Origin of the sequence: Paraburkholderia sp. BR10882, assembly GCF_040948855.1 — a bacterium.
GTDB lineage: Bacteria > Pseudomonadota > Gammaproteobacteria > Burkholderiales > Burkholderiaceae > Paraburkholderia > Paraburkholderia nodosa_A.
This window is the reverse complement of sequence record NZ_JBFPKP010000025.1, coordinates 1-57,671: the sequence shown is the minus strand read 5'-3', so window position 1 is coordinate 57,671 and position 57,671 is coordinate 1. Positions and strand designations below refer to the sequence as shown.

Annotated in this window: 47 protein-coding genes and 4 pseudogenes (1 of these 51 running past the window's edge); 16 read left to right on the top strand and 35 right to left on the bottom strand. The window is 63.2% G+C overall.

Translation table 11 applies throughout. From position 1 onward, the window contains the following. Positions 1–599, top strand: partial view of an ABC transporter permease subunit gene (locus AB3X99_RS36280; RefSeq protein WP_368619674.1) — the 3' portion only. 199 nt of this gene lie to the left of the window's left edge; only the last 599 of its 798 coding nucleotides appear in the window; its start codon lies beyond the left edge, outside the window; the stop codon is at positions 597–599. Between the two features lie 71 nt (positions 600–670). Then, complete coding sequence (locus AB3X99_RS36275; RefSeq protein WP_368619673.1) at positions 671–2,311, top strand: Na/Pi cotransporter family protein; 1,641 nt, start codon at positions 671–673, stop codon at positions 2,309–2,311. Between the two features lie 25 nt (positions 2,312–2,336). Here the strand turns inward: AB3X99_RS36275 and AB3X99_RS36270 are convergent, their stop codons facing one another. The 11 genes from AB3X99_RS36270 to AB3X99_RS36220 form a co-directional block, all read right to left on the bottom strand. Next, complete coding sequence (locus AB3X99_RS36270; protein ID WP_368619672.1) at positions 2,337–3,233, bottom strand: LysR substrate-binding domain-containing protein; 897 nt, start codon at positions 3,231–3,233, stop codon at positions 2,337–2,339. A 32-nt stretch (positions 3,234–3,265) separates the two neighbouring features. Continuing rightward, on the bottom strand, positions 3,266–3,991 hold the full coding sequence (locus tag AB3X99_RS36265; protein ID WP_321922437.1) for an amino acid ABC transporter ATP-binding protein: 726 nt from the start codon (positions 3,989–3,991) through the stop codon (positions 3,266–3,268). Positions 3,992–4,030: 39 nt separating this feature from the next. Next, complete coding sequence (locus AB3X99_RS36260; protein WP_028207074.1) at positions 4,031–4,687, bottom strand: amino acid ABC transporter permease; 657 nt, start codon at positions 4,685–4,687, stop codon at positions 4,031–4,033. After that, positions 4,687–5,445: an amino acid ABC transporter permease gene (locus tag AB3X99_RS36255; RefSeq protein ID WP_069267221.1), complete on the bottom strand. Its 759-nt coding sequence runs from the start codon at positions 5,443–5,445 to the stop codon at positions 4,687–4,689. Before AB3X99_RS36255 ends, AB3X99_RS36260 begins: the two co-directional genes overlap by 1 nt. Positions 5,446–5,488: 43 nt before the next feature. After that, the gene (locus tag AB3X99_RS36250; RefSeq protein ID WP_342948355.1) at positions 5,489–6,283 is read right to left on the bottom strand and encodes a transporter substrate-binding domain-containing protein; all 795 of its coding nucleotides are present in this window, start codon (positions 6,281–6,283) and stop codon (positions 5,489–5,491) included. Between the two features lie 85 nt (positions 6,284–6,368). Then, positions 6,369–7,442, bottom strand: coding sequence for an ABC transporter ATP-binding protein (locus AB3X99_RS36245; RefSeq protein ID WP_368619671.1), 1,074 nt, complete (start codon positions 7,440–7,442; stop codon positions 6,369–6,371). Between the two features lie 41 nt (positions 7,443–7,483). Further along, positions 7,484–8,326: an ABC transporter permease gene (locus tag AB3X99_RS36240; RefSeq protein ID WP_368619670.1), complete on the bottom strand. Its 843-nt coding sequence runs from the start codon at positions 8,324–8,326 to the stop codon at positions 7,484–7,486. Next, on the bottom strand, positions 8,323–9,249 hold the full coding sequence (locus AB3X99_RS36235; RefSeq protein ID WP_368619669.1) for an ABC transporter permease: 927 nt from the start codon (positions 9,247–9,249) through the stop codon (positions 8,323–8,325). Before AB3X99_RS36235 ends, AB3X99_RS36240 begins: the two co-directional genes overlap by 4 nt. A 5-nt stretch (positions 9,250–9,254) precedes the next feature. Then, complete coding sequence (locus AB3X99_RS36230; RefSeq protein WP_368619668.1) at positions 9,255–10,352, bottom strand: PotD/PotF family extracellular solute-binding protein; 1,098 nt, start codon at positions 10,350–10,352, stop codon at positions 9,255–9,257. Between the two features lie 146 nt (positions 10,353–10,498). Then, on the bottom strand, positions 10,499–12,004 hold the full coding sequence (locus AB3X99_RS36225) for an aldehyde dehydrogenase family protein (protein WP_368619667.1): 1,506 nt from the start codon (positions 12,002–12,004) through the stop codon (positions 10,499–10,501). Next, positions 12,001–13,695, bottom strand: coding sequence for a 5-guanidino-2-oxopentanoate decarboxylase (locus tag AB3X99_RS36220; protein WP_368619666.1), 1,695 nt, complete (start codon positions 13,693–13,695; stop codon positions 12,001–12,003). Before AB3X99_RS36220 ends, AB3X99_RS36225 begins: the two co-directional genes overlap by 4 nt. A gap of 326 nt (positions 13,696–14,021) precedes the next feature. Here AB3X99_RS36220 and speB point away from each other — a divergent pair, with 326 nt between their 5' ends. Continuing rightward, positions 14,022–14,975, top strand: coding sequence for an agmatinase (speB, locus tag AB3X99_RS36215; protein ID WP_368619665.1), 954 nt, complete (start codon positions 14,022–14,024; stop codon positions 14,973–14,975). A gap of 63 nt (positions 14,976–15,038) precedes the next feature. Here the strand turns inward: speB and AB3X99_RS36210 are convergent, their stop codons facing one another. Both AB3X99_RS36210 and AB3X99_RS36205 read right to left on the bottom strand, forming a co-directional pair. Beyond that, a complete protein-coding gene (locus tag AB3X99_RS36210; RefSeq protein WP_368619664.1) occupies positions 15,039–15,821 on the bottom strand; it encodes an amino acid ABC transporter permease in 783 nt (260 codons plus the stop codon). A 62-nt stretch (positions 15,822–15,883) separates the two neighbouring features. Continuing rightward, complete coding sequence (locus AB3X99_RS36205) at positions 15,884–16,612, bottom strand: basic amino acid ABC transporter substrate-binding protein (protein ID WP_368619690.1); 729 nt, start codon at positions 16,610–16,612, stop codon at positions 15,884–15,886. Positions 16,613–16,905: 293 nt separating this feature from the next. Here AB3X99_RS36205 and AB3X99_RS36200 point away from each other — a divergent pair, with 293 nt between their 5' ends. Both AB3X99_RS36200 and AB3X99_RS36195 read left to right on the top strand, forming a co-directional pair. Beyond that, on the top strand, positions 16,906–17,721 hold the full coding sequence (locus AB3X99_RS36200) for a MetQ/NlpA family ABC transporter substrate-binding protein (RefSeq protein ID WP_368619663.1): 816 nt from the start codon (positions 16,906–16,908) through the stop codon (positions 17,719–17,721). 42 nt (positions 17,722–17,763) lie between these two features. Then, on the top strand, positions 17,764–18,420 hold the full coding sequence (locus AB3X99_RS36195) for a methionine ABC transporter permease (RefSeq protein WP_069267213.1): 657 nt from the start codon (positions 17,764–17,766) through the stop codon (positions 18,418–18,420). A 32-nt stretch (positions 18,421–18,452) separates the two neighbouring features. Here AB3X99_RS36195 and AB3X99_RS36190 read toward each other — a convergent pair whose 3' ends face one another. The 12 genes from AB3X99_RS36190 to AB3X99_RS36135 all read right to left on the bottom strand — a co-directional run bounded on the left by AB3X99_RS36190 (position 18,453) and on the right by AB3X99_RS36135 (position 31,017). Further along, positions 18,453–18,908: an RpiB/LacA/LacB family sugar-phosphate isomerase gene (locus AB3X99_RS36190; protein ID WP_069267212.1), complete on the bottom strand. Its 456-nt coding sequence runs from the start codon at positions 18,906–18,908 to the stop codon at positions 18,453–18,455. A 43-nt stretch (positions 18,909–18,951) separates the two neighbouring features. Then, entirely contained in the window at positions 18,952–19,713 is a 762-nt protein-coding gene (locus AB3X99_RS36185; RefSeq protein ID WP_368619662.1) for a triose-phosphate isomerase, read from the bottom strand. A 110-nt stretch (positions 19,714–19,823) separates the two neighbouring features. Continuing rightward, the gene (locus tag AB3X99_RS36180; RefSeq protein WP_069267210.1) at positions 19,824–20,774 is read right to left on the bottom strand and encodes a D-ribose ABC transporter substrate-binding protein; all 951 of its coding nucleotides are present in this window, start codon (positions 20,772–20,774) and stop codon (positions 19,824–19,826) included. Positions 20,775–20,843: 69 nt separating this feature from the next. Next, positions 20,844–21,935, bottom strand: a complete 1,092-nt coding sequence (locus tag AB3X99_RS36175; RefSeq protein WP_368619661.1) for an ABC transporter permease — start codon at positions 21,933–21,935, stop codon at positions 20,844–20,846. 27 nt (positions 21,936–21,962) lie between these two features. Then, complete coding sequence (locus tag AB3X99_RS36170) at positions 21,963–23,519, bottom strand: sugar ABC transporter ATP-binding protein (RefSeq protein ID WP_368619660.1); 1,557 nt, start codon at positions 23,517–23,519, stop codon at positions 21,963–21,965. Further along, positions 23,516–24,172: a DUF2291 family protein gene (locus AB3X99_RS36165; protein ID WP_368619659.1), complete on the bottom strand. Its 657-nt coding sequence runs from the start codon at positions 24,170–24,172 to the stop codon at positions 23,516–23,518. The genes AB3X99_RS36170 and AB3X99_RS36165 overlap by 4 nt, the downstream gene beginning before the upstream one ends. A 51-nt stretch (positions 24,173–24,223) precedes the next feature. Further along, entirely contained in the window at positions 24,224–24,877 is a 654-nt protein-coding gene (gene dhaL, locus AB3X99_RS36160) for a dihydroxyacetone kinase subunit DhaL (protein WP_368619658.1), read from the bottom strand. Further along, positions 24,874–25,896, bottom strand: a complete 1,023-nt coding sequence (locus AB3X99_RS36155) for a dihydroxyacetone kinase subunit DhaK (RefSeq protein WP_368619657.1) — start codon at positions 25,894–25,896, stop codon at positions 24,874–24,876. Before AB3X99_RS36155 ends, dhaL begins: the two co-directional genes overlap by 4 nt. 12 nt (positions 25,897–25,908) lie before the next feature. Next, complete coding sequence (locus tag AB3X99_RS36150) at positions 25,909–26,841, bottom strand: sugar phosphate isomerase/epimerase family protein (protein ID WP_368619656.1); 933 nt, start codon at positions 26,839–26,841, stop codon at positions 25,909–25,911. 47 nt (positions 26,842–26,888) lie between these two features. Continuing rightward, positions 26,889–28,397, bottom strand: a complete 1,509-nt coding sequence (locus AB3X99_RS36145) for a glycerol-3-phosphate dehydrogenase (protein ID WP_368619655.1) — start codon at positions 28,395–28,397, stop codon at positions 26,889–26,891. A gap of 20 nt (positions 28,398–28,417) precedes the next feature. After that, positions 28,418–30,040, bottom strand: a complete 1,623-nt coding sequence (locus AB3X99_RS36140) for an FGGY-family carbohydrate kinase (RefSeq protein ID WP_368619654.1) — start codon at positions 30,038–30,040, stop codon at positions 28,418–28,420. Continuing rightward, on the bottom strand, positions 30,040–31,017 hold the full coding sequence (locus tag AB3X99_RS36135; protein WP_069267203.1) for a sugar-binding transcriptional regulator: 978 nt from the start codon (positions 31,015–31,017) through the stop codon (positions 30,040–30,042). Before AB3X99_RS36135 ends, AB3X99_RS36140 begins: the two co-directional genes overlap by 1 nt. Before the next feature lie 180 nt (positions 31,018–31,197). On the opposite strand from AB3X99_RS36135, the gene AB3X99_RS36130 reads away from it, so the two are divergent. Next, on the top strand, positions 31,198–32,715 hold the full coding sequence (locus AB3X99_RS36130) for an FGGY-family carbohydrate kinase (protein ID WP_368619653.1): 1,518 nt from the start codon (positions 31,198–31,200) through the stop codon (positions 32,713–32,715). A 15-nt stretch (positions 32,716–32,730) separates the two neighbouring features. Further along, positions 32,731–34,473, top strand: coding sequence for a glycerol-3-phosphate dehydrogenase/oxidase (locus AB3X99_RS36125; RefSeq protein WP_368619652.1), 1,743 nt, complete (start codon positions 32,731–32,733; stop codon positions 34,471–34,473). Positions 34,474–34,527: 54 nt separating this feature from the next. On the opposite strand, the gene AB3X99_RS36120 is transcribed toward AB3X99_RS36125, so the two are convergent. Continuing rightward, the gene (locus AB3X99_RS36120) at positions 34,528–35,772 is read right to left on the bottom strand and encodes an amidohydrolase family protein (RefSeq protein WP_368619651.1); all 1,245 of its coding nucleotides are present in this window, start codon (positions 35,770–35,772) and stop codon (positions 34,528–34,530) included. Next, the gene (locus AB3X99_RS36115; RefSeq protein WP_069267199.1) at positions 35,769–37,187 is read right to left on the bottom strand and encodes an MFS transporter; all 1,419 of its coding nucleotides are present in this window, start codon (positions 37,185–37,187) and stop codon (positions 35,769–35,771) included. Before AB3X99_RS36115 ends, AB3X99_RS36120 begins: the two co-directional genes overlap by 4 nt. On the opposite strand from AB3X99_RS36115, the pseudogene AB3X99_RS36110 reads away from it, so the two are divergent. After that, positions 37,156–37,539: pseudogene (locus tag AB3X99_RS36110) on the top strand (alpha/beta hydrolase fold domain-containing protein); the annotation flags it as partial. The gene AB3X99_RS36115 and the pseudogene AB3X99_RS36110 sit on opposite strands and share 32 nt — an antisense overlap. A gap of 163 nt (positions 37,540–37,702) precedes the next feature. On the opposite strand, the gene AB3X99_RS36105 reads toward AB3X99_RS36110, so the two are convergent. From AB3X99_RS36105 to AB3X99_RS36080, 6 genes and pseudogenes are all read right to left on the bottom strand, one after another. Then, a complete protein-coding gene (locus tag AB3X99_RS36105) occupies positions 37,703–38,971 on the bottom strand; it encodes an NAD(P)/FAD-dependent oxidoreductase (RefSeq protein WP_368619650.1) in 1,269 nt (422 codons plus the stop codon). Positions 38,972–39,033: 62 nt separating this feature from the next. Beyond that, positions 39,034–40,623: an amino acid permease gene (locus AB3X99_RS36100; RefSeq protein WP_368619649.1), complete on the bottom strand. Its 1,590-nt coding sequence runs from the start codon at positions 40,621–40,623 to the stop codon at positions 39,034–39,036. Positions 40,624–40,879: 256 nt separating this feature from the next. Next, positions 40,880–42,115, bottom strand: coding sequence for an SRPBCC family protein (locus AB3X99_RS36095; protein ID WP_368619648.1), 1,236 nt, complete (start codon positions 42,113–42,115; stop codon positions 40,880–40,882). A gap of 54 nt (positions 42,116–42,169) precedes the next feature. Next, positions 42,170–42,307: pseudogene (locus AB3X99_RS36090) on the bottom strand (LysR family transcriptional regulator); the annotation flags it as partial. Beyond that, positions 42,307–43,458, bottom strand: a complete 1,152-nt coding sequence (locus AB3X99_RS36085; protein WP_368619647.1) for a porin — start codon at positions 43,456–43,458, stop codon at positions 42,307–42,309. The gene AB3X99_RS36085 and the pseudogene AB3X99_RS36090, both read right to left, overlap by 1 nt. Positions 43,459–43,482: 24 nt before the next feature. Further along, a complete protein-coding gene (locus tag AB3X99_RS36080; protein ID WP_342948079.1) occupies positions 43,483–44,928 on the bottom strand; it encodes a cytosine permease in 1,446 nt (481 codons plus the stop codon). Positions 44,929–45,325: 397 nt separating this feature from the next. Between AB3X99_RS36080 and AB3X99_RS36075 the strand changes: the two genes are divergently transcribed. From AB3X99_RS36075 to AB3X99_RS36060, 4 genes are all read left to right on the top strand, one after another. Continuing rightward, entirely contained in the window at positions 45,326–46,474 is a 1,149-nt protein-coding gene (locus AB3X99_RS36075) for a ring-hydroxylating oxygenase subunit alpha (RefSeq protein ID WP_342948080.1), read from the top strand. 9 nt (positions 46,475–46,483) lie between these two features. Further along, entirely contained in the window at positions 46,484–47,944 is a 1,461-nt protein-coding gene (locus tag AB3X99_RS36070) for an NAD-dependent succinate-semialdehyde dehydrogenase (RefSeq protein ID WP_368619646.1), read from the top strand. An 80-nt stretch (positions 47,945–48,024) separates the two neighbouring features. Next, on the top strand, positions 48,025–48,993 hold the full coding sequence (locus tag AB3X99_RS36065) for a 2Fe-2S iron-sulfur cluster-binding protein (RefSeq protein ID WP_368619645.1): 969 nt from the start codon (positions 48,025–48,027) through the stop codon (positions 48,991–48,993). Positions 48,994–49,215: 222 nt separating this feature from the next. After that, on the top strand, positions 49,216–50,313 hold the full coding sequence (locus AB3X99_RS36060; protein WP_069267192.1) for a PAS domain-containing protein: 1,098 nt from the start codon (positions 49,216–49,218) through the stop codon (positions 50,311–50,313). Between the two features lie 146 nt (positions 50,314–50,459). Here AB3X99_RS36060 and AB3X99_RS36055 read toward each other — a convergent pair. Beyond that, a pseudogene (locus AB3X99_RS36055) lies at positions 50,460–50,862 on the bottom strand (isocitrate/isopropylmalate family dehydrogenase); the annotation flags it as partial. Positions 50,863–51,442: 580 nt separating this feature from the next. Between AB3X99_RS36055 and AB3X99_RS36050 the strand changes: the two are divergent. From AB3X99_RS36050 to AB3X99_RS36040, 3 genes are all read left to right on the top strand, one after another. Continuing rightward, on the top strand, positions 51,443–53,287 hold the full coding sequence (locus AB3X99_RS36050) for a TRAFs-binding domain-containing protein (RefSeq protein ID WP_368619644.1): 1,845 nt from the start codon (positions 51,443–51,445) through the stop codon (positions 53,285–53,287). A 117-nt stretch (positions 53,288–53,404) separates the two neighbouring features. Beyond that, complete coding sequence (locus AB3X99_RS36045) at positions 53,405–53,845, top strand: TIR domain-containing protein (protein WP_368619643.1); 441 nt, start codon at positions 53,405–53,407, stop codon at positions 53,843–53,845. Between the two features lie 271 nt (positions 53,846–54,116). Continuing rightward, a complete protein-coding gene (locus AB3X99_RS36040; protein WP_368619642.1) occupies positions 54,117–56,315 on the top strand; it encodes a DUF4062 domain-containing protein in 2,199 nt (732 codons plus the stop codon). Positions 56,316–56,518: 203 nt separating this feature from the next. Here AB3X99_RS36040 and AB3X99_RS36035 read toward each other — a convergent pair whose 3' ends face one another. After that, positions 56,519–56,860 carry a hypothetical protein gene (locus AB3X99_RS36035; RefSeq protein WP_368619641.1) on the bottom strand — a complete coding sequence of 114 codons (342 nt, stop codon included), beginning with the start codon at positions 56,858–56,860 and terminating at the stop codon, positions 56,519–56,521. A 637-nt stretch (positions 56,861–57,497) separates the two neighbouring features. Here AB3X99_RS36035 and AB3X99_RS36030 point away from each other — a divergent pair. Further along, a pseudogene (locus AB3X99_RS36030) lies at positions 57,498–57,671 on the top strand (transposase); the annotation flags it as partial.

Sequence of the window (57,671 nt, the reverse complement as noted above, 5' to 3'; positions counted from 1 at the left end):
TGAGCGTGCTCACCGGGGCGCTCGCCAGTGCGGCGGCACTCGTGAGCGGCACATGGGCGGCACTCGCGTTGCGCGGCATGAAGGGCATGCCGAGACGCGTGCTCGACGTCGTCTTCTTCGTGCCGAGCGCGGTGCCGTCGGTTTCCATCGGGCTTGGATTGCTCGTCGCGTTCAGCCAGCCGCCCGTCCTGCTCAACGGCACGGCGTCGATCGTGTTTCTCGCCCACTTCCTGCTGATTTCGGCGTTCACGTACGGCAATGTGTCGGCGGGGCTCGCGCGACTGGCGCCGGAGTACGGCGAGGTCGCCGAAAGCCTCGGCGCGCGGCCGTTCTACCAGCTGACCCGCGTGACACTGCCGCTCATCGCACCGTATCTGCTCGCGTCGTTCAGCCTGAGCTTCGCGTTGTCGATGGGCGAACTGGGAGCGACGCTGATGATCTATCCACCTGGCTGGGTCACGCTGCCCGTGGGCATCTTCGCGCTGTCCGACCGTGGTGCGATCTTCGATGCGTCGACCCTCACGATGGTGCTGGGAGGCGGCACGCTGCTCGTGCTGCTCGCGCTCTCGCGCGTCTCGACCAAAGCGGCGGTGCGCTGATGATACTCGAGGAGGCAATCGAGGCAGGCGTGCAGGCCGTGTAGCCGAAAACAACACAAAGGAGGCGCCGGATGATCCTGATCGTGCTTCATCTCGCGGGCGGTGTCGCCCTGCTCACGTGGGGCCTGCACATGGTCGAGTCCGGGCTCATGCGCGCGTTCGGCGCCTCGCTGCGGCGCTTCATGGCGCGCAGCCTCGGCAACCGCTTCAATGCATTCTGTGCAGGACTCGCGATCACCGGCGCGCTGCAGAGCAGTACGGCAACTGGCATGATCGCGTCGTCCTTCGCGGCGCGCGGCCTGATGGGAGCGGTGACGGGACTCGCCGTGATGCTCGGCGCGAACGTGGGCTCGACGCTCATCGTGCAGGCGTTCTCGCTCGACCTCAGCTGGATTTCGCCCGCGTGCCTGCTGATCGGCATGGCTTTGTTCGAAAGGGGCAAGGGCTCGCGCAACCGCGATATCGGCCGGGCATCGATCGGGCTCGGACTCATGCTGCTCGCGCTCACGCTGCTCGTCTCGACGGTGCAGCCCGCGGAAACCGCGCCCGCGCTGCGTACGGTACTCGGCGCGCTGTCCGGCGAGCCCGTGCTCAACGCCGCGCTGTCGTGCGTGCTCACGTGGGCCGCGCATTCGAGCATTCCGGTCGTGTTGTTCGTGATGTCGCTCGCGAAGCTGCATACCGTGCCTTTGGACATCGCGATCGCCATGGTGCTCGGCGCGAACGTCGGGAGCGCGCTCAATCCGTACTTCGAGGCGGCGAAGGGGCACGATCTCAGCCGCCGCAGGCTGCCCGCCGGCAACCTGCTGCTGCGCGGCGGCGTGTGCGTGCTGCTGCTCGCCGTGTGCTCGCCGCTCGCGCGCCTGCTCGACACGCTGCCCGGCGACGCCAGCCGCACGATCGCCGATTTTCACACTGGCCTGAACGTCGCCATCGCAGTCGTGTTCATCGGACTGCTCGATCCGGTAGCGCGTCTGCTGGAGCGCATCATGCCCTCGCCCGCTGCGGGCGACGATGCGTGCTCGCCGCGCTACCTCGATGAAAGCGCCTTGCAGTCTCCGCCGCTGGCGCTGGCGTGCGCGGCGCGCGAAGTGATCAGAATGAGCGAGATCGTCGAGGCGATGCTGCGCGAGAGCGTGCCGGTGCTGCTTGCCAATGACCGCCGCGCAGTGAGCGATGTCGCGAGCCGTGACGACACCGTGGACGTGCTCCACGACGCGATCAAGCGCTACGTCACCGAACTGACCCGCGAGCCGCTCAGCGAAGAGGACCGGCGCTGGGCATCGGACATCATGACCGCCGTGATCAATCTCGAGCATATCGGCGACATCATCGACAAGAATCTGCTCGAGATCGCACAGAAGAAGATCAAGATGCAGCTGAGCTTTTCGGCGGAAGGCACCGAAGAGCTGCGCATGCTGCATGACTCGGTGATCGACAGCTTTCGCCGCGCCCAGGCCCTGCTCGTGTCGGGGCGCACACAAACCGCCGCGCAGCTCATCGCCGACAAGCAGGCCCTGAGGCAACTCGAACGATCGGCGCGCGAACGCCACCTCGAACGGTTGCGCGACGGCCAGCCGGACAGCCTGGCCTCGAGTTCGCTGCATCTCGACGTGCTGCGCGATCTCGTGCGCATCCAGTCACATATTTGCGCGCTCGCTTATCCCTTGCTGGAACGCGACAAAGCGGATGAAGCGGCGGCGCAGGTTTGAGGGGGCGCCGCTCGCCTGGCGGTTGCTATACCGGCGCAATCGCCGGTTGTCGTTGGTGATTGCGTGCCATCCACTCGCTGAAGAGCTTCACCTTCGGCTGATGTGCCACGCACTCGGGATAGACAAAGTAATAGCGCGCGCCCGTTTCGATCACCGTGTCGAACGGCATGACAAGCCGCTTCGCCACGAGGTCGTCGTCGACCAGTGTGCGGTCACCGATCGCAATGCCGAAGCCTTGCATGGCCGCGTTCGTGGCCAGATCGAGCGTTTCGAAACTCGGACCCATGTTTGCGTCCACCTGGGTCGCGCCAACCTGATCGAGCCACTGTCTCCAGTCACGATGGTCTCGCGTCGGATGCAGCAGCGTAAATTGCGAGAGATCGTCGAACTGTGCGAGCGGCTTGCTGTTCAGCAGTTCCGGCGCGCATACCGGCGTGATCTGCTCGTCGAAGAGCGGCACCGCGTGAACATCGGCGCCTGGGGACGAACCGTAGATGATCGCGGCGTCGAACGGCTCGGCCTGGAAGTCGACGTCATGCTGCCAGGTTGCCGTAATCTGCACCAGCAAGTCTGGGTGCTCGCCCTGAAACCGCATGATTCTTGGCAACATCCAGCGCATGATGCAGGTCGGCACCTTCATGGCGAGATCGGTGCGCTGCCGCGTCAAGCGCGCCGACGTCTCCTCGATGCGCGCGAGGCCCTCCCTCACGACGGGCAGCAGCATCTCGCCTTCGGTCGTCAGCGTGAGCCCCTTTTTTCCTCTGATGAAAAGCGGAAACTTGTAGTAGTCCTCCAGCGAGAGGATCTGTCGGCTCACCGCGCCCTGCGTGAGACACAGGTGTTCTGCAGCACACGTGAAGCTGCGGTGGCGCGCGACCACTTCGAATACCTGCAGGGCGTTGAGTGGAGGAAGGCGTCGCATGGGATTCGCGTTTCCGGTTTGACGGAAGCAGGCTAGTGAAGGATCTTTGAAAGGAAGTCCTTCGCGCGACTGGACTTCGGCTGCGCAAAGAACGCCTCCTTGAGATCGTCTTCGACGATACACCCCTGGTCCATGAAGATCACGCGATTCGCCACCTTCTTCGCGAAGCCCATCTCGTGCGTGACGCACATCATCGTCATGCCTTCCTGGGCGAGTTCGACCATCACGTCCAGCACCTCGTTGATCATCTCCGGATCGAGTGCCGAGGTTGGCTCGTCGAACAGCATCGCAATCGGGTCCATCGACAACGCGCGGGCGATTGCGACACGCTGCTGCTGACCGCCGGAGAGCTGGGCAGGAAACTTGTCCGCGTGAGCGCGCAAGCCCACGCGATGCAGCAGCCCCAGGGCCTTTTGCGCGGCCTCGTCCTTGTGCCGGCCAAGCACCTTCACCTGCGCGAGCGTGAGGTTTTCGGTAATCGACATATGCGGGAAGAGTTCGAAATGCTGAAAAACCATGCCCACTTTCGAGCGCAGCTTCGACAGATTGGTCTTCCTGTCGCCGACCGACTCGCCGTTGATCCTGATCTCGCCGTTCTGAAACGGTTCGAGGCCGTTGACCGTCTTGATGAGCGTCGATTTTCCCGAGCCCGACGGCCCGCATACCACGACGACTTCACCTTTTTTCACTTCCGTCGTGCAGTCAGTGAGCACCTGGAACTGACCGTACCACTTCGATACGTTGCTAATGGTAATCATGTGGAAACCTGCTTCCGAAAAGCGTTGAAGTTCATGCGTTCAGCGGTGACGGGCACGCTGGTAGCGGCCTTCGAGCACACGTGCGTACCACGTGAGCGGAAAGCACATCGCGAAGTACAGCAGCGCGACCATCGCGTAGATCGGGAACGGACGAAACACGGCGTTCGTGATCATGGTCCCGGTCTTGGTCAACTCGGTCAGGCCGATGATCGAGGTGAGCGCCGTACTCTTCACCACCTGCACGAGAAAGCCGACCGTGGGCGGCACGGCGATCTTCCATGCCTGCGGCCAGACGACGTAACGCAGTTGCTGAGGCCATGTCATGCCGAGGCTGGCCGCGGCGCTCCACTGCCCTCGTGGCACGGCTTCGACGCAGCCGCGCCAGATGTCGGCCAGGTAGGCGCTCGTGTAGAGCGTGAGCGTCACCGTTGCGGCGAGCCACGGCGACACTTCGATTCCCACGAGCGGCAGCCCGAAGAACGCGAGAAAGAGCTGCATCAGCAGTGGCGTGCCCTGGAACAGTTCGACGTACAGCACGGCAATGCGACGCAGCCAGGCCAACGGCGACACGCGCATCGCCAGCAGCACGAGGCCCGCGATGCCGCCTCCAACGAACGCACAAAGCGAGAGCAGGACGGTCCAGCGCGCGGCCAGCAGCAGATTGCGCGCGATGTCCCAGAGAGTGAACTCGACCATTACGAACGCTCCTTCGAAAGGCCGGATGCAGCCATGCGGACGCGACCGGAAAACCACGCGCGCAGGGTTGTGCGTGAGGCGCCGGCGCCGCGTGCCGTGCGTCCGGCGAAGAGGCCCTTGCCGAGCCGGTTGATGAGCAACCGCAGGACGATCGACAGCAGAAGGTAGATCACCGTGACGATCACGTAGCTCTCGAACGAGCGGAAGTTGCGCGACTGGATGAAGTTGGCTGCGTACGTCAGGTCGGGCACGGAAATCTGCGAGACGACGGCCGAACCGAGCATCACGATCAGCACCTGGCCCAGCAGCGCCGGAAAGACGTTGGCGAGCGCCTGGGGCAGAACGACATGGCGGAAAACCTGCCGCCCCTGCAACCCGAGCGCCATGGCCGCCTGGCGCTGGCCGCGAGGGACCGAGTCGATGCCGGCGCGCACGATCTCGGTCGCGTAGGCCCCCAGATTGACGGTCATCGCCAAAACCGCCGCCTGCATCTCGTTGATCTGCACGCCCAGACCCGGCAGCCCGAAAAACACAAAGAAGAGCTGCACGAGAAAAGGCGTATTGCGAATCAGCTCGACGTAGGACGCAACCAGCGCGCGCACCCACCTCGGGCCCGCGACGGCAAGGCTCGCGCCCGCAATGCCGAGCAGGCCGCCCAGCACGGTCGAGACCGCCGTCAGGCCTAGCGTCACTTCCACGCCGCGCGCGAGCATACCCGCGTAAAGACCGAAGTCACTAAAGTCGAATGTGTAAGTCATCGCTGCGCCGTCTGTCGTTCAGGTAAGCGGGAGCCGGAGCGCATCAAAGACTGGCCGGCAATGGAGCACGCAGCCATTTGAGCGAGATGGCGTTCATCGAGCCGTCCTTCTTTGCGGCCGCGATGGCGTCGTCGACCTTCTGCTTCAGGCGCGGCTCGTTCTTGTTCAGGCCAACGTGGTCTGGCGAGCTGAACAAGGAGAACTTCTGCTCCGGATCGTTGGCGGGATGACGGGCCATGATGGTCGCGCCAACGTCATTGCCAACCACGAGCAGTTGGGCCTGACCGGAGAGGAATGCGGAAATCGCGCCGTTCGGGTCGTCAAAGCGCTTGATGACCGCGGAAGGCGGCGCCACCTTGGACACGCTCAGATCTTCGAGCGTGCCGCGCGCGACGGCGACCGTCTTGCCGGCCAGATCGCCGGCATTCTTCACCGCCAGCGATTTCGGCCCGAATACCGCGAGATAGTACGGCGCATACGGCTGCGAGAAGTCGATGACCTTCGCGCGCTCGGGCGTCTGGCCAACTGAAAGCAGCATGTCCGCCTTGTGATCCGCCAGATAGGCCATGCGGTTGTCGCCCGTCACCTGCACGAGTTCGACCTTCGCATTCAGGGCCTTGCCGATCAGATTGGCCACGTCGATGTCGTAGCCCTGCGGCTTCATGTCGGGTCCGATCGATCCAAACGGCGGATAGTCCTCGAATACGCCGACACGCACGACGCCCGATTTCGCAATCGTGTCGAGCGCGTCCGCATGCGCGAGCGGCGCGAACGCGCTGAGGCCGGCCATGCCGGCAAGCGCGAAGGCTGCGATGGTGCGAGCCGCGAGGCGCTGCATGGGGTTCGTGGTGACGTGAGTGGTGTTCATGACGGATGTCTCCTTCCAACTGCTTCTTTGGGGGTAAAAATTTCGACGCGAAATTTCAGTGCGTGGTATGCGCCGGAATCAGCCTGCACGCGTGGGCCGGCATCTCGGCGAGCACGGGTCGCCCCACTTCGAGGTCCGGCGTCTCGCGGGGGGTGGTAGCGGCAGTGAGCGTGAAGCCGTCACAATCGATCGTCGCTTCGATCTGCGCGCCCACGTCGCGAACAAACGTCACCTTGCCGGCCACGACGTTCGGACCGGGATTCGCAGTCATCGGCCGCACACACACGTCTTCCGGACGAATCAGCAGGCGGATGTCGCCCGAGCGCTCCGGCGCGCGCATCGCGGCATTGACGGCGATCCGCTGGCCGCCCGGCAGCGCGATGCCGGCGTCGGCTTCGAGCGTCACGGGCAAGATGTTGCCGAGGCCGATGAAGTCCGCCACGAATTCATTCACGGGATCGCGGTAGATGTCGAGCGGCCTGCCGACCTGGGCGATGCGCCCTTTCTGCATCACGACGATCTCGTCGGCCATCGTCATCGCTTCGCGCTGGTCATGCGTGACCATGATCGTCGTGATGCCAAGCCGCTGTTGCAGCAGGCGAATCTCGACCTGCATCGCTTCACGCAGCTTCGCATCGAGCGCCGAAAGCGGCTCGTCGAGCAGCAGCAGTTTCGGCGACGAGGCAATCGCACGCGCAATCGCCACGCGCTGGCGCTGCCCGCCGGAAAGCTGCGTAACGGGCCGGTTCGCCATGTGCGGAAGCTGGATCAGGTCGAGCAGTTCGGCCACGCGCTTCGCTTGTGCGCGCTTGTCGACGCCACGCAAACGCAGCGGATAGGCGACATTGGCGGCAACGGTCATATGCGGGAACAGCGCGAGCGACTGAAACACCATGCCGAAGTCGCGCCGGTTGGCCGGCACCTGCGTGAGGTCGCGCCCCGCGAATATCACCGATCCGGAAGTCGGCGTCTCCAGGCCCGCGATGATACGCAGCAGGGTTGTCTTGCCGCAGCCCGAAGGCCCGAGAAAACACACCAGCTTGCCGTCCGGAACGTTGAGATCGACGTGGTCGACCGCGAACGCGTTGTGAAAGCGCTTGGTGATGGCCTGCAAAGACAGATGAGTCATGAGAGTTCCTTTGTGCCCGGGGACCGCGTGAGGGGCGGCGATCAGAGCGCCACGCCTTCGTCGCCGACGAGCTTTTCGAGCAGCCAGATCAAGGCGAAGTCGATCAGCACGATGAAGACCGCGAACGAAAACACGGTTGGGTCGAGCGACGAAACGGTGCGGCTGTAGAGCCAGACCGGCAGCGTCATCGTGTTGATGCCGTAGAGGAAGAACGTCACCGTGAATTCGTTAAACGAAACGATGAACGCGAAGAGCATGCCGGCGAGAATGCCGGGACGCATGAGCGGCAGCACGACGTCGACGAGCGCACGCCGCGGGCTCGCGCCCATCACGCAGGCGGCTTCCTCGAACTCCGGTCCGATCGACGCAACCGATGCCGCGCAGTTCTTCACCGTGAACGGCAGCGCCAGGATGACGTGCGCAATGACGAGCCGCCCCATGCCCAGTTCCACCGGCAGGACATTGAAGACGAGCAACAGCGAAAGCCCCAGCATCACGAGCGGATAGACGAGCGGCAGCGCGACCAGTTGCTCGATCACGGCCTTGCCGCGAAAGCGGTAGCGCGAGAGCGCGTAGGCAGCGGGCACGGAAACGGCGGTGGCGATGAACATCGTCGAGACCGCGACGATGAGGCTCGTCGTGAGCGCCGTGCCCATGGACAGCACGTCGCTCGCATCGGGCGACACGAACGTGTGCCATGCGGCCCGATACCAGTGCAGGCCGAAGCTCTGCGGCGGAAATTCGAGCGTGTCCGAATTGCCGAACGACATCGTGATCATCGTCAGAATCGGCAGCGCGGCGAGAAAGAGCACGATCGTCGCGAACCATCCGGTCACGCGGCTGAGGCGGCCGGGCATCGTCAGGGGAATACGCAAGGCATTCATGAGCGGGACTCCGCGTGGCGTTGCAGGTTGCGCACCAGTCGTTGCGAGATGGCCATCACCGCAAGCGTCGCGGCCATCAGAACGACACCCGAGGCAGACGCGGCCGGCCAGTTCAGCAACGGCGCGACCTGATCGTGCACGAGCACGGCGAGCATCGGCACGCGGCGTCCGCCCAGCAGCAATGGCACCGCGAACGCGCTGGCGTTATAGGCGAACACGAGCAGCGCGCCCGAGACGATGCCAGGCATCGCCAGCGGCAGCATCACGTGGCGCATCGTCTGCCAGCGGCTTGCGCCGAGGGTAGCCGCCGCCTCTTCGTACGAGCGCGACACCGCACGCATCGCGCTCGAGATGGGAAGCACGGCGAGCGGGAACGCCGTTTGAATCAGTCCGAGCAGCACGCCGTTCTCGCGATACAGCCACAACACCGGACGCCCGATCAGGCCGGTGGCCATGAGCACGTGATTGACGAGGCCCGCCGGCCCCAGCATCACGAGCCACCCGTAGCCCTGCAGCAGCAGATTGACCAGCAGCGGCAGCAGCACACCGGCCAGCAGGAGGCGCCGCGCGGTGCGCGACTGCGTACGCGCCATCGCGAGTGCCACGGGAATCGCCAGCACGACGGCGACGATCATGCTCTGGAAAGCCAGCCGCAAGGTCAGCCAGAGCGAGCGCAGGAAGTAGGCGTCCCCGAGGTCGACGTAATTCTGCAGCGTGAAGGCATGCCACTCGTTGCCTGGCACACCAAAGCTCATGCGCAGCACGGCGAGCGCCGCCGCGATCAGCACGGCGAGAAACGCGAGGATCGGCGCGAGCAGCAGCAACGGCGGCACGCGCGGCAGCGCCGTTGCGGTGCCGGGCTGGGCTGTCGATTCGCCGGCCTGCGCCGGCGTGCCCGCGCGATGTGAAGAGAGGGCTGACATGGCGCTTACGCGGAAAAGATCTCGGTGAAGCGCTTGATCCACGCAGGCTGCAACGCGGCGAGCGCCTTGTCGTCGTGGAGCACGGCCTTCTCGGCGATCTGCTGCGGCGACGGCACGAAGGCGCGGCTTTCGGCGGGAATGACCGCGCGCGAGTTCACCGGACCGTTGAGCACGTCGGCGGCCATGCGGCCCTGCACGCCGGCATCGAGCGAATGATCGATGAAGGCATGGATGAGATCGACATCGCCGGGATGCGACTTCGGAATCACCGTAAACATCAGCTGGGTTGCGAAGCCCTCTTTCATGCCATAGGTCACGGCCATCTTGTACTCGGGCTTGCGGATCTGCTCGGGGAAGAATGCCGGTGCATAGATGCCGCCGATGTCGAGCGAGCCGGTGCGGAACAGGTCGGCGACCTGGTTCGGGTTTTCGCCGAGCGTCAGCACGCGGTCCTTCAACTGGGCGAGCTTCTTGAACCCCGGATCGATGTTCTGCTGCGAACCGCCCGCCATCTTCGCGGCGATGATCGCGAGATCGACCGCTTCAGCCCACTCGGGCGGCGGCAGGAACAGGCGTCCCGCATACTTCGGATCCCAAAGGGCTTCGTACGTCGAGGGGGCGGCCTTCACGGTGGACGTGTTGTAGACGAGGCCGTCCGACCACAGCAGGTAGCCGACGCCGAATCCATTGGCGCCCGTGCGGTATTGCGGCGCGACGTCTTTCAGGTTGGGCAGCTTGTTCAGATCCGGCTTCATCAGCAGGCCCGCATCGGCGAGACCGGAGGCGCCGACCCCGGCAAGCGTGATCACGTCGTAGGTCGGCCGGTCGCCGGCCGCCTTGAGTTTCGCGACCATGCCGGAGGTGCCATCGGCGCGGTCGGCGATGACCTGCGCGCCGGTCTTCTGGCTGAACGTGGCGGCGATGTTGCGCAAGGCCGCTGCGCCGGTGTCGTCGGACCAGGTGAGCAGCCGCAGGGTCTTGCCCGCATAGCTCTTTTCCTGTGCCCTGGCAGTACTGATGAATGGCATGGGCAAGGCCGATGCCGCCAGAGCCGTGCCGATTGCCTGAATGGCCTGCCTTCTCCCCAGCTTGATCCCCTGCATGGTCATCTCCTGATTGAACCGTATGGGCGCTGCCCAATGCGCGCTGCCATTACCAAAAATCACGCGAACGTGCTGCGTGAATGGACTCTACGTGCGTCAAAAACCCGCAACAAACGAAATCTCTGCATGCGCGCCATGACAAAAGCTCATGCACCGCGAACGTTTTCCGGAGCCGCGGCGGCCCCGGCAGGCATGAGCACCTGCTTGATTTCCTGGAAGGCGGCGAGCCCGAACGGACCCAGCTCGCGCCCGATGCTGCTGCGCTTGTAGCCGCCCCATGAGGTCTGAGGAAAGATGACCTGCGGCGCGTTGATCCAGACAACGCCCGCTTCCAGTTCGGCCGCCACTCGCCTGCCCCGCCCGGCGTCACGCGTGACGACCGTGGCGACCAGGCCGAACTCCGTATCGTTGGCCGCCCCGATGGCCTCGTCCTCGGTATCGAAGCTGCGCAGGCACAGTACGGGGCCGAAGATTTCCTCGCGCCACAGCGGGCTTTCGGCGGGGATATCGACGAACATCGTCGGTTTCACAAAGTAGCCGGGACCGGCTGGCGCCTCGCCTTCGATCACGAGACGCGCGCCGTCGGCCTTGCCGTGCGCGATGTAGCGCTGCACGCGGTCGTACTGCGCGCGGTTGGTGAGTGGCCCCATCTGCACGCCGGGCTGGAAAGGATCGCCGACGACCGTGCGCGTTGCGCGGTCGGCGAGCCGCGCCGCGAGTGCGTCCGCTATCGGTCGCTCGACCAGTACGCGCGAAGTGGCCGAGCACATCTGGCCGGCATTGAAGAACGCCCCGCCCGCAACGAGGTCGGTGGCGAGATCGAGGTCCGCATCGGCGAACACGATAATGGAGGACTTTCCGCCCAGTTCCAGACTCACGCCTTTGATCGTATCCGCAGCGGTTTTCATGACCTGCGCCCCAACCGCAGTGCTGCCGGTAAAGGAAACCTTCGCGACGAGCGGGTGTGACGCCAACGGCGCCCCGACTTCGGTGCCCGTGCCCGTCACGACGTTGACCACGCCTCTCGGCACGCCGGCGTCGGCGATGATCGCCGCAAGCTCCAGTTCGGGAAGCGGCGTGATTTCGGATGGCTTGAGAATGACCGTGCAGCCGGCCGCAAGCGCAGGCGCGAGCTTCCACGCCGTCGTGACCATTGGGAAATTCCAGGGCACGATCAGCGCGACCACGCCCGCCGGCTCGCGCCGGACGCTCGCCCGATAGTCGTCACTGGGAATGGCAACCACGGACTCGCCGACTGCGTCGAGTTGTTCGGCGAGGCCCGCGTAGTACTCGAACGTGGCAATCACGTCGCTCACGTCGATTCGCGCTTCCTCCAGCGGTTTGCCGTTGTTGAGCGACTGTAGCGCCGCCAGATGTTCGCGCCGGTCGCTCACGCCGCTGGCGATCGCACGCAGCAAGGTTGCACGCCGCGCGGCGGTTGTCTTCTTCCAGGTGCGGAAGGCCCGTGCGGCGGCACGCACCGCGCTATCGACATCGGCGGCATTGGCGGCCTCGACGTGGGCAATCGTTTCTTCGGTCGATGGGTTGACGACCGTCAGACGCCGCGCGGCCTCGCCCGCGCACCAGAAGCCGTCGATGTAGAGCTGCGTACGCAGGGTCACTCCCGGCCCGAACCATTCATGCTGCTTCATGCCGGCACCCGCGCAAACCAGTCGGCTTCGTTCACTTCGACCACGGTCGGGATGTCGCGCGATACGGCTTGCTGCAGCTCGGCGGCAAGTGCATCGGGCGTATCCACGCGAGCCGCCACGCAGCCGAAACCGCGCGCCAGTGCGAGAAAATCCGGCGTGTGGATATCGACGCCGACCGGCACGATGTCGCGCGCCGTCATGTAACGGCGTATCTCGCCGTAGCCGAAGTTGTTCCACAAGAGAACCACCACGGGTACCCTGGCTTCCACGGCGCTGGCGAGTTCCGGCAGCGTGAACTGCAGCCCGCCGTCGCCGATCAGGCAAACCACGGGGCGATCGGGCGCCGCGAGCTTCGCGCCAATCGCCGCGGGAAGCCCATAGCCCAGCGTGCCGTAGCCAGTCGACGAGTTGAACCATGAACGCGGCTGCGGTGCGTCGTGCACGAAGTTGCCCGCATACACGGGACTGGTCGAGTCGCCCGCGATGATGACGTGTGGCAACGTGGCAGTGATCGTGTCGACAAGGCGCTTCTGCGAGCGTGTCGGCGCGTCGTAGCCGGCCTCCACGGCCTGCCGCGCGAGCGCGACCCGCTGCGCGCCCCACTCGCGCTGACGCGCCGACATGATGCGTTCATGCAGCCGCCTCGACAGGCTGCCGAGTGCTTGCCGCGAGTCGGCGGGGATGGCCACGTCGGGACTGAAGTTGCGCATCAGTTGCTGCGCGTCGATGTCGATGCGGATCAGCCGGCCCTCGATCGAAAAGCCGCCGTCGAACACCACGTCGTAGTCGGTTTCGCCCAACTCGGTGCCGACCGCGAGCACGACGTCCGCTTCGCGGGCAAGCGCCCGCGTTGGCGGCAGCGATTGCGTCGAGCCGAGCAACAGCGGATGCTCGGGCGGCAGCAAGCCCTTGGCGTTGATCGTCAGCGCAACCGGCGCCTGCAGGCGCTCGGCGAGTTCCTGCAGTTCGGCCGCGGCGTGCAGCGCGCCACCGCCAGCGAGAATCAGTGGACGGCGCGCCGTGGCAAGCAGGTCTGCCGCCGCAGCGAGGGCCACCGGGCACCCCGCCGGCCTCGCTGGCAGGACGACCGACATCAGGTTCATGCCGCGAGCGGGTGCGACGATCACGTCCAGCGGAATCTCGATGTGCACCGGACGCGGCCGCGCGCCGCCGAAAACGGCGAATGCGCGGGCCAGCACCTGGGGCAGTTCCGCAGCATCGAGCAGCGTGTGCGAGAACGCGGTGAGGCCAGTGAATACGTCGCGCTGCGATGGCAGTTCGTGCAGGCGTCCGTCTCCGTTGCCCAGTTCGCGGCGTGCATTCACGCTCGATATCACCAGCATCGGAATGGAGTCGGCATACGCCTGCGCCATCGCGGTCGCGATGTTTGTCATGCCTGGCCCCGTGATGATGAAGCACACGCCCGGTTTTCCGGTCACGCGTGCATAGCCGTCCGACATGAAGCCCGCGCCCTGTTCATGGCGCGGCGTGACGTGGCGGATGGACGAAGCGGCGAGACCCCGATAAAGCTCGACCGTATGCACGCCCGGAATGCCGAACACGTACTGGACGCCGTATCCTTCGAGCAGGGTGACGAGTGCCTCGCCGCAGGTTTGGCCCGTTGTATGGGGCCATTGCATTGGCCGCGCGCCGGCTTCCTCGAAGCTGGCGGTGAATTCCGGATAGTTCATGGATGGTCGCGTTCCTGGTTGGTACCGTCCGATACAGATGCCGGCCCGATTGGCCTATGCACACGCATCTGCGTCGTTGTCCAAACCATTCTCGGCGGCGCCGCGCGGCGCGGACAATCGATATGTTTTCATGCGGTGCATGAGCTTCTTGCATGACCTGAGGAAAACCCGCCTATGCACGGCGAGGCGCGAGGGTTTACGCCGATCCATGACGGGAGGACATGCGTCGCATGAAATTATTTCGATTGTTCGTGTCCCGCCCTCGCGCAGAAAATGCATTCACCGAATGCTTTTAAGCATCTGACTGAATGCAACTGGAGCGAATCGTGAGCATGGAATATTTCCAGCCCCTGGGCGGCAACGCGATGCCGCGCTGCGGCGGGGTCGCGACGATGATGCGACTGCCCAACGTGGAGAACGCCGAAGGGCTCGATGCCTGCTTCGTTGGCGTGCCGTTCGATCTGGGCACATCGAATCGAACCGGCGCGCGCTACGGGCCGCGCCAGATTCGCACCGAATCGGTGTTGCTGCGCCCGTACAACATGGCGACACGCGCCGCGCCGTTCGATTCGCTGCGCGTCGCGGATATCGGCGATGTCGCGATCAATCCGTACAACCTCCCCGATTCGATTGCACGGATCGAGACGGCCTACGACGCCATCCTGAGCCACGGCGCTACGCCGGTCACGCTAGGCGGCGACCATACGATCACGCTGCCGATCCTGCGTGCCATTCATCGCAAGCACGGCAAGGTCGGCCTGATACACGTCGACGCGCACGCGGATGTCAACGACACGATGATGGGCGAGAAGATTGCGCACGGCACACCGTTTCGCCGCGCGGTCGAGGAAGGGCTGCTCGACTGCCAGCGTGTGGTGCAGATCGGTCTGCGCGGCACCGGCTACGCCGCAGAAGACTTCGACTGGTGCCGCGAACAGGGTTTTCGCGTAGTGCAGGCCGAGGAGTGCTGGAACCGCTCGCTCGAACCGCTGATGGCAGAGGTGCGCGAGCGCGTTGGCGGAGGGCCGGTGTATCTGAGTTTCGATATCGACGGCATCGACCCGGCGTACGCGCCCGGTACCGGCACGCCGGAGATCGCAGGACTGACGGTCCCGCAAGCCCTCGAAATCATTCGTGGCGCATGGGGGCTCGACCTGGTGGGCGCGGATGTGGTCGAAGTCGCGCCGCCGTACGATCCGTTCGGCACCACCGCCCTGCTTGCCGCCAATCTCGCTTATGAAGCGCTTTGCGTACTGCCGGGTGTGAAGCGCCGCGCGTGAGTCGGGATATCGCGAAGCTTGGCGGCGACCCCGCTCTGCCGCCGTCAGTCTTTAGCTATCGCGTTACCGTGCGACGTGATCGGTTCGCGCCAGGTGATCCTCCAGCCTGCGCAGGCCCATTGTCAGCGCCAACGTCATCAGCCAGTATGCTGCGGCAATCGCCAGGTAAGGCTCCCAATAGCGGCCGTAAGCGCCGGCCACTGTGCGTGCAGCGTAGGCCATCTCACCGAGACCGATTGCCGAGATCAACGACGTGTCCTTGAGCAGCGATATCACGTTGTTGCCCAGTGGAGGCAGCATGCGCCGGAAGGCCTGGGGGATCACAACATAACGCATCATCTGTCCGTGCGTCATGCCCAGCGATTGGCCCGCCTGCCTCTGGCCGATCGCGATCGACTGGATGCCTGCGCGAAACACCTCGGAGATATAGGCGCTGGAATTCAGCGTCAGCGCCGCTACGCCGGAGATCAGCGCCCCGTGATTCTGCTTCAAGGTTCGAGCCAGATCGCCGCTGATCAACAGCCCGTGCACCGGATGGATGAACACCGGCATCACCGCGAAATGCATCAGCAAGATCTGCACGAACAACGGCGTGCCGCGAAAGAAACTCACATATGCCGTAGACGGCCAGCGCAGCACATATTTGCACGCCGTCCGCCACGGCTGATGCCTCGCGTCGGCAAGCCGCGCGAGCGCCAACAAGAGGCCCAAGGCGCAGCCCATCAGCACGCAGGCCACCGTCGTGCCAACGGTGACCAACGCCCCCTCCCAGAACAGTTGCCTGTACTCCACCAGGATGTCCGGGCGGAACCAGCCGAACCACATGACCGGATTGCTGTCTTCCATGCTCGCTTTCAATAAAAGGCTGAAGCGCGGGCGGGCCCGGCGCGCGCCGGTGCATCACGCCATTATTGCGGCTTGAATTCCTGGTTGAACCACTTCTTGTAGATCACGTTGTAGCTGCCATCTGCGCGGATCGCAGCCAACCCGGCGTTAATCTTGTCCAGCAGGGCCTTGTCGCCTTTGCGGACCACGATTCCGTAGTATTCCTTGGGGAAATTCGCGTCTTCCACGGTCTTGAGGCCAGGATTCTGCGATACCCGGTACGCAATGACACCGTTGTCGCCAATTGCCGCGTCTACACCACCTGAGGCGAGTTCGGAAATGATCAGCGGCGTGCTCTCGAAACGTCGGATATTCGGGTTGGTCTTGCCCACCTCACGGCTCATGACATCGTCGGCCGTGGAACCGCTCACCACGGAGACCTTCTTGCCATCCAGGTCCTTCAACGACTTCACGGGACTGTTCTTCGGCACCGCGATCAACTGGCGTGCGTCGAAATACGGCGCCGAGAAGTCAAAACTCTGCTTACGCTTATCGTTGATCGTGACGCCGGAGATGACCAGGTCCACGTCGCCATTGTTGAGCGACGCGAAGATGCTCGTGAACGGCGTGTTCACGATACGCAGTTTCATATGCTGCTGCCTCGCGATCGCGTCGATGATGTCGATGTCAAAGCCTACGATCTGCTTGTCCTTGTTTTCAAACGCGAACGGTGTATAGGTCGCGCTCGATGCCACAACCAGCTCGCGGTCTTCCGCGTGCGCGGCGACCGACCAGATGGCACAGGCTGCCACCGAGGCGGCAAGGGTGAGGAGGATTTTTTTCACAGCGTCGTCGCCCCGGGACAAGAAAAGTTGGAAAAGTATATAGCAAACCACTAAAAAGCCTATCAGCCAAAATTCGTCTACATCCCGTTTCGATCGCGGCGCATGGCAACCGTAACGCGTCACGTTAAGCAGGCCTGCTGGCTATAGGTGGACCGCCGCGCGTCATTAGCATTCGACAATCCATTCGTAGTGCCACGCAGATCCGCGTTCCTATAATGGCCCGGCGTATCAACTCATCCTTTCACCCCGGAGCCATCTTCATGATTCGACGCACTCTGCTCATTCTCGCCGCGCTCGCGTTCGTGCTGCCGTTTGCCAGCGGTCCCGCCTACTCCGCCGGCGCGCCGACGCCGCTCAAGGTGGGCGTGGCCGGTGGCGTAGACGAGCAAATCTGGGAGGTCGTCACGCAGGTTGCAAAAAAGGACGGGCTAGACGTGGAGGCCATCGTCATCAGCGGTACCGCGAGCCCGAATGAGGCGCTGAACAACGGCGATCTGAACGCCAATTCCTTCCAGCACATTCCGTATCTGCGCGATCAGGTCAAGTCGCGCGGCTACAAGATCGTGGCGGCTGGCGACACGTATATTTCGCCCATCGGCTTCTATTCGAAGAAGTACAAGTCGCTCGAGGCGCTTCCTGTTGGTGCAACAATCAGCATTCCTGCCGACCCGAGCAACCAGACCCGGGCCCTCGTGATCCTGCGCGATCACAAGCTCATCACGTTGCGCGACGGCTTCGATCCCTACACCGGCACCGCTTCGCTACAGGACGTGCGCTCCAACCCCCGCAAGCTGAATTTCGTCGAGGCGGACCCGCTGGTCCAGGCGCGCTCGCTGCCCGACGTGGATGCCGCGGCCATCGTCAATAACGTGGCGTCCGAGGCGGGACTGTACGCCACGCGTGACGGCATCGCCGTCGAGCACAAGGAACACAACCCCTACGTGAACATCATCGCGGTGCGCGAGCAGGACCGCAACGCGCCGTGGGTGCCGAAGCTCGTCAAGGCGTATCAGTCAGAGGAAGTCAGGCACTTTATCCAGACACACTTCAATGGGTCCGTGATTCCCGCATTCTGATATTGCGCATGCCTGCGCATGCTTCCATCGAGGTGAAACGTTATGTCGCCAACCCTGGCTGACCGCTACGTGCAGGCCCTGCTGCAGACCCTGCTCATGGTGGGTGCCTCCATGCTGATCGCGATCGTCGCTGGCATGCTGCTCGCGATCGTGCTCACGGTGAGCGCACCAGGCGGACTTTATCCGCGACCATTACTGCACAAGGCGCTTTCGACCGCCATCAACATGTTCCGCGCGATCCCCTTCATCATCCTGCTGGTTGCACTGCTGCCGGTCACGCGCTTCATTGTCGGTACGACGCTGGGCGCGTGGGCTGCCGTCGTGCCGTTGAGCGCGAATCTGATTCCGTTCTTTGCGCGCATCGTCCAGGTCAATCTCGGGGGTGTGGAGCCAGGGCTCATCGAAGCCGCGCGCGCGATGGGCTGCAAACGCTCCCAGATCGTCCACCATGTGCTGTTGCCCGAAGCGCTGCCGGGCATTCTCGGCGGCGTCACGGTAACGGCAATCGCGATGATCGACATGTCGGCGATGGCTGGCGCCGTCGGGGGCGGCGGCCTTGGCGACATGGCGATTCGCTATGGCTACGAACGCTACGAAACCCAGGTGATGATCGTCGTGATCTTTATTCTGGTCGCGCTCGTATCGGTGATTCAGCTGGTCGGCGAATATTTCGCGCGCCGGGTCGATCGCAAGCGCTGACGACACCCAGCCGCGCTGGGAAATCCGTCGAGTTACCGGTGGTGATATTTCGAATCCACTTCGTTGATCGCCGCGACGTTCCCCGCGCTACGCCCGTTTTCGTCGAACGTGTTGTCCAGAAACGCGTCGGCAATGGCCTTGGCCACCTCCGGCCCGATCACGCGCGAACCCATTGTGATGATCTGCGCATTGTTCGAGAGCGCCGCGCGTTCCGCCGAATAGGTGTCGTGGCACAGCGCGGCGCGAATGCCCGGCACCTTGTTCGCCGAAATGCTGACACCGATGCCGGTGCCGCACACGAGAATCGCGCGGTCATATGCGCCGCTGATCACGCCCGACGCCACGCGGTCCGAGAGATTGGCGTAAAACTCGTTCGGATTCGCTTCGTTGCTCGACACTTCGAAAACGTCGAAACGATCTTTCAGATAGTCGGCCAGCACCCGGGCCAATCCGACTCCGGCACTGTCGCCTCCAATGGCCACTTTCATGACGATCTCCTTGAGAATAAGAGTTGGCAAGCCCGCATCGAGGTCAGAGCACTGCCCCGACGCGCTTCAATATGTCCAGATACCCGCTCACATCCCACGCCGAACGGCCGATGAAGAGCCCGTCGATATTCGGGCAGGCGGTGAGCTCCGCGCAGTTGTCGGGGTTGACCGAGCCGCCGTACAGGCACGGGATGCGGCGGCCGAGAATCGCCTGCGCGACCTGAATGATTCCCGCCTGTCGCGCATCGGCGTACTCGGGGCTGGCGGGAACACCACGTTCGCCAATGGCCCACACCGGCTCGTACGCGAGCAGAATCGGCGCTGCGCGCTGTTCCGTACTGAGTCTTGCCAGCGCAGCGCGGACCTCGCCAGCCAGCACTTCTGCAGCGCGGCCGCTTTGCTTGTCGGCGAGCGTCTCGCCAACACAGATCAACGGCGTCAGCCCATGGCGCACGGCCGCCTCGACCTTGAGGCCAACGGTGTCGTCAGTTTCGCCGAAATGCTCGCGCCGTTCGGAATGACCGAGTTCGACGAGGTCCATGCCGCAATCGACCAGCATCGGCGGCGCTATCTCACCGGTCCAGGCGCCGTGCTCGGCCCAGTGCATGTTTTGCGCGCCGACCTTGATGTCGGTCTCCGCAAGAATGGATTTGACTTCCCGAATCGCGGTGAAAGGCGGAATCACGAAGCACTGAATTCGCGGGTCGTCGGGGCTGGCAAACATGCGCTCGGCAAAAGCGATCGCTTCCGCCAGCGTCTTGTTCATCTTCCAGCTCGTGCCGACCCAAAAGAGGGAATCAGTCATGGTTACCTTGTTGCGTCTATGCGCTCACGTCTCACAGCGCATGTCGCGCCGGAACCGGCGGGAGCGGCTCGACCCGCCAGTCCGGCACAGTGATCAATACGCCAGTCAACTCACTTCGACAGCACGAACGGCGCGGTGTACTTCGACGCGTTCGCCTTGGTGATCAGCACGCAATCGAACAGCTGCTTCTCGCTCGATGCGCCCGTCTTGCCGGTTTTCAGGTACTGGTCTGCTTCCTGCACCGCTTTGGCCGAGAACTCGGCGACCGGCTGCAGCACGGTGTATTGCAACTCGCCGGCCTTGACCGCGTCGACTGCTGCGGGCGAACCGTCGAAGCCGCCGACCTTCACGCTCTTGAGCTTGCCTGCCTGCTTGAGCGCGGCGATCGCGCCGAGCGCCATTTCGTCGTTGCCGCTGATGACACCGATAACGTCCGGATGCGCCTGCATCAGGCTCTGCGTGGCGTTGAAACCTTGTGTGCGATCCCAGTTGGCCACTTGCGAGCCCACCATCTTCAGATCCGGATACTGACTCAGCACCGATTTGTAGCCGTTCGAGCGCGTCGCGGCGTTGTTGTCGGACGGCGCGCCGAGCAGTTCGACGTAGTTGTCTTTCGAGCCGACGTCCTTGACCCATTGCTGGGCGCCCAGGGCGGCGCCTTGAGCGTTGTTCGACACCAGCTGCGCCTTGGCGAGGCCCGGCTGATTGATTTCCGCATTGACGAGGAACACCGGAATCTTCGCGGCGATCGCCTTCTTCACGGCGCCAACCGAACCGCTCGCGTTGGCCGGGTCGAGAATGATCGCGACCGACTTGTTGGTGATGGCGGTGTCGATCTGCTGACTCTCGGTATTCGTGTCGCCCTTCGACGCGGAAACATTCGCGGTGTAGCCGAGCTTTTTGGCTTCGGCAGAAGCGATGTTGCCTTCGGCCAGCCAGTACGGGTTCGCAGGATCGTTGACGATGATGCTGATGAGGCCGGCGGCTTGAGCCTGTCCGGCGAACAAGGGTGCGGCCAGGGCCAGGGCCGCAAGGATCGTGGTCTTTGTCTTGAAGGTCATGAGTTGTCTCCTCCTCAGTGGATGATGGTGAAAAGCGTCAATTCACTTCTCGCTTGCCGGCCGTATGGCTCAGGCCTTGCCGCCTTGCGAAGAAGCCAGTTGTCCACCGGTCGGCGCGGGACGCTTGACACGGCGGCGATATTGAATGGCGTTCAGCAACACCGCGAGGACGATGACCGCGCCGGTGAATACGGTTTGCCAGTAAGATGAAATGCCGATGATCACGAGACCGTCGGACAGAAAGCCGATCACGAATGCGCCGAGCAGCGTGCCGCGGATATTGCCGGTGCCGCCCATCAGCGACGCGCCTCCGATCACCACGGCCGCGATGGCCGTCAGCTCGTAGCTCGTGCCCGCCGTCGGACCGGCGGAGGTGAGCTGCGAGGAGAGAATCAGACCGGCGATCGCCGCGCAGATGCCCGAGAGCATGTACACGCTGATCTGCACGTGCTTTACCGGCACGCCGGAGAGTTCCGCCGCGCGGGCATTGCCGCCCGAGGCGTAGAGCCAGCGGCCGAATGCCGAGCGATTGAGCATGATGCTGCAGAGCACTGCGATCGCCACCAGAATCAGCACGCCCACCGGCACGTTGAACAGCCGGTCGAAACCAAGCCAGTCGAAACCGGTATTGCCCAGGTCTGCCTGTCCACCGAGGTTGTTGTAGGTGAGCCCGTTGGTCTTCAGCAGTGCGAACCCGCGCACGACATACATGACGCCGAGCGTGGCGACGAAGGCCGGCACCCGGAAGCGCGCGATGAGAACCCCGTTGACGAGGCCGATGAGCGCGCCGAGCGCGCAGCACAGCACGACCACCACCCAGACCGGCGGATACACCACGACGCCGAGCATATTCAGCGTCACGCCCTGCATGAAGAATCCCGCGACGACACCGGAGAGTCCGAGCGTGGAACCGACCGAGAGGTCGATCCCTCCGTTGATGATCACGAGCAGCATGCCGATCGCAAGGATCCCGTAAATGGCCACGTGCGAGGCCATCGTCAGGAAGTTTTCTAGTGCGAAATAATTTGGTGACAGAAAGGAAAAGATAATGACGATGGCGATCAGCGCGAAAAACGCACGTCCTTCGAGCAGGATCTTGCCGAAGTCAAGCCCTTCTCCGCCGAAGCGACTGGATCTCGGTGTTTTGGCGGCATGGTTCATGTTGAATGTCTCCTGGCATTGCTTCGATCAGACAACCACGGCTTCGCCCGAGGCGGCCATGATGTCGTCCTTGTTGGCATCCGGTCCGAATTCGGCCGATATCTTGCCGCGCCGCATGACGATGATGCGGTGCGCGACGCTCAGACACTCCCCGACTTCCGAAGTCGAATAGACCACGGCCAGACCTTGCTTCGCGTTCTCCGCGAGCAGGCGGAACACCTCCGCTTTCGCGCCGATGTCGATGCCGCGGCTGGGTTCGTCGAGCAGGATGACTTTCGGCCCGGTCGCCAGCATCTTGCCGATCACCACCTTTTGCTGATTGCCGCCCGAGAGCGAGCGGATCGACGCCCCCGCTCCCGATGTCTTGACGTGCACGTTGCGGATCGATTCGCCCACGAGTTCGCGCTCGGCGCCAGCCGACATCAGGAACCCCTTCACAAAGGAGCGGATGCTCGCGAGCGACATGTTCGAGCCCACGCTCATGGTCGGCACGAGGCCATCGCGCTGCCGGTCCTCCGGCACCAGCACGAGGCCCTTCGCGATGCGCTCGCCAATGCTCAGCGACGCTATATCCTCGCCTTCGAGCAGCACCTTGCCGCCCGTGACAGGCAGGTGCGTGCGGCCGGCCACCGCTTCGAGCAGTTCCGTGCGGCCCGCACCCATCAAGCCGTAGATGCAGACGATCTCGCCCGCGCGCACCTCGAGCGACAGATGATCGACCACCGAGGTGCCCGTGCCCGATTCGTCGGCGACGCTGATGTCGTCGATGTCGAGCGCGACGTCGCCGAACGCGTAACCCGTCGGCGGCGAGCCAAGATCGAAATTCTCGCCGACCATGTTGCGCACGATCCAGCCGAGGTCGATGTCCTTGCGCTGCGCCGTGGCGGTGATCCTGCCGTCGCGCAGGACCACGGCGTCGTCCGTGACCTGCAGCGCCTCTTCGAGATGGTGCGAGATGTACACGATCGACACGCCGCGGCTCGTCAGGTCGCGAATCACCTTGAAGAGCACCTCGACCTCGGAGGCACTCAGCGCGGAAGTCGGCTCGTCCATGATGAGGATGCGCGAATCGACCGAGAGCGCACGTGCGATCTCGACCACCTGCTGCTGGCCGAGGCGCAGGTCGTGGACCAGCGTCATCGGGTCGATCTCTTCTTCGAGGTCGACCATCAGTGCCTGCGTCTGGCGCGCCTCTTCGGCGAAGTCCACGCCGGTCGGCGTGCGCAGCTCGCGGCCCATGAAGATGTTGTCGCGCACGCTCAGATTGGGCGCGAGGCTCAACTCCTGGTGAATGATCGAAATGCCGTGATCGCGTGCATCGCTCGACGAGGCGAAGGCGACCCGCTCGCCGTCAAGTTCGATCTCACCCGACGTGGGCTTTTCCACGCCGGACAGGATCTTCATCAGGGTCGACTTGCCTGCGCCGTTCTCGCCGAACAGCGTCGTGACCTTGCCGCGATGGATCTCGAAATTCACGCCCTTCAGGGCATGCACGCCGCCGTAAGACTTGACGATGTTGCGCGCGGACAGCAGGACGCCGTCCTTCGTTGCGGCAGGTGTCGTGATAGGGGTCGCGGTGCTCATTTGACGTCCAGCTTCACAGGAGTGACGAGCCAGCCGTTCGGATTGATCAGCTGGAATACGCCGACGACCGAGACGGTCTTGCCGGTCAGTTTGGTCGTATCGATTTTCGATAGGACCTTCTTCTTCATTTCCGCATTGATCGCGTAGCCGGCGTTCTGATAGTCGATCTGATTGGTGAACTGGCCGAAGCTGATGTCGCCGGTGGCGTCGCGCAGATCCGTGCCGTTGATTGCCGGTCCTGTTTGCACGCGCACGACCAGCGAGTCAGGCAAACCCGGCACCATCACTTCGTACACGCCCGCATCTTCCTTGCCCGCTACACCGGTGAATTTCACCGACATCTCGGGCCCCACGCCGCCGCCGGCCACACCGTACTGCTTGCCCGCCGCGTCCTGATCCTTGGCGATGGCCGCGGCCAGCGTGGCGGCATCGACTGCGCGCTTTTCGATGGCGGCCTGAGTTTTCGGAAACTGCTTCTTGCCGTAGGCGGCCGGTTCGAATTCCTGGGTCTGCGAGTCCGCGCTGGAGCCGATCTTCACGACCTTCGTGCTCATCGCCATCGCAACCAGCAAGATCACCAGCAATACCACTTCGATCACAAGGCGAGCCTTGTGCCCGCCGTGACCCTTCGTCGATGGAGCAATGGCGCTCATTGGCTCACCTCCGTTGCGTCGGTACCGCGGCTTTGCCGGCCGCCTGCCCATTCAATCCGTGCCATGTCTCCTCCAGTTTTCTACGATCACATTCACCACCATCGCGGCCGACGCCGCGCCCGGGTCCATGTGCCCGATGCTGCGTTCACCGAGACGCGACGACCGACCCTTGGTCGCGACCATCGCGATCGTCGATTCGGCGCCCGCCGTTGCCGCCTCGCCCGCGCGCGTCATGATCTCGCGCACCGGCAAGCCCTCCTCCATGCCGTGTTCGATCGCCTCCGCAGCGGGCGCCCAGGCGTCGACCATGGTCTTTTCACCGACTTCGGCCCGGCCGCGCGAGCGGATGCCTTCTGCCATCGCTACGATCAGGCCTGGCGCCTCGTTCAGTGGCAGTGCCTGCCGCGCACCGGCAAGCTTGGCCGCACGCATGAACGCGGTGGCATAAAGCGGTCCCGACGAAGCGCCCACCGCGTTCAGGAAACCCTTGGCCGCCGCGTTCAACTGATCCGCGAGCGTGGCGTCCGCCGGCAGCACCTCGATCGCTTTCGAGGCGGCAGTGAAGCCCTGCTCCATGGCGATACCGTGGTCCGCGTCGCCGATCGCGCCATCGAGCCGGCACAGCTCGTCGCGCGCCTTCGCGATGGCGTCCGCGAGTTCGCGGAACAGGCGCGCCAGATCGGCGGTCGTCAGCGCGGGCGTCATGCAGCCCTCTGCTGAAACATCGCGCATTCGCACGGGTGATCGATGAGGCGCTGAAGTTCGTCGTCGAGATGCATCACAGTGATCGACGCCCCCGCCATTTCGAGCGACGTGCAAAGCGGCCCGACCAGCGTGCGATGCACCACCAGCCCCGCATCCTTGAGCCGCTGCGCCACGCGGCGGTTGAGGATGTACAGTTCCATGAGCGGCGTGGAACCAAGCGAGTTCACCAGGACGGCAACGCGATCGCCCTTTGCCGCGTCCATCTCGGCGAGGATCGCGTCCATGATCTCGTCGGTGATGGCGTCGGCCGTGCGCAGCGTCTCGCGGCGCATGCCCGGCTCGCCGTGAATGCCCATGCCGATTTCCATTTCACCGGCCGCGATCTCGAAGTTCGGACGCCGCGTTTGCGGCAGCGAGCACGGCGCGAGCGCCACCCCCAATGTGTAGGTGCGCGCGTTGGCATGACGCGCCACGCGCTCCACCTCGTCGAGCGGCATCATCAGATCGGCAGCGGCGCCCGCCGCCTTGAAGATGAACACGTTGCCCGCCACGCCGCGGCGCGTTGCGCGCTTCTCGCGCGGCGCCGAGGCGATGTCGTCGGTCGTCAGCACCGTGCGCGCCTCGACGCCCTCGAGTTCGAGCATCTCGGTGGCCATGTCAAAATTCATCACGTCGCCGGCGTAGTTGCCGTACATGAACAGCACGCCCGCGCCGCCATGCGCGGCGAGCGCGGCATCCACGGCCGGTTGCGGCGGCGGCGACGCGAAGACGTTGCCGATCACCGCCGCGTCGGCCAGCCCCTTGCCGACGAAGCCCAGAAACGTCGGCTCATGGCCCGATCCGCCGCCGATCACGAGCGCCACCTTGCCGGCGCGCGGCCCGTTGCGCGCGACGATCGCGCGCGGCGCACTGTCGTTGCGCGTGAGCAGATCGCCGTGGGCAGCCATGATGCCTTCCAGCATCTCGTCGACGGCGGCGTCGCCGTCGTTGATCAGTTTCTGTGTCCTCGCGCCGTGCATCGTCGGATCTCCTCAGATATTCAGATCGGCAACGCCGGAATCGAAATGCGGCGCCCAGAACGCCACGGATTCAGCGATCTGCTCGACGACCTGGCGATCGGTCGGCTCGCGCTCCTTGAACGACAGTTCGAGGCAGATCTCGTTGTCGCGTCCACCGCCTTCGTGCAGCGCCTTGATCAGCGGTTCGGGCTGAATGCGGCCGCGCGCGTTGAACTCGGCGGTGAAAGGACGATGACCGCCCTTGTCCATCAGCGACTGCTTGATGTGAATGATCGGCGACACCCGCGGCACGGCGCGCGCCCACGCATACGGATCGAAGTCGTCGGGATTGGGGCTCGTGACGTCGCCGTGGTCGATATCGGCCATCATCCACATGGGAATCGCCATGTTCGCGGCGCTCAGCTTGTCCTGCAGCGCCATGCACGCGGCGATGGTCTCGCCGAACTCGCGGCCGATCGACATGGGTTCCCAGAACACGTATGTCAGCCCCGCGGCCTTCGCATGTTCGGCGACTTCGGCCCAGCAATCGATCGCGGTTTGAATCAGCGCGTCGCGGCGCGCCCGGTCGTCGAAGTCCTTGTAGGTGAAGATGGCGAACTGCGTGCCGATCGAATCGCCGCCCAGGTCGGCGGTGATATCCGCGAAGGTCTTGAACCAGTCGACGTAATAGCGGCGTACATCGGCATCCGGATGACCGAAGTGATTCAGCCGCCCGTATGGCCCCGTCATGCCCGACGTGATGCGCACGCCGGTACGCGTCATCGCCGCCCGCATCTCGCGCGTCAGCCTGCGTGTCGTTGCTGCCGGCCACGACGGATTGATGAACTCGTGAGTCAACTGCACGTCACGGATCTTCATGTCGTGCGCAATGGCATCGATCAGGTCGGCCGGCTCCGCGAAGCGGTTCACCAGCGGATTCGTGTTCAGTGCGAGTGTGAATGCCATGTTCGTCTCGTGTCCTATGGGTTGCCTCGGGATTGGGGCCCGCCTGCCTACGCGGATTTCCTGACGAGGCCGTCGAGCCAGACGCCGAAGGCGGCCTTTTGCGCGGCGCTCATGTGCAAGCCGTGCTTGGTGCGCCGCGTGAGCAGGTCGTCGGCCGACTCAGCCCATTCGTTAGCCATCAAATAACGTGCCTCCGCCTCATAGAAGCTCGGCCCGAATTGCTGGCCCAGACCGGCAAGCGAGGTCGCGCCGTTGATCACCCGGGCCGTCAGCGTGCCGTGCGTCTGCACGTAATAGCGCAACAGGTCACGCGGCAGCCATTCGTACTGCGCCTGAAGTTTCGCCATGAAACGCGGCACGTCGGCGCCTTCGATGTCGCCACCCGGCAGCGTCGCGGCTGCGGTCCAGTCCGCGCCCATCTTCGGGAAGGTCGGCTGCAGCTTTTGCAACGCGTGCTCGGCGAGCTTGCGGAAGGTGGTGATCTTGCCGCCGAAGACGTTCAGGAGCGGAGCACCGCCGCTAACGTCGAGGTCGAACACGTAATCGCGCGTGACCGCCGACGGATTGCCCTTGCCGTCGTCGTAGAGCGGGCGCACGCCCGAGAATGTCTCCACGATGTCCTGCTTGCGCAACGGATGCTTGAAATAGCGGTTTACCGCCGAGAGCAGATAGTCGATCTCGTCGTTCGTGATCGCCACCGTTTCCGGCGCGCCATCCCAGGCGACGTCGGTCGTCCCGATGAGCGCCTTGTCGCCTTCGTATGCGTTGATGAAAATCACGCGCTTGTCGTGGTTCTGCACGAGGTAGGAATGCGGACCTTCCCAGAACTTCGGCGTGACGAGATGGCTACCCTTGACGAGCCGCACCTTGCGCGTCGACTGCGCGCCCGCGCGCCCGATCACTTCGGACACCCAGGGTCCGGCCGCGTTGACCAGCGCCCGCGCGCTCACCACCCGCGTCGCGCCGTTGCGCGCGTCGCGCAGTTCCACGCGCCACGTCCCGCCCTCGCGCCGCGCCGAAACGAACGCGGTGCGCGTGAGCACTTCGGTGCCGCGCCGGGCGGCATCGACGGCGTTGAGCACCACCAGGCGCGCGTCATCGACCCAGCAGTCGGAATACTCGAAGCCTTTGCGGTACTCGTCCTTGATCGGCGCTCCTTCGGGGTTACGCCACAGATCGAGCGAGCGCGTGCCCGGCAGCTTCTTGCGGCCGCCAAGATGGTCGTACAGGAACAGGCCCGTGCGCACGAGCCAGGCGGGACGATCGCCGGGACTGTGCGGCAGCACGAAACGCAGCGGCCAGATAATGTGCGGCGCGGCGTTGAGCAGCACTTCGCGCTCGATCAGCGCCTCGCGCACGAGCCGGAATTCGTAGTACTCCAGATAACGCAGGCCGCCATGAACCAGCTTGCCGGAACGCGACGACGTGCCCTGCGCGAGATCGTCCTTCTCGCACAGCATTACCGACAGCCCGCGGCCCGCCGCATCGCGCGCGATACCCGCGCCGTTGATGCCGCCGCCGATGACACACAGGTCCACCATGTCCTTCTCGCTCATCTCACGTTCCATGTTCGACGTTAGTTGAGGCTTGCGGAAACTGGCCGATGCCGGGATTTCAGCAATCGAGCCGTTTCCGCCCACGTCGGCACCAGCGCCTCGCGTGCCTTGCGATACGCGGGAAAAAGTTGCGCGTACAAGCGGGTCAATTCCGCATCGGGCGACTCGGGCCGTCCCAGCAGCGGCGTCACCCATTCGGCGATGCACGCATTCATGTTCGGGTACACGCCGAGCGCAACCGCAGCCATCATGGCCGCACCGGCCGCGCCCGCTTCCTCGCGGGTGGAGATCCGCGTGGGCGCGCCGACCACGGCGCCGAGCACGCCGCGCAACGCGCGCGAACGCGTCGCTCCGCCGGTCAGGCGTAGCTCGTCAGGCATGGGTATGCCCATCGACGTGTAGCAGTCGCGTGCGGCCATTCCGAGCCCTTCGACCACGGCGCGGACCAGGTCCGGATAGCGGCTTTCGCTCGTCAGTCCAATGAAGTCCGCACGCGCGTTGGGCTCGACAAACGGCCCGCGTTCGCCCGCATCCGAGATATACGGGTGATACAGCAGCGAGCCCGGCCGCCCTTCCTGCAGCCAGCCGTCGATGCATTTGATCCGGTCGCTGCGCGAGAGGCTCGTGCCGAACTGCGTGAGCAGATCGCAGGCGAGATTGAGCACCCAGTCGACGTTCAGCGTGGCCGCCATGTTCGACTGCACCTGCGCCGACATGCCCGGCAACGGCAACGCGATGACATAGCCCGTGCCTTCCGCGTTCAGATGCACGTTCTCGTTGCGCATGGCCCGCATGTGCATGCCCGTCGAGCCGACGATCGAGCAACTCGCGCCCGCCGCGCCTTCGGTGTGGATGCCCGCGCCCAGCGCCGTCAGCACGATATCGACGAAGCCGAGAGACACGGGCGTACCGGCCAGCAGGCCCGTCTCGGCTGCGGCCTGCGCAGAGAGGGGATGCGTGAGTTCGGTCCCGTCGATAATCTCGGGCAGCAAGCCGCGCCGCGCGCTCAGGCGGAGTGCGTCGATGACCGCATCGTCGTAGCGGCGCGTGCGAAAGTTGCCGTAGGTGAAGCTGGCCTCCGACGGATCGGTCGCGCGCACACCGGTGAGATTGAGATACAGCCAATCCTTGCAATGCAGCGCGACTTCGGCGCGCGCCAGCACGTCCGGCATCGTCGCGGCCATATGCGCGATCTGCGCGCCCTGGCTGCATGCGGCGAGCCCGGTGCCGGTCGCCTCGAAGCGCGCGCGACTTGCGGGGCCTTCCTGCAAGGCGCGCACCGTGTTCGCGGCGCGCGCATCGAGCCACAGCCAGGCGTCGCTTGCGGGTTGATTGTCCGCACCGACGAGCCACGTGCCATCGCCCTGGCCCGTGACCGCCAGCGCCTGCGTGCGCTGCGCGAGGCCCTCGACCTGCTCGCCGAGATCGCGCAAGGTCTGCGCGCAATCGGCCCAGGTTTGCGCCAGCGACTGGGTCGCCGCGCCATCGGCGCTGGTCGTGTAGCGATTGGGCAGCGAGGCCACGGCAATCTGCCGTCCCGACAAATCGAAGGCCACGGCCTTGATGACCGAGGTGCCCGCGTCGATGCCGACGAGGAGATCTCGTGCCGCGTTGCCCGTGACTGTGCCCATGACCTTGTCCATCACGGCGCTTCCGTCGCGACAGGGTCGCCATTCAGCGCCAGCGCCGTGGCCTCGTCGGTGATCAAGCCGCTAAGGAGTCCGCTCTTCAGGACGGCGCGGATGGCCGCGATCTTCGACGCGCCTCCGGCAATGGCCACAATGCGCCGGCTCGTCAGATCGGCCAACGGAGGCGCGACCGTGCGCGCCGCCAGCGACGTTTCGACGGATTCGCCGGCGTCGCTGAAAAAATGGCCGAGCAGTTCGCCCTTGCCGCCCTTGCTGCGCACTTCCTCGATTTCGGCCGGCTCGATCATCTGCGACGCGACAAGCTGCGCGTCCTCGTCCACCGAGCCGATGCCGACGACCATCAAATCCGCATGCGCCGCGAGATCGAATACTTCGCGCACGCCACGCTGCGAGAGCAGCACCTCGCGATCCTCCGCGGTATTGGCGAAAAACGGCAGCGGCAGCACGTACGACACCGCGCCCGTCTGGTCGGCGAGCTTGTGGATGACGTCGTACGGATTCGCGGTGTACTTGCGCGTCACGCCGCCGAGCAGCGACACGAAACGCACCGTGCCTGCGTCCATGCGCGGGATGTTCGCGACCACGGCGGCGAGCGTGCGCCCGTGTCCGATGCCGATCACGCCGTCCTGGCGCGCCGCGATCTCGCGTTGCAGGAAGTACGCCCCCGCGACGCCCAACGCACGCAACGGCAAGTCGCCTTCGTGCAGATCCGGCACCACTTCGCAATAGCTCAGGCCATAGCGCTGGGCCAGTTCGGCTTCGAGCACGACGCACTCGGCGACATCGCCGTCGATCGTGAATTTGATCGCGCCGCTCTGATTGGCGCGCGTGATCAACCGGTGCGCCTTGACGCTGCTCACGCCGAGTCGGGAGGCGACGTCTGCCTGGGTCTGCCCGGCTGCGTAGTGCAGCCAGGCCGCGCGTATCGCAAGGCTGTCCTCGGCGTCACGCTTTCCGGCGATTTTCGTCATGTTGTCTCCATGCACCCACGAAAAGTGATATTTTTTTCGTGCGTTGAAATTTATTTCAGTGACTTCAAGGTAAGCATTCCTTTGGCCGGCTGCCATCCGCGATAACCCTGGATGGTCTTCGCCTGCTCAAGGGGCCCGGAGGAAGTTGTGCAACGCATCAAAAAACAGCATGGAGACACGATGGAGCGCTATTTACTCGGCGTCGACAGCGGTTCGACCGCCACCAAGGCCGTCGTCTTTGACACATCCGGACGCACCGTCGCGGTGGGAAGCCGGCGGGTCGAGCAGCGCCAACCGCGCGCGCGACACGTCGAACGGGACATGCAAGAGGTTTGGGCAGCGGCCTGCGGCGCCATCCGCGATGCGTTGCACGAGATTCCGCCGGACTCGATTGCGGCCGTGGGCGTGACCGGGCACGGCGACGGGCTCTATCTCGTCAACCGCGCCGGCGCGCCGCTCGGACCGGGTGTCCTGTCGCTCGACAGTCGCGCATTCGAGGTAACCGAGCGCTGGCGTGAGGCAGGCGTGCTCGAAAAAGCGCTGACGCTGACGGGACAGCAGCCCTATCCCTACGCCGCGGTGAGCCTGCTGAAGTGGATCCAGCTCAACGAGCCGGAACGCTTTGCGAAGATCGGCCACGTGCTCTTTTGCAAGGACTGGCTGCGTCTATGCCTGACCGGCGTGCCGGCCACCGATCCGACCGAAGCGAGTTCGTCCTTCACCGATGTCGATACGCAGACTTACAGCGACGAAGTCCTGGCGCTCTACGGCCTGACGTCGATCGGTCATGCGCGGCCGCAGATCATCGCTTCGGCGGCGGCCGCCGGCCGGGTCACCGCGCGGGCCGCCGCGCAGACCGGGCTGAAGGAAGGCACGCCGGTTGCCTGCGGGCTGCACGATGTCACGTCGAGCGCGCTCGGCATGGGCAACATCGAGCCGGGTGTTGTTTCGATTACGGCGGGCACGTTCAGCATCAACGAAATCCTCTCCGATCGACCGCAACGGGATCCGCGCTGGTCATGCCGCAATGGCACGCGCCCCGGCCAGTGGATGAACATGTCCATCTCGCCTGCTTCATCGAGCAACATCGACTGGGCGTTGCGCGAACTCTTTCAGCACGAAACGCAGGAAGCCGCGCGGCGCGGCTGCTCGCTGTTCGACCTGATCGGCGACGAAGTGCAAGCGGCCTTCGCGGAGCCGAGTTCGGTCATGTTTCATCCGTTCCTGTTCGGCTCGCCGTTCGAGCAACCGGCGAGTGCGTCGTTCTTCGGCATACGCTCGTGGCATCGTCGCGCGCATCTGGCGCGGGCCGTGCTCGAAGGCATGGTGTTCAATCACCGCTGGCACGTCGAAGCATTGACGAGCGCGTTTCCTGCGCGTCGGGCCGGGCTGACTGGCGGAGGCTCGTCGAGTCCCCTGCTTGCCCAGCTATTCGCCGATGTCCTCGGCGTCGCGATCGATATTCCCGAGAGTCGGGAGGCCAGCGCGCTTGGCGCTGCGCTCTGCGCCGGTGTCAGCGTGGGCGTTTTCGCCTCGCTTTCCGAAGCGACCGCGCGCGCGTGCCGGGTCGCGCACACGTACGTTCCGGACACCCAACGACATGGCCAACTCGACGAGGCGTATGCGCTCTGGTCGCGGCTCACGGCAGCCATGCAGCCTTTGTGGCCCGCGCTCGATCATGCGGCCATCGCGCACTGAAAGGGGAGCGCAACGATGACAGAACGAAACCGCAAATTCTTTCTCGACCGCGTGAGGCAGCGGCCGAAGGTCAGCGTGTTGATTGTCGGTGGCGGCATCAACGGCGCGGGCCTCTTTCGCGACCTCTCATTGCAAGGCGTCGACTGCCTGCTGATCGACAAGACGGATTTCGCTTCGGGGGCGAGCAGCGCGCCGTCGCGGCTCATCCATGGCGGCGTGAAGTACCTCGAAACCGGCGAGTTTCGCCTCGTGGCCGAATCCACGCTGGAGCGCAACCTGCTGCTGAAAAACGCGCCGCACTTTGTGCGGCCGCTCGAAACCGTATTGCCGATTCACTCGTACTTCGGCGGCATGATCGCGTCCGCGCGCCGCTTCTTCGGCATGAAGGCAAAGCTCGCCGATCGGGGCGCGGTCATCTCGAAGATCGGTCTGGCGATGTACGACTTTCTCGGCCGGCATGACCGCACGATGCCGCGGCACCGTTTCGCGCTCAGAAAGCAGTCGCTGCAGAGCCTGCCGCTGCTCGATCCTGCGATCAAGGCGACTGCCACGTATTACGACGCCAAAGTGACGCAAGCCGAACGGCTGAACTTCGAACTCGTCGCCGATGGTCTCGCTGCCTGCGAGCACGCTGCCGCAGCCAATTACGTGAGTGTCGATCACGTGGAGAGCGGCGTCGTATGGCTGCGTGATCTCGTGACGCAAGAACGCATTGCCACGGAGCCCGCGATCGTCGTCAATGCGGGCGGCGCGTGGATCGACAGCGTCAATGCTGCGCTCGGGATCGAGCGGAAATATATCGGCGGAGCGAAGGGGTCGCATTTGATCGTCGACCATCCCGAGCTCCATGCGCAACTGCGCGGCCGCATGGTGTACTACGGCTCGAAGGACGGTCGCATCTCGCTCATCTATCCGTTTATGGACAAGCTGCTCATCGGCTCGACCGATATCCGGGTCGACGATCCGGACGGCGTGCGCTGCGAGGACGACGAGGTCGCCTATATGCTCGGCGTCTTGCGCGAAGTCTTTCCCCGTGTGGATCTCAAGCAATCGGATATCGCCTTCCGCTATAGCGGCGTGCGGCCACTGCCTTATTCAGACGCTGCGAATCCGGGCGATGTGAGCCGCGATCATGTGGTGCACGTCGATCACCTGCCGGGTACGCAGATCTCGGTGCTGTCGCTGGTGGGCGGCAAATGGACGACCTTTCGCGGATTTGCGGAATCCGTCGCCGACGATGTGCTCGGACGCCTCGAACGCTCACGCAGGATCAGCACGCGCCACGAGCCGATCGGCGGCGGCCGTGATTATCCGCACGATGCAGGCAAACGGGACGCGTGGATCGGCGCGCTCGCACAACGCGACACTCTTCCGGCCGCACGGGCCGAGACGCTTTTCGCCCGCTATGGCACAGCGGCTGCGGCGGTCGCCGCGTACTGCGCGCATGCGCAGGACGGACGCGCGGATCATTCGCTCACGGGCGAGGCGGCGTATACGACCCATGAAATCCGATACCTTTGCGAGCAAGATATGGTGACGCATCTCGCGGATCTGGTGTTCCGCCGAACGACCATTGCGATCTCAGGGCATCTGACGAACGCATTGTTGCTGGAAGTCTCCGCGATTGCAGCACAGGCGCTAGGATGGGATTCGGCACGCACGCTGCAGGAAATTGATGCGACGCGTGAAACTGCGTGTGAGCGGCATGGAGTTGTGCTTTCCAGCGGCGAGATTGCAACCCGGAATATTCACTGTTGATGTCCGCACAAGTGCCAGCCTGTCTGCCAATTCGGCTAGCATGCCTTGACCGCTTCAACGCAATTCGTTGAACTCGACGTGTCCGCCCTTCATCACCAGCGGAATGTGATCGCCCTGGCCGCCGAGGCAGCTCAGGTCGCGCAGCGGATCGCCATCGACCACCAGCACGTCGGCATAGGCGCCCGGTGCCAGGCGTCCCAGCTTGCCCGTCATGCCGAGGATTTCGGCGCCGATGGTGGTGGCGCTGCTGATGATCTCCCCAGGCGTCAGGACTTGCGCGCGAATCGTGAACTCGTCGCTTTGCATGCGATGCGATGGGCCGAGCAGATCGGTGCCAAAGCCCATCTTGACCCCGGCGCGTTTGAATATTTCCAGTGACTGCAAGCCGGCCTCGCGCACGATGTCGATCTTGGCCGCGCTCTCGGGGGGCAAGCCGTAGCGCTCCCCTTCCAGATGCAACGCTTCGTAGGCCACCAGCGTGGGCACCGCGTACGCGCCGTGCTCGGCCATCAGCGCGGCGGTCGGTGCGTCGATCAGATTGCCGTGCTCGATGGTGCGTACACCGCAGCGCACCGCACGCTGCATCGATTCGGGCGTATAGGCATGCGCCATCACGTAAGTGCCGCGCGCGTGGGCTTCGGCGACGACCGCGCGGATCTCGTCCTCCGAGTAACCGAGCGCGCCGACCGGATCGGTCGGCGACGCGACCCCGCCCGAGGCCATGATCTTGATCTGGTCGGCGCCTATCTGCAGTTCTTCCCGCACGGCCCGGCGCAACGCGTCGACGCCATCGACCACGCGGCTCAAGGCCCCGACGCGCACGCAGCAGTTGCAGGGCGCGTCGCCGACGATGAAGTCCGAGCGCGCGCGCACGTCGCCGTGGCCGCCGGTCTGGCTGAGCGCACGCCCGGCAACGAACAGGCGTGGCCCCTGCGCAAGGCCCATTTCGATCGATTGCTTCAGCGCGAAGCCGGCGCCCCCCGCATCGCGCACGGTCGTGAATCCGCGCCGCAAGATGCCGCGCATGATCGGAACCGCCTTGAGGGTGACGAATACGTTGGGCATCCTCGCCTGGGCCGGCAAGTCGAACTGCGTCGCGACCATATGCGCATGCAGGTCGATCAGGCCCGGCATGATGGTCTTTCCTGCGAGATCGATGATCTGCGCGTCGTGCACGTCAATCGGCTGTGTCGACATTGCCTTGATCGTGTCGCCTTCCACCAGCAGATTGTGGCCCGGCTGCAAAGCGCCTTGCAGCGGATCGAGCAAAGCACCGTTCTTGAACAGGATGCGGTTCATACGTTCCTCCTTTGGTTGCCTCGCGCGAGCGTGTCATGCGCCGACTCCGAGCGCTTCATGCGCATGGCGGCAATTTCTTCGAGCGAGCGGCCGCGCGTGGGTACGCCCATGATCAGAACGGCGAGCGCGCCGATGATCAGCACCAGCGTCGTGGCGCCAAAAACCCCGCCAAAGCCCAGGCGCGGGTAGAGATAGCCAACGAGGATCGGCGCGGCGATCGCGCCCAGGCGCCCGATTGCCGAAGCGACGCCCATGCCGGTCGCACGAACGTCGGTCGGGAACACTTCGGGCGTGAAAGCGTAGACACCGGCATACGTGCCGTTCATGAAGAACGACAGCAGGAAGCCCGCGGTCAGGATTTCGGCATTGCCGTGCGTGAGCGCGAGTCCCAGCGCGGAGAGGCCGCCCAAGGCCATGTAGCTCGCGATGGTGGCCTGGCGGCCGATCTTTTCATTGAGCCACGCACCCGAAAAATAACCGGGGATTTGCGCGAGGTACATGACGAGCGAATACGAAAAGCTGCGCGTGATGGTCATGCCGCTTTGCACCAGCAAACCGGGAATCCACGTAAAGAACGCGTAGTAGCTGAACGTGATCGACAGCCACATGAGCCAGGCCATCGCGGTAATGCTCGCCAGTTCGCGCGACCAGAGCGCCTTGAGATTGCCGAGCGGCGTGCCGCGCCCCGCGGTCGCCGGCGCGGCTGGCTCGTGCGGTTGCAGCGGTTCGAGCTGCAAGCCGTTGGCGCGCACCTCCGCTTCCATTTTGTCGACGATCGCCTCGGCTTCGGCGGTTCTGCCGCGCGTATCGAGCCAGCGCGGCGACTCCGGCAATGCACGCCGCCACCACAGCAGCATGACGACCGGCAGCGCGGTGATCACCGAGACGACGCGCCAGGCATCGGGTGCCAGCGGGATGACCAGATAACCGAGCACCGCGGCGGCGACGAAGCCGAACGAAAAGAACGCCGCCAGACTGCCGGTGAACGTGCCGCGATACTTGCGCGCCACGAACTCGGAGAGAAACGGCGCCACGATGGCGCTTTCCGCGCCGGTGCCAACGCCGGCTACGATGCGCATCGCCATGAAGAACGGCCAGTCCTGCGCCCCGGCGCTAATGAGCGAAGCGATGCAGTAGATGATCAGCGCCCACACCATGACCGTGCGCCGCCCGATCACGTCGCCGAGGATGCCGGCGAGCGCGGCGCCGAAGAAATACCCGATGAAGGTGCCGCTACCGAGCACGCCGGTCTGTACGCTGCTCAGATGCCACTGCGTGCGCAGCACCGGCAGCATGAAGGCCAGCACGGCGGCATCCATCGCATCGAACACATAGCCCAGCCCTCCCAGCCACAACAATCGCCGATGAAAGCTCGAATACGGCATGCGTTCTATGCGTGCTGGAATCTTCGACATGGCTTGCCTCCAGAAGGGGGAGTGGCGTGGCGCCGGGCAATGTCAGGCGAGTATAGGGAGCCGAAATAGACGCGTCTTGACAACAAACCGCACCGAACATGCGGATTCCAGCACAGCGGCACACCCCGCGCGCGGAGCGGCTGAGTGTACGGCTCCAGCGGGCCCAGGAAGTGCGCTATCGCCTCGACAAAAGCCTGATACAGGCGGGTCGTTCGCCGGCATGCCGCCGGCTTTCGTGGCCGTGGCCGAATTCGATCCCTTGCGTGACGATGGCAATTTTTACGTCGAGCGGTTGCATGCAGCAGGCGTTGCCGCGCAGTTTCATCTCGGGCGCGGATTGCTGCATGGCTGCATGCTGCCTTGAGTCGTGAAGAATGCCCAATAAAACGGGCGCTCATTCTTCTTCACGAATCGGCGCATCGGCTCCTGTATTCACTGACGCCGTCGAATACGTAACCCGCGCAGGCAACCCGGCCTCGCAGCAGGCATCGGGTTGCGCGAAGTGAATGCGGGACTCAGTGGCGGTATCCAGCCAGCGCATCGCGCGCCTGGAAAGCACTGTACGTCAATTGTGCGGCCGCGAGGCCCGCGAGGCCGAAGGTGCGCGTCAGGCTGAATGCGGAAAAGCCTTCGGGCACCGGCACGCCCAGCGCCAAGGCGTCGGCAAGCGTCTCGCCCGCAACCGTGGTGGGCGCCATGCCGTGGCCGCCGAACGCGATGGCATGCCAGACGCCGTCGGCGTCTCGACCGATTTGCGGCATCTTGTGCCGCGCGTAGCTCATCAAGCCACCCCACGCGTGTTCGATCTTCACATCCGCCAGTTGCGGATACACGCGTGCGAGGTCGCGCTTGAGCAATCGCGCGATGGCTTCCGGGCCGCGGTCGAGCACCGAGATCCGGCCACCCCAAAGAATGCGCGTGTCCTTCAGCGGCCGGTAATAGTCGAACGCGAAGCGCGTGTCGTAGACCGCGTAGGGCGCGTCGATCGCATCGGCCAGGCGCGCGCCGAGCGGCTCGGTGGCGATCACGTAGGTCGCGATCGGCAATACCGCGCGCTCGATACGCGGTGCGACGCCGCGCGCATAGCCGCCGCCGGCGAACACGACATCCTTCGCCGTCACGCTGCCATGTGGCGTGCGCACGACGAAGCCCGCGCCGTTCCGCTCGATCGCGCGCACCGGCGATTGGTCGTAGATTCGGGCGCCGCCCTGCGTAGCGACGTTCGCCACACCGAGCACGTACTTCAGCGGATGGAAATGAAAAGCGTTGGGCTCGAAGAGTCCGCCGTGATAACGCGTGGTCTTCAACTGCGAGCGCAATGCGTCCTTCGTCACCGGCTCCCAGTCGACGCCAAAATCGCGCTTCATCAGCGTGCGCGTGGCGTCGAGCCGCGACGGATCATCGAACCAGTTCGCAAGCATGACGCCACGATCGACGATCTCGCAATCGATGCCGTAGCGCGCGATGCGCGTGCGGATCAGGTCCACGGCGTCGACCGTGAGCCGGTACAGGGAGCGCGCCTGGCTGTGCCCGAGCGTGCGCAGCAGATCGGCATTATCGAGGCTGTAACCGCCGAACACGAAGCCGCCGTTACGGCCCGATGCGCCAAAGCCCACGCGCTCGGCATCGAGCACGACGACGTCGCGCACGCCGCGCTCGACTAGCCCGAGCGCGGTATTCAGGCCGGCGAGGCCGCCGCCGACAATGCAGATTTGCGTATCTGTCTTGCCGCTCAGTTGCGGGTAGGACGGGCGAGAGACGGTGGATTCGTAGTAATTTTTCATGCGATTACAGAATTTCGATGTGCGAAAGGAAGACAGGAGAAAGTCGACGCCGCAGTACTGGATCAAACGTCCGAAGCCGCCTTCACCTGATTCGCCTGGATAGCGATGCTGCCAGGATAACCGGCGCTCGACGAAGTCTCGGACGAAGCCGCCATCTGGCGTTCGATCCACGGCGCGATCTCCATGTCTTCGTAGCGAACCAGCCTGCTTTTGCGCACGATCGAGTAGCCCAACCAGACCACGAGAAAGAGCGGCAGGCCGATATAGGTCGCGGCCACGTCTACCCAGTCTATCTTATTGGCAAGGAAAGCCTGATAGTTCTGGCCGAGCGTGACGACGGTACACAGCACGGCGGCGAGAATCGGGCCGAACGGGAACCATTTCGCGCGATACGGCAGTTGCTCGAGACGATAGCCCTGCTTCAGGAATCCCTTGCGGAATCGATAATGGCTGACCGCAATGCCGAGCCACGTGATGAAGCCCGCCATACCCGACAAGTTCAGCAACCACAGATACATCGTCTTATCGCCATAGAGCGACGAGAGGAAGCACAGTGCCCCGACCGCAGTCGTCGCATACAGTGCGTTGCGCGGCACGCCGCCTGCCGAGAGCTTCGCGAACAGCCGCGGCGCGCGGCCTTCCATGGCGAGGTTGTACAGCATGCGGGTCGACGCGTACATGCCGGAATTGCCGGCGGACAGCACGGCGGAGAGGATGACCGCATTCATCACGCCGGCCGCGAACGCAAGACCCGCACGCCGGAAGACGAGCGTAAATGGACTCACGCCGATATCGGTCACGTCGCTCTTCAGCAGGTTGGGATCCGTGTAGGGAACGAGCACGCCAATGACGAAAATCGCGAGCACGTAGAAAAGCAGGATGCGCCAGAATATCTGTTTGACTGCACGCGGAATCGTCGAGCCCGGATTTTCTGCTTCACCCGCCGCCACGCCGATCATCTCCGTGCCCTGGAACGAAAAGCCCGCAATCATGGCAACGCCGAGCATCGCGCTCCAGCCGCCGGCAAACGGCGCATCCTTGATCGTGAAGTTTTCCCAGCCGTTGCTGGGGCCGCCATGCAGGATGCCGAAAATCATCAGGAGGCCGATCGCGATGAACGCAAGCACGGTCAGCACCTTGATCAACGCGAACCAGTACTCGGCCTCGCCGAAGCCGCGAACCGACAACGCGTTGAACGAGAAAACCACAGCCAGGAAGAGCGCGCTCCACCAGATGCCCGGCACGTGCGGGAACCAGTAGCCCATCACGAGTTGCGCCGCGACCAGTTCGACGGCGATCGTCACGGCCCAGCTATACCAGTAGTTCCAGCCGATGGCGAAACCGAAGCCTTCATCGACGAACTTTGCACCGTACGCGGCGAACGAGCCCGAAACAGGCATGAACGCCGCCATCTCGCCGAGGCTCGTCATCAGGAAGTAGACCATCAGGCCGATCACCATGTACGAAAGGATCGCGCCTCCGGGTCCTGCCTGCGATATCGATGCGCCCGTGGCCACGAATAGGCCCGTGCCAATGGAGCCGCCAATGGCGATCATGCGCAGGTGGCGCGCTTGCAGGCTGCGATGGAGTTTGGGCTTCCGGGGGCTCGAGCTGGATGGATTCTCAGTATTCTTGCCGGATTGTGAACGCATGACGTGCGCTGTCTCCATGTCGACTTTCAGAGGCGAAGCACGTCTGGCCTTTCCGCTGCCCTCTTGCGGGGTTCACGCACGGGACCGACCGACGTACGTGCCGTCTTCATTTTTTTGGGGTGGCCGCACGCCTGAAACGAAGCGGCCGGGAATGCGCCTGCGGTGTGCAGCACACACGCGACGCCGGACCGAGTATAGGGATTGGGAAACGCAGGCGACAAACGATATTTAAGAACTAATTGATGCACTTTTTTCATCAAGCCTGCGAAATCGCCCACCGCGCTCCCTTTACGTACTCCGCCAGCTTCCGCGCGTACCAGTTGGTGAAGTTGGTCAGCATGAACTCCGCAGGCGCATAAGGCCCCGGCGTATACGCTTTCGAATTCACGCCGCGCTGATTGTGCATCACCAGCGTGGCGTCCTGCTCGTTCGTCGCGCGCCATACCGCTGTGAGCGTCTCTATGTCGTAGTCCACGCCTTCTACGGCATCCTCGTGCACGAGCCAGGTCGTCTTGAGCGCAGTCTGCGTGGCCGACAAGGGCAGCACGCGAAAATGAATGATATGGTCCGAGAGGAAGTGGTTCCAGTTGTTCGGAACCCTGAACATCCGCACCGATCCGATATCGGGCTCGGTCAGGCCGCCCAGCAGCTTCTTGCATGCAGGGCGCCCGTCTGCGGTGAACGACACCGCGCCGCGATGGAACGGCAATCGGATGCAGCGAAATTCCGTTCCACCATCCGCGGGCACATGCGGCAAGTCGAGATGATCCCAGAGTGCCGTCTTTTCCTGCATCAGGAACTGGAAATCGCGGTTCGCGCGCGGGTCGTCCGGCAGCGCGAATTCAATCAGCGTGGCGAGCAGTTCCGGGTGACTTCCTACGCAGTGATAGCACTCCCGATTGTTCTCGATGACGAGTTTCCAGTTCGCCTCCTCCACGAGCGTCATGGAAAAGGCGACCTTGGTGCGATCCGGCCGGTGCGGCGCGATATACGGCGTGACCGCCGCCTTGAAGCGAGAGATATCGGGTGGCGTGTCGGCGATGCAGACATAAACCATCCCGCAGATGACCTCGACATGAACCGGACGCAGGCCATGCGCGCTGCGATCGAAACCAGCGGGCATCTGGCGCGCGCTCAGCAAGCTGCCGTCGAGCTCATAGACCCACTGATGATACGGACAGACCAGCCGCTTCGCGTGCCCCGCCGGCTCGGTGCACAGAAGCGAACCGCGATGGCGGCAGGTGTTGAAGAACGCGCCGACGTCCCCGCCCTTCCCGCGCAGCACGACCACCGAGGTCTTGCCGATATCGAGCGTGATGTAGTCGCCTTCGCGCGGAATTTCGGCCACGTTGCACGCAAACAGCCATTCGTTCGAGAAGACCGCCTCGATGTCCAGTTCGTGCATCGCAGGGTCCGTATAGAAGTCTCCTGCGAGGCTGTAGCCTTCGCGCCTCGCCTCGAGCAACGAACGAACATGGGTAAAATCGATCACGCCAAACACTCCTTTTTAGTCGGATTCCACGAGACGTTCGCCTGCACCCCCAGCTTCGAGTATCCCGACGCGCTTGCTCACAACTGCCGCCGAGGCGGAGAGCGCGTCGGCGGCCGCACTGAAGCTCGACTTGCGGGCGACCGTGCAGAAGACTCGCAGGTCGTCCAGCTCCGGGTTGGCAGCTGGCTTCATCAGAACGTATGGCGCACGCCGATGCGCACATCGGCCTGCGTGGTCGTGGAAGACGGCGTGAAGCTATAGCCGATCACCGCATCCACGCCTTCCGACGCCTTCAGCCAGTCGCCCGAGATGTAGACGTCCGTGCTCTTCGAAAGCAGGTAATGCATCGCCGCCGAGAGCTGGTTCCAGTGATGGCCGTCGAAGTGCGTGTACTGATAGCCGCCCACGAGACTTGCCGCCGGCGTGATCTGCCAGTTCGCGCCGCCCTCGGCGACCTGCATGTGCTCGCTTTCGCCGAACGCCTTGATCTGCGTGTACGTGAACGCGCCCATCAGCGTGACCTTGTCGACTACGTAGCTCGCGCCGACGCCGAAGGTGCCCTGCTTGTCCACGGGGAATGGCGTGTTGGCATAGAGCGAGCTGACGGCGCCCGTGGCGGGATCGACGCTCACGGTCGGCCTGCCGAAGAACGTGCGCACGCCGATCATGTTGTACGGGTCGAACGCGTAGATGCCCGACGGGTTGTTCAACTGCGTATAGGCCGTGCCCATCGAAAACGCGCCGTGCTGATACTGCGCGCCCACGCTCCACGCGCTGCCCGTATGGAAGTCCCCCGGGGTATTGCTGAACGAGTACATGCCGCCGAACTGGAATCCGCCGAACGAGTTCGACATGAACTTCACGGCGTTCGGCAGATGGTCGCCGTTCATGCGGTCGAAGTCGCCCTGGTTGATGGCGTAGCCACTCGCCCATGACGAGGCGTTGTACAGGTAGACGAACTCCTGGGTCATGTCGATCTGGTTGCCGAACGTGAGCGTACCCCAGTTGTTTTGCAGACCTACATAAGCCTGGCGGCCAAAAAGCGATCCTCCGTTCGTGAGCTGCCCGTTGCCAATGTGAAAGCCGCTCTCCAGCTTGAAGACGGCCTTCAGACCGCCGCCCAGATCCTCGGTTCCGCGCAGGCCCCAGCGGTTTCCGTACGAAACGCCGTCGTCGAACTTCACCTGATACGAACCGCCGGCGTTGCTCACGTAGGTGACGCCCGCGTCGAGCACGCCGTAGAGCGTGACGCTGCTTTGTGCACGGGCAGCCACCGGAAGCGCGGCGAGCGCGAGCGCAGCCACATGCAGTGCGGCAAGCCGCATTGTATTCATCGATTTCATGTTGTAGTCGCTGTGGTGGCGCAGTCAGTTCAGGCCGCGGTCGGCTTCGCGCACGAGTTGGCGTTCTTTTTCAATGTCGAGCGAGCGGCAGGTCCACAGATAAACCAGCGCGGCAACGGGCAGGCCCACGAGCATCGCGATGTCGGTGCCGCCAAGCGCATTGGCGACCGGGCCGGTGTAAAGCTCCGTCTTGAAGAACGGGATCATCGCGACGAAGCCCACCGCGTAGGCGGTCAGGCCGCGCCAGTTCCAGCGGCCGTAAATGCCGCGCGGGTTGAAGATCTCGCGCACCGAGTAATGCGAGTGACGCACGATGAAGAAGTCGACCAGGTTGATCGCGGTCCACGGCGTGAACAGGTAGCCGAGAATGCCGAGGAAATCGCCGAACTTGCCCATGAAGTTGTCCGACGCCGCGAACGCGAGCGATGTCGCCGTGAGCGCTACCACGATGAGGCTCACCACGCGCTTGGTCGCGTTCGACTTGAGCGGCTTGAACGAGTCGGTGATGCTGAGCAGCGTGAGCGACGCGCCGTAGAAGTTCAGGCCGGTAATGGCGAGCAGCCCCAGCAGCGAAAGCAGCAGCGTGACCGTGCCGAAGCCCGGAAAGATCATGTCTCCCGCGCGCTGAACCGCATCGGAAATCTCGATCTGCGCGTTGAGCGCCGCCGCGGCGGTGCCCACCAGCATCATCCAGACGCCGCCGATGAACGCGCCAAGGAAGGTCCACCAGAAGGTGGCACGCACACCGGTATTGGGCGGCAAGTACCGCGAGTAGTCCGAAACGTAGATCGACCACGAAAGCTGATAAGCCGCCGCCGAGAAGAGCTGGACGAGGAACGGCGTGGTCTTGAAGCCGGCGAAGCTCAGCTGGCCCGCGGGGAACGGCACTTTCACGCACATGCCGATGCTGAAGATCGTGAGCGCGGCGAGCAGCGCGAACGCGAGCCAGCGCTGCGCCTTGTGGATCAGGTCGTAGCCGAATACCGCGAGCGCGACCGCAATCACGGTGAAGACGATGTAGCTCAGGTGCGGTTCCGTGCCCAGCAGATGATGCGCGGTCTGCCCCGCCATCAGCTGGTTGAACGAGTTGTAGCCGATATAGGTGACGAGCGCGACCACCCACACGAGCAACGCGCCCATATAGCCGAACTGCGGGCGCGACTGGATCATCTGGGGCAGCCCGAGCTGCGGGCCCTGGCTCGAATGGAACGCCATGAAGAAAGTGCCGAGCACGTTGCCGAGCACGATGGCGATCGCACTCCACAGCAGGTTGCCGCCCATGCTGATGCCGATCGCACCGGCCGCGATGGTCGCGAGATTGGCATCCCCCGTGAACCATACCGGCCACAGGTGCCACGCCCGGCCCTTGCGTTCGGCGAGCGGCACGTAGTCGATCGAGCGTGATTCGATACGGGATTTGGCGCGCGACGGCTCGTTGGCCAGCGCTTCGGCTATTGCCTCTTGGGACATGTCTCCTCCAGTTGTGGGGTGGCTCGCGCGGCCCCGCATGACGCGGCTGCGCTTTCCACGCCGGCCCCGATACCAGAGGTTCCAGTTTCCAGACACGGCGCGGTTATCCTGCGGTTAATCTAAAACCATCAGTTAACAATGTTACGCACCGTAGAGAGGTTCGTCGCACTATCGCATCCTCCTATTGACGCCCGGGGAGAAATCGATTTGCTTTGCCAAGCGTCAATGGACGTTGATTTACAAGAACAAGAATAGGCCCCGCGCATCAACGAAGAGCCATCTCCGACAACGTCAAGGGATAACCCTGATCCACTGCCGCCGAAATTTCACTTATATTTTCGTTAACTTATAGTTTCATCGTAACTGCTAGTTAACCAACCCCAGTGCGGCGGACCCCATGACCTATCTCCCGATCGAATTCCACAAGAAACCCGAACAGCCGAAACTCCCGGCCGACTTCTGCGCCAACCCGGAACTCGCCTGGACCATCCCGGCGAGCTACTACACCTCCGAGGCGGTTTACAAGTCGGAAGAACAGAAGATCTTCGAGAACGCGTGGATCTGCGTCGCGCACCGCAGCGAGCTGGCCGAGACGAACGCCTATGTGACGCGCGAGGTGGTGGGCGAAAACATTCTGCTCGTGCGCGGCAAGGACAGCGTCCTGCGCGCCTTCTATAACGTCTGCCCGCACCGTGGCCACCAACTGCTCGAAGGCAGCGGCAAGGCGAAGAACGTCATCACCTGCCCGTACCACGCCTGGGCGTTCAAGCTCGACGGCGCGCTCGCGCACGCCAACAACTGCGATCACGTGGAGTCGTTCGACAAGGAGAACTCCACGCTCGTGCCGGTGCGCGTGGAGGAATACGCAGGCTTCGTGTTCATCAACCTGAACCCGGACGCACAAGGCGTGGAAGCGCAGCTGCCGGGCCTCGAAGCCAGCCTGCGCAAGGCTTGCCCGGTGATCGACGACCTCAAGCTGGCTGCCCGCTTCGTGACCGAAACGCCGGCCAACTGGAAGTCGATCGTCGATAACTATCTGGAGTGCTACCACTGCGGCCCGGCTCATCCCGGCTTCTCGGACTCCGTGAAGATCGACCAGTACACGCACACGCTGCACGGCAACTGGACGGTGCAATTCGGTCATGCGCAATCGTCGGAGCGCTCGTTCAAGCTCGATCCGTCCGTGAAGGACCCGAGCTTCAGCGGCTACTGGGCGTGGCCATGCACGATGTTCAACGTGCCGCCGGGCAGCGACTTCATGACGGTCATCTATGAATTCCCGATGAGCGCCGAAGTCACGCTCCAGCACTACGACATCTACTTCCTGAACGATGAACCGACGGAAGAGCAGCAAAAGCTGATCGAGTGGTATCGCACCGTGTTCCGCCCGGAAGACCTGCGCCTCGTGGAAAGCGTGCAGAAGGGCCTGAAGTCGCGTGGCTATCGCGGCCAGGGCCGCATCATGGTCGACAAGCAGCGCAGCGGCATCAGCGAGCACGGCATCGCGCACTTCCACAATCTGCTCGCGCAGCAGTATCAGGACTAAGAGGCCGGCATGACGAAACTTCAACATCACGGCCTGCTGCGTGAGCAGGCCTATATCGACGGCCAGTGGCGCGGCGCCGACGACGGCGCCACGCTCGAGGTCCACAACCCCTCCACCGGCGAGCGCATCGCGAACGTGCCGAACATGGGCGCGCCGGAAGCACGCACGGCCATCGAAGCCGCGCACCGTGCCTTCCCGGCCTGGCGCGCCACCACCGCGAAGGAGCGCGCGCGCCTGTTGCGCAACTGGTTCGAACTCATGATGGCGAATCAGGAAGCGCTGGCCCAGATCATGACGCGCGAGCAAGGCAAGCCGCTCGCGGAAGCACGCGGCGAGATCGGCTACGCGGCCTCGTTCATCGAGTGGTTCGCTGAGCAGGGCAAGCGCATCGACGGCGACGTGATCCCGAGCCCGAACCCGGACCAGCGCCTCGTCGTGACGAAGGAGCCGATCGGCGTGTGCGCCGCCATCACGCCGTGGAATTTCCCGGCCGCGATGATCACCCGCAAGGCCGCACCGGCGCTTGCCGCCGGCTGCACCATCGTCATCAAGCCCGCCAACGAGACGCCGCTTTCCGCGTTCGCACTCGCGGCACTGGCGGAACAGGCCGGCATTCCGGCCGGCGTGATCAACATCGTCACGGGCAAGTCGCGCGAGATCGGCCTCGAAATGACGTCGAGCCCGCTCGTCAGGAAGCTCACGTTCACGGGCTCGACCGAAGTGGGCCGCCTCCTGATGCGCCAGTGCTCGGACACGGTCAAGAAGGTCTCGCTGGAGCTGGGCGGCAACGCGCCGTTCATCGTGTTCGACGATGCGGATCTGGACGCCGCCATCGAGGGCGCCCTGCTGTCGAAGTACCGCAACGCCGGCCAGACCTGCGTGTGCGCGAACCGCTTCTACGTGCACGATGCCCTGTACGACGAGTTCTGCCGCCGCTTTGCCGAGCGCGTGAGCGCCTTCAAGGTCGACGACGGTTTCGCCGAAGGCGTGAACATCGGCCCGCTCATTACCGAAGCGGCACGCGACAAGGTCGACGGCCTCGTGCGCGACGCCGTTGCGCAAGGCGCGCACGTAGTCACAGGCGGCGCGCCGCATGCACGCGGCGGCAACTTCTACGCGCCCACCGTGCTCGCCGATGCGAAACCCGGCATGGCCGTGCTCGCCGAGGAAATCTTCGGGCCGGTCGCCCCCATCGTGCGCTTTTCGAGCGACGCGGAAGTCGTGCAGCTCGCGAACGATTCGATCTATGGCCTCGCCGCGTACTTCTACAGCCGCGACATCGGCCGCATCTGGCGCGTGGCCGAGCAGCTGGAGTACGGCATCGTCGGTATCAACACGGGGCTGATCTCCAACGAGGTCGCGCCGTTCGGCGGCGTGAAGCAGTCGGGCATCGGCCGCGAAGGCTCGAAGTACGGGATCGAAGACTATCTGTCGATCAAGTACCTCTGCATGGCGGGTGTCACGCGCTAAGGCGGGCGCCCAGCTTCGAGCGGATGCGGACCGTGCCGCATCCGCTGCTTTTTCCGGATTCAGAAGTCAAGGAAGTCAACATGAACGCCCGCGAATCGATCACTGTCGACGTCGTCGCCGTCGAACAACTCACTCCGCTCATCAAGCGCTTCACGCTCGCGCTGCCCGATGGCGCCCCGCTGCCTGAATTCAGCGGCGGCGCCCACGTGCTCGTCTCGATGCAGGACGGCGAGCAGTGGCACCACAATGCGTATTCGCTCCTGAGTTCGCCGCACGACACGCGCCAGTATCAGATCGCCGTGCGCCGCGAAGAGGATTCGCGCGGCGGCTCCGCCTTCATGCACGATAAGGTCGAGGCAGGCACGCGGCTCGCGATCGGCTCGCCCGCCAATCTGTTCGAACTCGCGAACACACACGGCCCCAAGCGGCATGTGTTCATCGCGGGAGGCATCGGCATTACGCCCTTTCTCGCGCAACTGGCCGAGCATCGCCCCGAGGATGTCGAGCTGGAGCTGCACTACGCGTACCGCAGCCCCGAGCACGGCGCCTTCGTCGACGAGTTGAAGACCGGCCCCCACGCGGCGAACGTGCACTGCTATATCGACAGCGAAGGTCAGAAGCTCGATCTCTTCAAGCTCTTCCACAATCTGCCCGGCGACGCGCATGTCTACGTCTGCGGCCCGCAAGGCCTCAACGACGCGGTCTACGCGAACGCCGCGCTGTTGGGCTGGCCGAAGGCGCAGTTGCACTCGGAGCAGTTCGCCGCGACGGACACGGGCGGCAAGGCGTTCACGGTCGTACTGGCGAAGTCCGGCATCGAACTCGAGGTGGGCGAAGACGAGACCATCCTCAAGGCTATCGAGCGCGCGGGCGTGACGGTGGAGTCGCTGTGCCGCGAAGGCGTGTGCGGCACCTGCGAAGTCCCCATCCTCGAAGGCGAGGCGGATCACCGCGACCAATATCTGGACGACGACGAGAAAGCCGCGCAGAAGACTATTTTGCTGTGCGTGTCGCGAGCGCGCACGCCGCGCCTCGTGATCGACCTCTAGGCCGGCTGCGTAGGCGGGACACCGTGAGACGTCCGTCCGGAACGGCCCGCTTGCCGATCCGTTAAACTAGCGGGAATTACGGAGCAGACGAAACGTCGGGGCCGCGCGCCCCATTCATCAGAGGCGGCATACTCCCGGCACCGATCGGCGGCCTTGGGGTGTATGCCGCCCTTTTGCGCTTGATTCTTTCGACCGCGCGAGATTCGTCACAGAGGGAAATGGATGTCCGAGGATACGTTCGCGTTCCGTCTGAAAGTGCTGCTCGAGCACAAGAAGCTGAGCCTGCAGCAAGTCGCCGACGCCGTCGGCATTTCACGCCCCGCCGTGCACAAGTGGACGCGCGGCGGCGAGATCGACTATTCGAACCTGCGCCGCCTCGCAGCGTTTCTCGACGTGAACTGGGTCTGGCTGCGCTACGGCGACGATGCCGTGAAAGACCTCGGCATCGCGGGCAATACCGAACTGCCGATGACCGATCTGCGCCGCCGCTACACCGCCGAGATCATGTCGAACGAGGCGCGCATGAAGCAGGCGCAGGAACTGGCGGGCATCGTCACGTGGGAATGGAATCTCGTCACCGACGAGCTGATCTATTCGAGCAACTGCGCGAAGCTTTATGGCCGAGAGATTCACAGCAACGCCGAATTCTGGGAAATCCTCCATCCCGAGGATTCGATCTGGCTGAACGACGAGACGCTTAGAGAGTTGGTCGCGAGCACGGCGCCGCGCGTCTGGGACTTCCGCATCATCTTGCCGGACGGGCAGATCCGCTGGATCGAGTCGCGCGTCGCCACGCTGCTGGACGACGCGGGGCGCCCGGTGCGCGTGGTGGGCACCACCATTGACATCAGCGCGCGCAAGGAAGTGGAATCCGCAGAGCAACGGCGGCTGCAACTGCTCAACGACGCCGCGCGCATTGCGGGCTTCGGCGCCTGGCGCTGGCTGCGAGCGCAGGACGAGCTGATCGTTTCGGACGAATGGTGCCGCCTGTTCGGCGTCGATCCGGCGCACGCGCCGCGCCACTATGTCGAGCTATCGCGACACATTCACCCGGATGACCGCGCGGCGCGCGAAGCGGCTGTGAACGAAGCGCTCGCGCACCGCGGCGACTATCGCGTGCTGTATCGGGCCGCGCTGCCCGACGATACGTGGCGGCTGGTGGTGGAGCAAGGCTACGCGCGCGTGGCACCGCATGGTGAGGACGTGTGGCTCACGGCACTGTGCCGCGCCGCGCAGCCAGCCGATATGGCGGCAGGCGCCTCGGCGGCTGCACAGCCGGGCGCGGAAGAAAACGCGGCAACGGGGGCCGCGCCGCACTGAGTTCGTGAGCAGTACCGGGGTGTCCATCCCACGCCTTTGCGCTTAAAGCGCGGCGGCGACTGCCCTGCCGATCTCCGTGGTGTTCGCCGTGCCGCCCATGTCGGGCGTGCGCGGGCCTTCCACCAGCACCTTTCTCGATGGCCTGCATGATCGCGTCGTGCGAGAAAGTCGATGCCGCCGGGCTTGCGGTTGGCGAGCGGACACGGCACGCCGGGCAGCAGACGCACCGGGCGCAGGTTGACGTACTGGTCGAACTCGCGGCGGAACTTCAGTAGCGACCCCACAGGGAAATGTGATTGGCACCTTGTCGGGCCGGCCGACCGCGCCAAAATAGATCGCGTCGAAACCCTCGAGCGTGGCGAACCAGTCGTCGGGCATCATCTTGCCGTGCTGAAGGAAGTAGTCGCAGCTTGCCCGGTCGAAATGGCTAATTTCGAGCTTCAGGCCGAACTTCACGGCCGCCGCCTCGACCACGCGCACGCCCTCGGGCATCACTTCCTGGTCGATACCGTCGCCGGCGATGGCGGCGATTTTGAATGTCTTGCCCATGTCGCGTTCTCCGTTGCGCGGCGCGCCAGAATGGGTGCGCGCTCGATAGCTGCAAGCGTGGCGGAAATTAGCACCTGCCGTGTGGAGGCGTTGAACGCGGGGTGCGAAGAATTGGGTGAAAGGTGTGGTGCTTCATTGCTATTCGGATAAGTATTCTTATCACAATGCATAACTTTCTCACTTAAACTTCTGAGTATGAAAATCCACCTGACCCGGACCCTCGCCCCCTTCCGCTGAAGGCGCCGGTTTTGACGATGCTGGTAGGCCGGATGTACCAGCTTGCCGGTGCGGCGTTTCGTCGAGCGATATCTGCCCGTATTCCTCGCCAACGCAAGAATGCACACGCAAGGTAGGCACGCCTGGCCCAAGTTGATAGCCGCCCCTCTAACCGACGTCGCGACCCTTACGCATCGCGCGACTGACAGTGCCGTTGGACTGAGTTGTGCGCGTAATCGTCGCGCACCAGTGACCCAAATAGCGCGGAAGCAACGCATGCGGTCGGGGGCAGTCGAGGAAGCCTTCGCGCTCTACGGCCGTTCCGAAATAGGAAATACGCCGCCAAAGCGCAGGCTTTTGATGGATGGCAAGAGAAGCAAGCGCGAAAATGTGCTCGTCAATCGTCAAACGGGTGTGGCGCAACATCAAGTACGAAGAGGTCTATCTGAAGGCGTATGAGTTTCTCAACGACGCTCAGTGCTATCGGCGACTATATTGCACTGTACAATCCGCAACAGCCCATTGGAGCCTGCTGGATCAAAAGCCCGATGAGGCAGGCTTCGCGACGCTGCCGGCGATTCAAATCGGCAGCATGGCTGCCCTGGATGTTTCATTTAAGAATCTCAGAAGACTGCCCGACCGCGCGGGGTCACTGCTTACACGACGGCGGCTTCACAACCTGAAGACATCCACATCGCCGACAGATTGCATAATCAGCGGCTTATGCAGCTTTTGCATTGAATCGCGCAAATATTTGAGGGGACCATCCTTGTTAAGCAAATCAACTGACACGCACAATCTGGCGCCTGGAAAAGGTAACGCACCGAGGCAGACCTGCTTCATCGACATGCCTTTCGGGGTAAAGGTCGATGCCAAGACGGGGGGCCGTATTGACTTCGATCAAATCTACACTGAGGGAATTGAGCCTGCGGTTCGGAGCGCAGGCCTTGAGTGCATCCGAGGCGACCGTGAGGAAACCGGCGGACTTATTCACACTGCCATGTTCGCACGCTTGCTCGTTGCCGAGTTCGTCGTTGCGGATATGACGACCGCAAATCCGAATGTATTCTACGAGCTTGGCGTCCGGCACGCCGCCAGGCCGTATAGCACGATACCAATCTTCGCAACTGTCGGTGCGCCACCGTTCGACGTAAACGGCGTGCGCGCGATCCCCTATGACTTGAATGACGGGAAGCTGACACCGGATGCGTCTGGTAGATTAGTGGCTGCCATCAAGACTCGCATTGAGGCAGCACTAAAGAGCCCTGTCGCGCCTGATAGCCCGTTGTTCCAGCTATTCGATCGCTATCCCGGCATTTCAATGAGCCACGAAGTTGCCGACGTCTTTCGTGACCGCGTAAACTATGCGGCAGAGTTTCGGGGACGTCTAGCCGTCGCACGCTCTACCAAGCCTCGAACAGACGCCGTGACAGCGCTGAAAGTGGTAGAAACCGATATCGGCAACGTCGCAACTGCTGAGCGCGGCGTAGTAGTGGATCTCCTTCTCTCGTACCGCGCAGCCGAAGCCTACACAGAGATGGTGGCATTGTACGAGCGCATGTCGGGCGACCTGCAGACGTCAGTAATCGCACGTCAGCAGATGGCATTTGCGCTAAATCGGCGCAACGCACTGGGCGATCGCGACCGTGCCTTGACGCTGATTGAAGGGTTGCGAAGGGCGCATGGCGACAGCGCGGAGACGCTCGGCATCTTAGGCCGCATATACAAGGATCTCTGGCGGGAGGCTAAGAGTCGAGGGTCTCTCGCCGCAGATGGTTTCCTTGACCAAGCAATCGAAACGTACATGCGTGGGTTCAGTGTTGAACCACTCGACTACTACCCCGGCGTAAATGCACTTACTCTTCTGGTCGTGAAGGGAGACGAAGAGGCGATGGCCAATCATGCGCATTTGGCCCCGCTGGTTACCTTCGCTGCATTACGAAAAGGTGGTGCACAGGCCTCCGACTACTGGACGCTTGCGACCATGATCGAACTGGGCTGCCATAACCGCAATTTCGTACTGGCAAGGAATTGCCTGTCGCGCGCAGTATCACATGTGCAAAAATCTTCAGAAGCATGGATGCTGAAGACCACGAGTGAAAACTTGACGCTCATCGCTGATAGGTACGGCGAGCCGGATTCCAACAAGGTCCGCGAATTGGCGAAACTGCTTGACAAAGCACATGAGCAGGTTGAAATGCTTGTTTGACGACCCATGGGCAGCCGTACCTGCAACCGGCAGAAAACCGAATGGTAACCAAAGTACCTAGCTCAATCTATATTCACAGATAGCTACGAAACACTGACTTATAACAATAAATTTAATATGGGCACAAGACAAATTCACATTTTTATTAGCCACGCATGGGCTCACTCAAGCCACTACGACAAGCTTGCCGAATGGATATTTGGAGAAAAATGGTCTGTCGGCCAAGCCTCGCTGGATTTTCGTGACTTCTCGATCCCAAAAGACGATCCAGTTCACAATGTCACAAGCACGCAAATGCTGCAGAATGCAATTTTTAGCCAAATCGCGCGTTCGCATGTTGTAGTGATACCAAGTGGAATGTACGCAACGCACAGCAAGTGGATACAAAGAGAAATCGACGGGGCGAAGCTATATGAAAAACCAATTCTCGCCGTCAATCCTTGGGGCCAGCAGAAGAAGTCTGGAGTCGTTTTAAATAACGCAGATGACGGGGTTGGCTGGAACAGAGAGCCAGTTATCGGTGCCATTTGGAATCTCTACTATGCAAGAAATAAGTAGAACCAAAAATGCGTTTTTCAAACGAGGTCGATAGCCTGACGATGCAAACGGCAACTGGTAGCTAGCGATCGACGTGACTGGCGACTCGTCTGCAGTCAGCCGGCCACGTCTACACGTGTATCATTTGTCAAAAACTATGCAAGGACAGGTTGCCGGCGGCCCAACTGGACCAAATCGATATCAGTTGTCGGAGATTCGCCATGTTCGCCACTTTGCTTAGGCTCTTTCCAACAGCACTTCCGTTCAAGCATGCTCCTGATGAGACGAATACATGGACGTGGTAACTCGGGGATGTCGCAAGGTTACGCTCACTGAACAAATCATCAAAAAAAATATGACAATAGAAAAGACCTCCGTTTTCATCGCCTCAAGGTTCGCCGAATTTGACGAGCTTCGCGAGCGACTAACGCTAAAGATCGCGAGCCATCCAACCGCAGAATTCTCGCCTGTCGATCTGAACAACGGCCATGTCAGCCATCGTCCACCATTGGTCGAATGTCTCGCACACGTTCGCAGGTCGGAATTCATGATCCTGCTGATTGGCGATGAGTATGGCTCGATTGCGCCAGGGAGTACAAAATCGTTCACGCACCTGGAGTATGAAGAGGCTGTGCGTGACGAGTCCGGAGTGCGTGTTCTTGTTTTCTGTATCGGCGAACACTACCGCGACAACCAGTTCAGGTTCGCCGAACCTGGCACCCCACTCGGGGACTGGCAGCGAGACATTGAGAAGCGACACACGGTTGGATTTTTTGAATCCTCCGCAAGCGTGGAACGAATTGCACAGGGCATCCTTGAATCGTTGCTGATTGCACTCCTGGAACTGCGCTTTGGGCAATTGCATCTTGAAGCCTCGGATCAGCATCGGGATCTCTTCGACGCAGTTGCAGACGACAGCGTGCTGGATGACTCAGATGTCACGGCAATGGAATCCAGGGAGTTCGAACTCAGAGGGTTGTCGATGATCGATGACCGTTCAACGTTTTCCGAGCCTCTTCACGCACTCATGAGGCCGGCTGCCGTCGCAGCTTACGAGCAGCGGGAGGAAGCACAGCGCGCGGTCGCGCTAGCGGACTATGGGTGCGCTATCGGGCACCTGCAGCGCGCAATTGAGCACCGGCCGCTCGATCTCCTCAGCAATTATTGGCTTGCTTCCCTTTACGTTTCGCTGGGCAGAAAGCAGGACTGCATACGCGCCCGCGAACTGAGTGAACGAGGCGCCCGAATAGCACTCGACGAAGGATCGCGAATTCGCGCTTCAGCATGCTATATCTTGGCTGCACGCGCCGCGCGCGTTCTCGGTCAGAATGATGAGGCGGTGCTGTACGCTCGGCGGGCAGTTGAGGTTGCGCCGCGCTATGCAAAGGCCCATATTGAGTTCGCGCGTTGCCTCCTTCTCACTGGTGCCGGCGATGACGCAATGAAGAGTATCGGTGCCGCCGCCGATCTGTACTTTCCCAGCCTGCGCGAAGTATTTGTTGATCCACAACTTCGTCCGCTGCGCAGTGCGACCAATGACCTGATTGAAGAGATGCGCGTCAGCCTGGTCGGCAGGGCAAACCGGATTCTGGCAGTCGAAGCGCGGCTTGCGCCGCTCGCCGGTCAGGTTCCTGCAAAGCCGCTCGACGACAGCGCTAGCCGGCGCGCGGCTCTCGCGACTGCCCGGCAGTCAGCCTCAGTTCAGCACGGCTGGGTCTGCGGTCTGATGGAGGGGGCACAGGGCGCTCTGGCGAAAGCGTCATCCACGCCTGGTTCGGCGGCCCACACTTTAAGACAGGAATTGGCCAGGCTGGGGGAGCTTGGCCGCAATGATGCTCCGCTCCTCGAAGGGCAGGAATCGGTGTCTGCGGGTCTGTCAGGCCTAAAAGCAAAAGCTCGTGCGTATGTGGCTGGCTTGGTGGCGGTGCTCGCACTTGGCGCTGCCATCAACTGGTGGCTGTCCGGGCAGCGGGCTGGCGCCGTGCTGGGTGCGCTTGTTGGCATGTATCTGCTTCGGGAGGGCTATCTTGCGAACAATGCGCGCCGGCAACGTCTGGCGACAGCGCAGGCGCATGTCAACGAGATCCGGAACAGGCTCCACATTTACGGGACAAAAAGCACGAGCGCAAAGGTTGAGTTGGATTTGCTAGAAGTCGAGGCGCGCAACGCCGTCACTCGGGCGAAGGAGGCACTCGCGATCTTCGAAACGGGATCGCTGCGCCATCCCATCGGGATGCTTCCCTTTTCATCTCTCTTCTCTGGCAAGACTGGCGAACTGGTGCGAGTCTTGAAGAAGCAGATCGATTCAGTCGCGGAAAAGTCGGGGCGCACTGCCGTCATAGAGGATGAATTTCCGGACTGGCTCGACATGCCACAGCACCTTGACGACACAAAACCACGGCTGTACCGAGTAAAGCGCTCGGAAGGTGCACGCCTCGTGCTCAGTCGTGGCGCCGCCTACTCGGCGTTGAAGTACTGGGCCTCTAGTTAGAACGCCATAAGCAAAATCGCATGACGCTGGCGCTGATGTCGTCAGCCGCCGCGCAACTTGGCGTAAAGGCGGGCGAGCCCGGACGGCCATACCCGGAGCCAGCGCCCGGGAGATAGACGCGTTCATCGTGCGGCGTCGGGCGCACCAACGGAACTAGCGCGAGCCTCCGTAGTAGATGCAGATGCAGCGCGTCAATATCCCACTTAGGCAGCGCCGAGTTGCGCGCCGATCACCGCGCTGAGCTTGACGGCAAGCGCGTCAACCCGTCCCTCGCCCATGCGCATGTCTGGCAACATAGCTTGAGCTTCCGTATTGAGCGCGGGAGTCACTTCGGCGGCCACCCCTCCGGTAAACGCTATCGGCAACAAAGGTATGTTCGCCGCAATTGCGGCCGCACATTCCTCATGGGTTCTGCCACCAGATCGACCACCGACAACAATTGCAAGGTCGGGAATCCTTCCAAGGGACTCTTCAAATCGTTGACGGATATCCGGTTTCCGCAACGATCCAACCAGGATGACCGGGTTATACGCCACTCCAGACATTTCAGCGTGTCCAGCCCTCAACGCTTTCCGCCACGAGTCCCCTCGTGCGTCAGCGAGAAGGGCCTCGTCCGAAGCCAGTGCCTCGTGTGTATCGGCCAGATACTCTCGTATGTGAGCCCATCCTTCAGTCACTAGTATTAGCTACCCTTCGGAGGCTTGACGACCGGCATCGGGGGCGGCTTCTGGTTTACAGGGGGCAAGTTGGCCCCTCTCTCGACTTTCCGCGGCTGAAGCGTCGGCAGTGTCGGCTTCTGCTTAATTGTCATCGTCGTTCCCATAGTGATGTTGCATATATTGACTGGCTCGCTGCTCCGATTTTTCAAGCAACTTTCGATTATCAGGAAGCCCCGCCATTGGAAAATGTGTCTTCAGCGTCTTGGCCGTTTTCCTACGCTGTGTAACGGACGCCACCGAGCACTCGCGCGATAGCGTTATAGGCCAAACACGCAAGCATCGCCCACAGCGCTCCGAAAAGCGCGATTCCTACCTGGAGGAGCAGCCATGTGCTCCACCACGGGCTAGGCGTCACCAGATCGGCGCGCTGCGGATCAAAGGTAAGCGTTGCTTGAGCACCGTCTAGACCGATGGCGCCAAAGTGGACAAAGTAGGCCCCACCAAACGAGTGGTGGAGACTACTTTGTCACCTGAGATAGCGACAGCGGCAAGACGGACGCGTAAAGGCACCCCCCAACCACCCCATTGGGTTTCGGCGAGAACTCGCAAAGCTGGCATGTGAACCGGGTGTCTCGGTCGCACGACTCGCTCTGGAACACGGGCTCAATACGAATCTTTTGTTCAAATGGCGCCGAGC

Bases quoted from the DNA above. Each gene is read 5' to 3' on its own strand.
- AB3X99_RS36070 (WP_368619646.1), top strand. From the start codon at position 46,484: ATGACGAAACTTCAACATCACGGCCTGCTGCGTGAGCAGGCCTATATC.
- AB3X99_RS36185 (WP_368619662.1), bottom strand. From the start codon at position 19,713: ATGACTGATTCCCTCTTTTGGGTCGGCACGAGCTGGAAGATGAACAAG.
- AB3X99_RS36060 (WP_069267192.1), top strand. From the start codon at position 49,216: ATGTCCGAGGATACGTTCGCGTTCCGTCTGAAAGTGCTGCTCGAGCAC.
- AB3X99_RS36235 (WP_368619669.1), bottom strand. From the start codon at position 9,249: ATGTCAGCCCTCTCTTCACATCGCGCGGGCACGCCGGCGCAGGCCGGC.
- AB3X99_RS36140 (WP_368619654.1), bottom strand. From the start codon at position 30,040: ATGGACAAGGTCATGGGCACAGTCACGGGCAACGCGGCACGAGATCTC.
- AB3X99_RS36130 (WP_368619653.1), top strand. From the start codon at position 31,198: ATGGAGCGCTATTTACTCGGCGTCGACAGCGGTTCGACCGCCACCAAG.
- AB3X99_RS36120 (WP_368619651.1), bottom strand. From the start codon at position 35,772: ATGAACCGCATCCTGTTCAAGAACGGTGCTTTGCTCGATCCGCTGCAA.
- AB3X99_RS36230 (WP_368619668.1), bottom strand. From the start codon at position 10,352: ATGCAGGGGATCAAGCTGGGGAGAAGGCAGGCCATTCAGGCAATCGGC.
- AB3X99_RS36270 (WP_368619672.1), bottom strand. From the start codon at position 3,233: ATGCGACGCCTTCCTCCACTCAACGCCCTGCAGGTATTCGAAGTGGTC.
- AB3X99_RS36045 (WP_368619643.1), top strand. From the start codon at position 53,405: ATGGGCACAAGACAAATTCACATTTTTATTAGCCACGCATGGGCTCAC.
- AB3X99_RS36250 (WP_342948355.1), bottom strand. From the start codon at position 6,283: ATGCAGCGCCTCGCGGCTCGCACCATCGCAGCCTTCGCGCTTGCCGGC.
- AB3X99_RS36150 (WP_368619656.1), bottom strand. From the start codon at position 26,841: ATGGCATTCACACTCGCACTGAACACGAATCCGCTGGTGAACCGCTTC.
- AB3X99_RS36275 (WP_368619673.1), top strand. From the start codon at position 671: ATGATCCTGATCGTGCTTCATCTCGCGGGCGGTGTCGCCCTGCTCACG.
- AB3X99_RS36190 (WP_069267212.1), bottom strand. From the start codon at position 18,908: ATGAAAGTGGCCATTGGAGGCGACAGTGCCGGAGTCGGATTGGCCCGG.
- AB3X99_RS36115 (WP_069267199.1), bottom strand. From the start codon at position 37,187: ATGTCGAAGATTCCAGCACGCATAGAACGCATGCCGTATTCGAGCTTT.
- AB3X99_RS36175 (WP_368619661.1), bottom strand. From the start codon at position 21,935: ATGAACCATGCCGCCAAAACACCGAGATCCAGTCGCTTCGGCGGAGAA.
- AB3X99_RS36050 (WP_368619644.1), top strand. From the start codon at position 51,443: ATGGCAAGAGAAGCAAGCGCGAAAATGTGCTCGTCAATCGTCAAACGG.
- AB3X99_RS36125 (WP_368619652.1), top strand. From the start codon at position 32,731: ATGACAGAACGAAACCGCAAATTCTTTCTCGACCGCGTGAGGCAGCGG.
- AB3X99_RS36200 (WP_368619663.1), top strand. From the start codon at position 16,906: ATGATTCGACGCACTCTGCTCATTCTCGCCGCGCTCGCGTTCGTGCTG.
- AB3X99_RS36105 (WP_368619650.1), bottom strand. From the start codon at position 38,971: ATGAAAAATTACTACGAATCCACCGTCTCTCGCCCGTCCTACCCGCAA.
- AB3X99_RS36210 (WP_368619664.1), bottom strand. From the start codon at position 15,821: ATGGAAGACAGCAATCCGGTCATGTGGTTCGGCTGGTTCCGCCCGGAC.
- AB3X99_RS36035 (WP_368619641.1), bottom strand. From the start codon at position 56,860: ATGTCTGGAGTGGCGTATAACCCGGTCATCCTGGTTGGATCGTTGCGG.
- AB3X99_RS36165 (WP_368619659.1), bottom strand. From the start codon at position 24,172: ATGAGCGCCATTGCTCCATCGACGAAGGGTCACGGCGGGCACAAGGCT.
- AB3X99_RS36220 (WP_368619666.1), bottom strand. From the start codon at position 13,695: ATGAACTATCCGGAATTCACCGCCAGCTTCGAGGAAGCCGGCGCGCGG.
- dhaL (WP_368619658.1), bottom strand. From the start codon at position 24,877: ATGACGCCCGCGCTGACGACCGCCGATCTGGCGCGCCTGTTCCGCGAA.
- AB3X99_RS36040 (WP_368619642.1), top strand. From the start codon at position 54,117: ATGGACGTGGTAACTCGGGGATGTCGCAAGGTTACGCTCACTGAACAA.
- AB3X99_RS36075 (WP_342948080.1), top strand. From the start codon at position 45,326: ATGACCTATCTCCCGATCGAATTCCACAAGAAACCCGAACAGCCGAAA.
- AB3X99_RS36080 (WP_342948079.1), bottom strand. From the start codon at position 44,928: ATGTCCCAAGAGGCAATAGCCGAAGCGCTGGCCAACGAGCCGTCGCGC.
- AB3X99_RS36245 (WP_368619671.1), bottom strand. From the start codon at position 7,442: ATGACTCATCTGTCTTTGCAGGCCATCACCAAGCGCTTTCACAACGCG.
- AB3X99_RS36225 (WP_368619667.1), bottom strand. From the start codon at position 12,004: ATGAAGCAGCATGAATGGTTCGGGCCGGGAGTGACCCTGCGTACGCAG.
- AB3X99_RS36240 (WP_368619670.1), bottom strand. From the start codon at position 8,326: ATGAATGCCTTGCGTATTCCCCTGACGATGCCCGGCCGCCTCAGCCGC.
- AB3X99_RS36135 (WP_069267203.1), bottom strand. From the start codon at position 31,017: ATGACGAAAATCGCCGGAAAGCGTGACGCCGAGGACAGCCTTGCGATA.
- AB3X99_RS36255 (WP_069267221.1), bottom strand. From the start codon at position 5,445: ATGACTTACACATTCGACTTTAGTGACTTCGGTCTTTACGCGGGTATG.
- AB3X99_RS36195 (WP_069267213.1), top strand. From the start codon at position 17,764: ATGTCGCCAACCCTGGCTGACCGCTACGTGCAGGCCCTGCTGCAGACC.
- AB3X99_RS36155 (WP_368619657.1), bottom strand. From the start codon at position 25,896: ATGCACGGCGCGAGGACACAGAAACTGATCAACGACGGCGACGCCGCC.
- AB3X99_RS36065 (WP_368619645.1), top strand. From the start codon at position 48,025: ATGAACGCCCGCGAATCGATCACTGTCGACGTCGTCGCCGTCGAACAA.
- AB3X99_RS36100 (WP_368619649.1), bottom strand. From the start codon at position 40,623: ATGCGTTCACAATCCGGCAAGAATACTGAGAATCCATCCAGCTCGAGC.
- AB3X99_RS36170 (WP_368619660.1), bottom strand. From the start codon at position 23,519: ATGAGCACCGCGACCCCTATCACGACACCTGCCGCAACGAAGGACGGC.
- AB3X99_RS36260 (WP_028207074.1), bottom strand. From the start codon at position 4,687: ATGGTCGAGTTCACTCTCTGGGACATCGCGCGCAATCTGCTGCTGGCC.
- AB3X99_RS36265 (WP_321922437.1), bottom strand. From the start codon at position 3,991: ATGATTACCATTAGCAACGTATCGAAGTGGTACGGTCAGTTCCAGGTG.
- AB3X99_RS36145 (WP_368619655.1), bottom strand. From the start codon at position 28,397: ATGAGCGAGAAGGACATGGTGGACCTGTGTGTCATCGGCGGCGGCATC.
- AB3X99_RS36180 (WP_069267210.1), bottom strand. From the start codon at position 20,774: ATGACCTTCAAGACAAAGACCACGATCCTTGCGGCCCTGGCCCTGGCC.
- AB3X99_RS36085 (WP_368619647.1), bottom strand. From the start codon at position 43,458: ATGAAATCGATGAATACAATGCGGCTTGCCGCACTGCATGTGGCTGCG.